This is a genomic window from Faecalibacterium tardum, from assembly GCF_040096515.1.
Taxonomy (GTDB): Bacteria; Bacillota; Clostridia; order Oscillospirales; family Ruminococcaceae; genus Faecalibacterium; species Faecalibacterium tardum.
In genome coordinates, this window is sequence record NZ_JBBMEO010000001.1 from 1 (window position 1) to 55,700 (window position 55,700).

59 protein-coding genes, 1 tRNA gene and 1 pseudogene (1 of these 61 running past the window's edge) are annotated in these 55,700 nt (G+C 57.1%); 49 read left to right on the forward strand and 12 right to left on the reverse strand.

The window, feature by feature from the left end:
- Positions 1 to 335: 335 nt before the first annotated feature.
- The 11 genes from WMO44_RS00005 to WMO44_RS00055 all read left to right on the forward strand — a co-directional run bounded on the left by WMO44_RS00005 (position 336) and on the right by WMO44_RS00055 (position 9,459).
- Positions 336 to 1,118, forward strand: coding sequence for a ZIP family metal transporter (locus WMO44_RS00005; RefSeq protein ID WP_097770701.1), 783 nt, complete (start codon positions 336 to 338; stop codon positions 1,116 to 1,118).
- 246 nt (positions 1,119 to 1,364) lie between these two features.
- Positions 1,365 to 1,973 (forward strand): class I SAM-dependent methyltransferase, encoded by a 609-nt coding sequence (locus tag WMO44_RS00010; protein WP_349151335.1) that lies wholly within the window; start codon positions 1,365 to 1,367, stop codon positions 1,971 to 1,973.
- 9 nt (positions 1,974 to 1,982) lie between these two features.
- Entirely contained in the window at positions 1,983 to 2,846 is an 864-nt protein-coding gene (locus tag WMO44_RS00015; protein WP_349151336.1) for an MBL fold metallo-hydrolase, read from the forward strand.
- Positions 2,843 to 3,001 carry a hypothetical protein gene (locus WMO44_RS00020; RefSeq protein ID WP_349151337.1) on the forward strand — a complete coding sequence of 53 codons (159 nt, stop codon included), beginning with the start codon at positions 2,843 to 2,845 and terminating at the stop codon, positions 2,999 to 3,001. Before WMO44_RS00015 ends, WMO44_RS00020 begins: the two co-directional genes overlap by 4 nt.
- A gap of 11 nt (positions 3,002 to 3,012) precedes the next feature.
- On the forward strand, positions 3,013 to 3,855 hold the full coding sequence (locus tag WMO44_RS00025) for a class I SAM-dependent methyltransferase (protein WP_349151338.1): 843 nt from the start codon (positions 3,013 to 3,015) through the stop codon (positions 3,853 to 3,855).
- Positions 3,852 to 4,484 carry an L-2-amino-thiazoline-4-carboxylic acid hydrolase gene (locus WMO44_RS00030; protein WP_349151339.1) on the forward strand — a complete coding sequence of 211 codons (633 nt, stop codon included), beginning with the start codon at positions 3,852 to 3,854 and terminating at the stop codon, positions 4,482 to 4,484. Before WMO44_RS00025 ends, WMO44_RS00030 begins: the two co-directional genes overlap by 4 nt.
- Before the next feature lie 45 nt (positions 4,485 to 4,529).
- Entirely contained in the window at positions 4,530 to 4,799 is a 270-nt protein-coding gene (locus WMO44_RS00035) for a hypothetical protein (RefSeq protein WP_349151603.1), read from the forward strand.
- Entirely contained in the window at positions 4,796 to 5,170 is a 375-nt protein-coding gene (locus tag WMO44_RS00040; protein ID WP_349151340.1) for a hypothetical protein, read from the forward strand. The genes WMO44_RS00035 and WMO44_RS00040 overlap by 4 nt, the downstream gene beginning before the upstream one ends.
- An 83-nt stretch (positions 5,171 to 5,253) precedes the next feature.
- Entirely contained in the window at positions 5,254 to 6,738 is a 1,485-nt protein-coding gene (locus WMO44_RS00045) for a gamma-glutamylcyclotransferase family protein (RefSeq protein WP_349151341.1), read from the forward strand.
- Between the two features lie 278 nt (positions 6,739 to 7,016).
- Entirely contained in the window at positions 7,017 to 7,307 is a 291-nt protein-coding gene (locus WMO44_RS00050) for a DUF6110 family protein (protein ID WP_005928119.1), read from the forward strand.
- A 61-nt stretch (positions 7,308 to 7,368) separates the two neighbouring features.
- Complete coding sequence (locus WMO44_RS00055; RefSeq protein ID WP_349151342.1) at positions 7,369 to 9,459, forward strand: heavy metal translocating P-type ATPase; 2,091 nt, start codon at positions 7,369 to 7,371, stop codon at positions 9,457 to 9,459.
- Positions 9,460 to 9,617: 158 nt separating this feature from the next.
- On the opposite strand, the gene WMO44_RS00060 is transcribed toward WMO44_RS00055, so the two are convergent.
- From WMO44_RS00060 to WMO44_RS00075, 4 genes are all read right to left on the reverse strand, one after another.
- Positions 9,618 to 10,514, reverse strand: coding sequence for a 4Fe-4S binding protein (locus WMO44_RS00060; RefSeq protein ID WP_349151343.1), 897 nt, complete (start codon positions 10,512 to 10,514; stop codon positions 9,618 to 9,620).
- Entirely contained in the window at positions 10,514 to 10,978 is a 465-nt protein-coding gene (locus WMO44_RS00065) for an FMN-binding protein (RefSeq protein WP_118658938.1), read from the reverse strand. Before WMO44_RS00065 ends, WMO44_RS00060 begins: the two co-directional genes overlap by 1 nt.
- Positions 10,975 to 12,078 carry an FMN-binding protein gene (locus WMO44_RS00070; protein WP_118658937.1) on the reverse strand — a complete coding sequence of 368 codons (1,104 nt, stop codon included), beginning with the start codon at positions 12,076 to 12,078 and terminating at the stop codon, positions 10,975 to 10,977. The genes WMO44_RS00065 and WMO44_RS00070 overlap by 4 nt, the downstream gene beginning before the upstream one ends.
- 80 nt (positions 12,079 to 12,158) lie before the next feature.
- Entirely contained in the window at positions 12,159 to 12,500 is a 342-nt protein-coding gene (locus tag WMO44_RS00075; RefSeq protein WP_349151597.1) for a penicillin-binding Tp47 domain C-containing protein, read from the reverse strand.
- Between the two features lie 161 nt (positions 12,501 to 12,661).
- Between WMO44_RS00075 and WMO44_RS00080 the strand changes: the two genes are divergently transcribed.
- From WMO44_RS00080 to WMO44_RS00095, 4 genes and pseudogenes are all read left to right on the forward strand, one after another.
- Positions 12,662 to 12,820 carry a hypothetical protein gene (locus tag WMO44_RS00080; protein WP_349151344.1) on the forward strand — a complete coding sequence of 53 codons (159 nt, stop codon included), beginning with the start codon at positions 12,662 to 12,664 and terminating at the stop codon, positions 12,818 to 12,820.
- A 146-nt stretch (positions 12,821 to 12,966) separates the two neighbouring features.
- Positions 12,967 to 13,167: pseudogene (locus WMO44_RS00085) on the forward strand (TetR/AcrR family transcriptional regulator); the annotation flags it as partial.
- 20 nt (positions 13,168 to 13,187) lie between these two features.
- Positions 13,188 to 13,397 (forward strand): RNHCP domain-containing protein, encoded by a 210-nt coding sequence (locus tag WMO44_RS00090; RefSeq protein WP_435387722.1) that lies wholly within the window; start codon positions 13,188 to 13,190, stop codon positions 13,395 to 13,397.
- Between the two features lie 20 nt (positions 13,398 to 13,417).
- The gene (locus WMO44_RS00095) at positions 13,418 to 14,158 is read left to right on the forward strand and encodes a GNAT family N-acetyltransferase (protein ID WP_349151345.1); all 741 of its coding nucleotides are present in this window, start codon (positions 13,418 to 13,420) and stop codon (positions 14,156 to 14,158) included.
- 147 nt (positions 14,159 to 14,305) lie between these two features.
- On the opposite strand, the gene WMO44_RS00100 is transcribed toward WMO44_RS00095, so the two are convergent.
- The gene (locus WMO44_RS00100) at positions 14,306 to 15,856 is read right to left on the reverse strand and encodes a helix-turn-helix transcriptional regulator (protein ID WP_349151346.1); all 1,551 of its coding nucleotides are present in this window, start codon (positions 15,854 to 15,856) and stop codon (positions 14,306 to 14,308) included.
- Positions 15,857 to 15,888: 32 nt separating this feature from the next.
- Positions 15,889 to 17,220: an ABC transporter substrate-binding protein gene (locus WMO44_RS00105; RefSeq protein ID WP_349151347.1), complete on the reverse strand. Its 1,332-nt coding sequence runs from the start codon at positions 17,218 to 17,220 to the stop codon at positions 15,889 to 15,891.
- 417 nt (positions 17,221 to 17,637) lie between these two features.
- On the opposite strand from WMO44_RS00105, the gene WMO44_RS00110 reads away from it, so the two are divergent.
- The 17 genes from WMO44_RS00110 (at position 17,638) to WMO44_RS00190 (ending at position 36,907) form a co-directional block, all read left to right on the forward strand.
- Positions 17,638 to 18,243 carry a twin-arginine translocation signal domain-containing protein gene (locus WMO44_RS00110; RefSeq protein WP_349151348.1) on the forward strand — a complete coding sequence of 202 codons (606 nt, stop codon included), beginning with the start codon at positions 17,638 to 17,640 and terminating at the stop codon, positions 18,241 to 18,243.
- A gap of 119 nt (positions 18,244 to 18,362) precedes the next feature.
- Positions 18,363 to 18,899, forward strand: coding sequence for a twin-arginine translocation signal domain-containing protein (locus tag WMO44_RS00115; RefSeq protein WP_349151349.1), 537 nt, complete (start codon positions 18,363 to 18,365; stop codon positions 18,897 to 18,899).
- 82 nt (positions 18,900 to 18,981) lie between these two features.
- On the forward strand, positions 18,982 to 19,746 hold the full coding sequence (locus WMO44_RS00120) for a twin-arginine translocation signal domain-containing protein (protein WP_349151350.1): 765 nt from the start codon (positions 18,982 to 18,984) through the stop codon (positions 19,744 to 19,746).
- Positions 19,747 to 19,762: 16 nt separating this feature from the next.
- Positions 19,763 to 21,289, forward strand: a complete 1,527-nt coding sequence (locus tag WMO44_RS00125; RefSeq protein ID WP_349151351.1) for an acid-shock protein — start codon at positions 19,763 to 19,765, stop codon at positions 21,287 to 21,289.
- A gap of 18 nt (positions 21,290 to 21,307) precedes the next feature.
- A complete protein-coding gene (locus tag WMO44_RS00130; protein WP_349151352.1) occupies positions 21,308 to 22,864 on the forward strand; it encodes an acid-shock protein in 1,557 nt (518 codons plus the stop codon).
- A gap of 37 nt (positions 22,865 to 22,901) precedes the next feature.
- The gene (locus WMO44_RS00135; RefSeq protein WP_349151353.1) at positions 22,902 to 24,458 is read left to right on the forward strand and encodes a hypothetical protein; all 1,557 of its coding nucleotides are present in this window, start codon (positions 22,902 to 22,904) and stop codon (positions 24,456 to 24,458) included.
- 71 nt (positions 24,459 to 24,529) lie between these two features.
- Positions 24,530 to 25,966, forward strand: coding sequence for an SPFH domain-containing protein (locus WMO44_RS00140; protein ID WP_349151354.1), 1,437 nt, complete (start codon positions 24,530 to 24,532; stop codon positions 25,964 to 25,966).
- Between the two features lie 28 nt (positions 25,967 to 25,994).
- Entirely contained in the window at positions 25,995 to 26,861 is an 867-nt protein-coding gene (locus tag WMO44_RS00145) for a DUF4428 domain-containing protein (protein ID WP_349151355.1), read from the forward strand.
- Between the two features lie 20 nt (positions 26,862 to 26,881).
- The gene (locus WMO44_RS00150; RefSeq protein WP_349151356.1) at positions 26,882 to 27,973 is read left to right on the forward strand and encodes a twin-arginine translocation signal domain-containing protein; all 1,092 of its coding nucleotides are present in this window, start codon (positions 26,882 to 26,884) and stop codon (positions 27,971 to 27,973) included.
- Between the two features lie 90 nt (positions 27,974 to 28,063).
- The gene (locus tag WMO44_RS00155) at positions 28,064 to 29,155 is read left to right on the forward strand and encodes a TFIIB-type zinc ribbon-containing protein (RefSeq protein WP_117554256.1); all 1,092 of its coding nucleotides are present in this window, start codon (positions 28,064 to 28,066) and stop codon (positions 29,153 to 29,155) included.
- Between the two features lie 14 nt (positions 29,156 to 29,169).
- A complete protein-coding gene (locus WMO44_RS00160) occupies positions 29,170 to 30,018 on the forward strand; it encodes a TPM domain-containing protein (protein ID WP_349151357.1) in 849 nt (282 codons plus the stop codon).
- A 13-nt stretch (positions 30,019 to 30,031) separates the two neighbouring features.
- A complete protein-coding gene (locus tag WMO44_RS00165) occupies positions 30,032 to 30,463 on the forward strand; it encodes a hypothetical protein (RefSeq protein ID WP_349151358.1) in 432 nt (143 codons plus the stop codon).
- A gap of 33 nt (positions 30,464 to 30,496) precedes the next feature.
- Entirely contained in the window at positions 30,497 to 31,042 is a 546-nt protein-coding gene (locus tag WMO44_RS00170; protein ID WP_097782569.1) for a DUF6935 domain-containing protein, read from the forward strand.
- 24 nt (positions 31,043 to 31,066) lie between these two features.
- Positions 31,067 to 31,696 (forward strand): gamma-glutamyltranspeptidase, encoded by a 630-nt coding sequence (locus WMO44_RS00175; protein ID WP_349151359.1) that lies wholly within the window; start codon positions 31,067 to 31,069, stop codon positions 31,694 to 31,696.
- A 48-nt stretch (positions 31,697 to 31,744) separates the two neighbouring features.
- A complete protein-coding gene (locus WMO44_RS00180) occupies positions 31,745 to 32,818 on the forward strand; it encodes a hypothetical protein (RefSeq protein ID WP_349151360.1) in 1,074 nt (357 codons plus the stop codon).
- Positions 32,819 to 32,852: 34 nt separating this feature from the next.
- Entirely contained in the window at positions 32,853 to 34,346 is a 1,494-nt protein-coding gene (locus WMO44_RS00185) for a bifunctional metallophosphatase/5'-nucleotidase (protein WP_349151361.1), read from the forward strand.
- A 50-nt stretch (positions 34,347 to 34,396) separates the two neighbouring features.
- Positions 34,397 to 36,907, forward strand: a complete 2,511-nt coding sequence (locus tag WMO44_RS00190) for a leucine-rich repeat domain-containing protein (RefSeq protein WP_349151362.1) — start codon at positions 34,397 to 34,399, stop codon at positions 36,905 to 36,907.
- 77 nt (positions 36,908 to 36,984) lie between these two features.
- On the opposite strand, the gene WMO44_RS00195 is transcribed toward WMO44_RS00190, so the two are convergent.
- The 3 genes from WMO44_RS00195 to WMO44_RS00205 form a co-directional block, all read right to left on the reverse strand.
- Complete coding sequence (locus WMO44_RS00195) at positions 36,985 to 37,515, reverse strand: hypothetical protein (RefSeq protein ID WP_349151363.1); 531 nt, start codon at positions 37,513 to 37,515, stop codon at positions 36,985 to 36,987.
- Between the two features lie 18 nt (positions 37,516 to 37,533).
- Complete coding sequence (locus WMO44_RS00200) at positions 37,534 to 37,848, reverse strand: hypothetical protein (RefSeq protein ID WP_349151364.1); 315 nt, start codon at positions 37,846 to 37,848, stop codon at positions 37,534 to 37,536.
- A gap of 109 nt (positions 37,849 to 37,957) precedes the next feature.
- Positions 37,958 to 38,548: a helix-turn-helix domain-containing protein gene (locus tag WMO44_RS00205; RefSeq protein WP_055185694.1), complete on the reverse strand. Its 591-nt coding sequence runs from the start codon at positions 38,546 to 38,548 to the stop codon at positions 37,958 to 37,960.
- A 253-nt stretch (positions 38,549 to 38,801) separates the two neighbouring features.
- On the opposite strand from WMO44_RS00205, the gene WMO44_RS00210 reads away from it, so the two are divergent.
- The 9 genes from WMO44_RS00210 (at position 38,802) to WMO44_RS00250 (ending at position 45,956) form a co-directional block, all read left to right on the forward strand.
- Positions 38,802 to 39,875: a mandelate racemase/muconate lactonizing enzyme family protein gene (locus WMO44_RS00210; RefSeq protein WP_349151365.1), complete on the forward strand. Its 1,074-nt coding sequence runs from the start codon at positions 38,802 to 38,804 to the stop codon at positions 39,873 to 39,875.
- 25 nt (positions 39,876 to 39,900) lie between these two features.
- Positions 39,901 to 41,070, forward strand: coding sequence for a DUF819 family protein (locus tag WMO44_RS00215; protein WP_302201321.1), 1,170 nt, complete (start codon positions 39,901 to 39,903; stop codon positions 41,068 to 41,070).
- 22 nt (positions 41,071 to 41,092) lie between these two features.
- Entirely contained in the window at positions 41,093 to 43,174 is a 2,082-nt protein-coding gene (locus tag WMO44_RS00220) for a CocE/NonD family hydrolase (protein WP_349151366.1), read from the forward strand.
- Positions 43,175 to 43,266: 92 nt separating this feature from the next.
- A complete protein-coding gene (locus tag WMO44_RS00225; protein WP_349151367.1) occupies positions 43,267 to 43,650 on the forward strand; it encodes a hypothetical protein in 384 nt (127 codons plus the stop codon).
- 157 nt (positions 43,651 to 43,807) lie between these two features.
- Complete coding sequence (locus WMO44_RS00230) at positions 43,808 to 43,999, forward strand: hypothetical protein (RefSeq protein ID WP_172679783.1); 192 nt, start codon at positions 43,808 to 43,810, stop codon at positions 43,997 to 43,999.
- Positions 43,989 to 44,315 carry a helix-turn-helix domain-containing protein gene (locus WMO44_RS00235; protein WP_158577576.1) on the forward strand — a complete coding sequence of 109 codons (327 nt, stop codon included), beginning with the start codon at positions 43,989 to 43,991 and terminating at the stop codon, positions 44,313 to 44,315. Before WMO44_RS00230 ends, WMO44_RS00235 begins: the two co-directional genes overlap by 11 nt.
- 462 nt (positions 44,316 to 44,777) lie before the next feature.
- Positions 44,778 to 44,873 carry a Maff2 family mobile element protein gene (locus WMO44_RS00240; protein ID WP_097779863.1) on the forward strand — a complete coding sequence of 32 codons (96 nt, stop codon included), beginning with the start codon at positions 44,778 to 44,780 and terminating at the stop codon, positions 44,871 to 44,873.
- A 214-nt stretch (positions 44,874 to 45,087) separates the two neighbouring features.
- Positions 45,088 to 45,753, forward strand: a complete 666-nt coding sequence (locus tag WMO44_RS00245) for a DUF2178 domain-containing protein (RefSeq protein ID WP_050540877.1) — start codon at positions 45,088 to 45,090, stop codon at positions 45,751 to 45,753.
- A gap of 2 nt (positions 45,754 to 45,755) precedes the next feature.
- Positions 45,756 to 45,956, forward strand: a complete 201-nt coding sequence (locus WMO44_RS00250) for a helix-turn-helix transcriptional regulator (protein WP_032747079.1) — start codon at positions 45,756 to 45,758, stop codon at positions 45,954 to 45,956.
- A gap of 309 nt (positions 45,957 to 46,265) precedes the next feature.
- Here WMO44_RS00250 and WMO44_RS00255 read toward each other — a convergent pair.
- From WMO44_RS00255 to WMO44_RS00265, 3 genes are all read right to left on the reverse strand, one after another.
- Positions 46,266 to 46,341 (reverse strand) — tRNA-Ala (locus WMO44_RS00255).
- Positions 46,342 to 46,414: 73 nt separating this feature from the next.
- Positions 46,415 to 47,242, reverse strand: coding sequence for a TrmH family RNA methyltransferase (locus tag WMO44_RS00260; protein ID WP_349151368.1), 828 nt, complete (start codon positions 47,240 to 47,242; stop codon positions 46,415 to 46,417).
- A 105-nt stretch (positions 47,243 to 47,347) separates the two neighbouring features.
- Complete coding sequence (locus WMO44_RS00265) at positions 47,348 to 50,554, reverse strand: ATP-binding cassette domain-containing protein (RefSeq protein WP_349151369.1); 3,207 nt, start codon at positions 50,552 to 50,554, stop codon at positions 47,348 to 47,350.
- Positions 50,555 to 50,960: 406 nt separating this feature from the next.
- On the opposite strand from WMO44_RS00265, the gene WMO44_RS00270 reads away from it, so the two are divergent.
- The 8 genes from WMO44_RS00270 to WMO44_RS00305 form a co-directional block, all read left to right on the forward strand.
- Complete coding sequence (locus WMO44_RS00270) at positions 50,961 to 51,266, forward strand: hypothetical protein (protein ID WP_081028401.1); 306 nt, start codon at positions 50,961 to 50,963, stop codon at positions 51,264 to 51,266.
- The gene (locus WMO44_RS00275) at positions 51,256 to 52,005 is read left to right on the forward strand and encodes a sporulation initiation factor Spo0A C-terminal domain-containing protein (protein WP_055185417.1); all 750 of its coding nucleotides are present in this window, start codon (positions 51,256 to 51,258) and stop codon (positions 52,003 to 52,005) included. The genes WMO44_RS00270 and WMO44_RS00275 overlap by 11 nt, the downstream gene beginning before the upstream one ends.
- 77 nt (positions 52,006 to 52,082) lie before the next feature.
- On the forward strand, positions 52,083 to 52,922 hold the full coding sequence (locus WMO44_RS00280) for a sensor histidine kinase (RefSeq protein WP_349151370.1): 840 nt from the start codon (positions 52,083 to 52,085) through the stop codon (positions 52,920 to 52,922).
- Positions 52,923 to 53,047: 125 nt separating this feature from the next.
- Complete coding sequence (locus WMO44_RS00285) at positions 53,048 to 53,905, forward strand: YitT family protein (protein WP_349151371.1); 858 nt, start codon at positions 53,048 to 53,050, stop codon at positions 53,903 to 53,905.
- A 95-nt stretch (positions 53,906 to 54,000) separates the two neighbouring features.
- Positions 54,001 to 54,780 (forward strand): HAD hydrolase family protein, encoded by a 780-nt coding sequence (locus WMO44_RS00290; protein ID WP_349151372.1) that lies wholly within the window; start codon positions 54,001 to 54,003, stop codon positions 54,778 to 54,780.
- A gap of 15 nt (positions 54,781 to 54,795) precedes the next feature.
- Entirely contained in the window at positions 54,796 to 55,173 is a 378-nt protein-coding gene (locus WMO44_RS00295) for an MmcQ/YjbR family DNA-binding protein (protein WP_349151373.1), read from the forward strand.
- A 91-nt stretch (positions 55,174 to 55,264) separates the two neighbouring features.
- Positions 55,265 to 55,612, forward strand: a complete 348-nt coding sequence (locus WMO44_RS00300; protein WP_349151374.1) for a DUF6054 family protein — start codon at positions 55,265 to 55,267, stop codon at positions 55,610 to 55,612.
- 1 nt (position 55,613) lies between these two features.
- Positions 55,614 to 55,700, forward strand: the 5' portion of a protein-coding gene (locus WMO44_RS00305) for a DUF2500 domain-containing protein (RefSeq protein WP_349151375.1). Its footprint extends 306 nt past the window's final position; only the first 87 of its 393 coding nucleotides appear in the window; the start codon lies at positions 55,614 to 55,616; its stop codon lies beyond the right edge, outside the window.

Sequence of the window (55,700 nt, forward strand, 5' to 3'; positions counted from 1 at the left end):
CATAGCGGCCGCAAGTGCACCTGCAAATACTTTTTTCAATCTCATGGTAACACACCTCTATCTCAGTTTTGAAAAAATAGTTAGCTTTACCTAACAATTGGCGCAAAAAAATGCAGGGGGAAAACCCCTCAGATAGTTAGGCAAAACAAATTCACAAAGTAAAAATAGCACTCCCACAGGGCGTTGTCAAGCAGAAACCGGCAAGTTTGCAGAGGTAAATTTTTCGGTGCAGGAAACGATCTGCATCCTCTATACCGCAAAGCCCTTGACCTTTTTGCCGGAGCGCAGTATACTGCCTGTATGGTTAGTTACATTTAACCACAAGGAGGTACTACATGATACAAGACGCATTCTGGGGGATCTTGATCCCTTTTCTGGGCACAAGCCTTGGAGCGGGCTGTGTGTTCTTTTTGAAAAACTCTCTGCGTGACGGCATCCAGCGCGCCCTCACCGGCTTTGCCGCCGGAGTGATGGTGGCGGCATCGGTATGGAGCTTGCTGATCCCAGCCATGGAACAGGCTGCAGATCTGGGCAGGCTGGCGTTTTTCCCGGCGGCGGTGGGTTTCTGGCTGGGTATCCTGTTTTTGCTGCTGCTGGACCATCTCATTCCGCATCTGCACCAGAACAGTTTGCAGGCCGAAGGGCCAAAAAGCCAGCTCCAGCGCACCACCATGATGGTTCTGGCGGTAACGCTGCACAACATCCCGGAGGGCATGGCAGTGGGCGTAGTCTATGCCGGTTACCTTGCCGGAACGGCTCAGATCACTGCCGCCGGGGCGCTGGCACTTTCCCTTGGCATTGCTATCCAGAACTTCCCGGAGGGTGCTATCATCTCCATGCCACTGCGGGCGGAAGGAATGAAAAAAGGTCGGGCGTTCTGGGGCGGTGTGCTGTCCGGCATCGTAGAGCCCATCGGGGCAGTGCTGACGATTCTGGCGGCAGGCATCGTGGTGCCTGCTTTGCCCTATCTGCTCAGCTTTGCCGCCGGAGCCATGCTGTATGTGGTGGTGGAGGAACTGATCCCGGAAATGTCGCAGGGGCAGCACTCCAACGTTGGTACGGTATTTTTTGCGGTGGGCTTCAGCGTGATGATGGTGCTGGACGTAGCACTGGGGTGACGGTTGGGGGACGGAAGCGAAATCATTTTCGGAATTCCCGAAAATGCCTAAACTTCTTGACAGAGGAGACGGCAGGGCGTATTATTTTGGCAGAAAGACCGCTGAGAAGCGGCTTTTTATAGAACAAAAAAAGTTAGCTCTGCCTAACTTGCAGCACGAGGAATTGCTGGCCTGTCACCCGGAGCAGTGGGCGCATCTGGTAAAAAGCATTGCATTGTGAACGGTAAACAGAAAGAGGGTGGCGTTATGTCCTTCTTTGAAAACACCCGAAAGCCCGTAGGCCTTGGCGGGAAGATCGTGGTTGCTATGATGAACTTTGGACACAGCGCAATGGCAGAATGGGGGCTGCGTTTTTTACAGCCTGCCCCGGATGCCATGGTGCTGGACTGCGGCTGCGGCGGTGGAGCGAACATTAAAACGCTGTTGAAACTGTGCCCCAACGGCAAGGTGCAGGGCATCGACTATTCGGCAGTCAGTGTAGAAAAAGCGCGAAAGGTCAATGCAGGTGCCATTGCAGCAGGGCAGTGTACTGTGCAGCAGGCAAGTGTGGCAGAACTGCCGTTTGAAGCGGAGCAGTTTGATGTGGTGACCGCCTTTGAAACGGTCTATTTCTGGCCGGAGCTTGCACAGAATTTCAGAGAGGTCTATCGGGTACTGAAGCCCGGCGGGGTCTTCTTCATCTGTAACGAAGCAAACGGCGAAACGACAAAAGACGACAAATGGACGCAGATCATCGATGGCATGACCATCTATACGGATACTGCACTGAAAGAGTATCTGGAAAAAGCAGGATTTTGTCAGATCCAAAGCCACAAAAATAAAAGGGGCTGGCTGTGCGTCACAGCACAGAAATGAGGTGTGATCATGTCGAAAAAAGCAACGGAATTCCAAAGAAAAGCGATGAGCTGGATGTACCGGGGCAAGGAGATCTTCAAGCCTTTGAACACCGGCTGGATCGACGAGAATGTTGCCTGCGTGCGCGAATGGGTGGCGAACATCTTCTTCTACCGCAAAGGCGATACGACTATTATGGTCGATGCGGGATATAACTACGACCGCCTTGCCGAAAAAATGAGCTGGCTTGGGATTGATCCGAAGTCGATACACCATATCCTTATCACCCATCAGGACACCGACCATGTGGGTGCGGTGGAAGCAGACAGTCCGGGGCTGTTCCGGAATGCGAATCTGTACATCGGCGAGATCGAGAACCGGTATCTGATTGGAGAAGCACGCCGCAAGGTTATTTATCATCTCTATAAGCTGCCGCAAGTGACCATCTACAACGAAAAGCAGCTGCTTCACGATGGAGAGGTCTTTGATATTGACGGCGTCAGGATCGAGTGTTTTCTGGTTCCCGGTCATACATGGGGGCACATGGTATACCTTGTGGACGGGAAATATCTCTTTACCGGCGACACGCTGTGGTTTGGCGCGGACGGCGGCTACAGCTTCATTTCCTCGCTGGCGGAGGACAATAAGCTGGCTGTGCAGTCACTGGCGGAGCTGGAGCAGAAACTGCGCGCACGTGGGCTGCATCCATATTTCATCACCGGTCACACGGGATGGACGGACAATTTTGCCTTTGCGTTTGCCCACAAAGACAAGCGCCGTTCACCATTCAAAAAACGAGTACACGACCCATCGGCGCCCTATGATGCCTACGACGAATCGGACGACACCGAAGAAAATGCAAAGAGCGGTTTTCTAAAAGGCGTGGGAAGATGAAGGACGGCGAATTACAAATTGACCGTAGCTGCCATGTGCTATATTCCAAACCCTGCAAAAAGGAAATTCTGGCGAAAATCACTCTGCACTATACGGTGGGCATGGCAGTCATAGCGGCGGTGCTGGCGGCAATGATGACTGTTTTTACTCACTGAGGGAGGAACCTATGAAATACAAAATCGAGAAAAACACCGTGCAGGAGACGCTGATCCTCCCACTGTATTCCCGGAAGTTGTGCACAGAGCTGTATCCGAACCTTTACCGGGATGAAACAGCGGTTCGGCTGCTCGACCAGATCGACTACGATTTTTCGCAGGCAGAGAAAAATTCCCGCAGCCTGATGCAGCGCTTTGGTGTGCTGGAGGTCGCCATGCGGCAGAATGACCTTGCCTTTGAGGTGCAGGCGTACCTGAAAAACCACCCCTGCGCGGCAGTGGTCAATCTGGGCTGCGGGCTGGATAACACCGGCAGAGCCTGCGACAACGGCAGCTGTAAAATCTACAATCTGGACTTCCCGGATGTGATCGCCTTGCGGCAGCAGCTTCTGCCCGCCGGGGAACGGGAACAAAATATCCCCTGCGATCTGAAAGACCCCGCATGGTTTGACAAGATCGATGCCTCCGGCGGGGCGGTATTTTTTGCCTCCGGGGTGTTCTATTACTTCCTGACGGAGCAGGTTCGGGAACTGGTGCAGGGGATGGCGGACGCTTTTCCCGGCGGGGTGCTGGTGTTCGATGCCGCCAACCGTACGGCGGTGAAGATGATCGCCAAAACGTGGCTCAGGACGGCGAAAATCAAGGATGTGGGAGCATATTTCGCGGTTTCAGATGCGAAAAGCGAGCTTTCCCCGTGGGACAATCGCTTACAAGTGTCCAGCCGGGGCTATATGCTGGGGTATAACGATTTGAAAGATCCTTCTGTCAGCAACTTTTTCCGATTCCTCGCAAAGGTTGGAGACAACGGGATGAAAATGCAGATCGTGAAAATCGGATTTGGAGACAGACAATGAAATATGCCGGGATGCCCATGGGAATGTGGGTGCTGTTTGCCGGTTCCTTTCAAAAGCAGCTGACTGCTGTGCTGGGCTATGATGCAGCTACCGCAAAAGCCATCACGAAAAAGGCAAAGCCGCAATACCGGCAGATCATTCGCAGGCTGCCGGAGTTTGAAAAAGCGGACCGCTTCAAGATGAACATCGTCAACTGCGCAATGCTCGGCGCGTTCATTCTCTCCATGCCGCAACGCCCAGAGGTGGACAGGCTGACGGATTACTACGCAAGATCCATGATGACAAAGCCCATGCAGTGGTTCTGCCGCAAAAGCGGAAAAAGCAAGTTTACCCCAAAGGACATTGCCGCTATGAAAGCCACTGCCGCCCTGAAAGCCGCCGACCGCAACCCCTACTCGTGGAACATGGAGTTTTACGAATACCCGGATGGCAGCGACTACGAGGGACGCTTTACCAAGTGCGGCATCTGTGTGCTGATGAAGGAACTGGGTCTGTACGACCTGACCCCCGCTTTGTGCCATCTGGACTACACCATGAGCGAAGCGAGCGGTGTGACCGAATTTGTGCGGCAGTACACCCTTGCCTCCGGCGGACCCTACTGCGACTGCGGGTACAAAAAGAAAGGGTGACGGACGATGCGATTTTTGCATAAATTTTTTGAAGGAGTTTTTTTCGTGAAAAAACAGTCCGATCTTTCCCGGCTGATGGGTTACGCTGAGAACTACCGATATTTCACCTACGCTTCGTGGGTACTGTCTGCGGTCAGCGCACTGGTGGCACTGGTGCCCTTTGTGTACATCTGGAAGATCCTGCGGGATGTGTTGAATGCCGCGCCGGACTATGCGCAGGCGGTGAACATCCCCCATGGAGTCAGTTGTCACCTTACGCAAAGAAGCGGATACGAGAGGCCTATGTTTCGGAGGACCGTGTTACACGATATGTGAATAGGAGTGCGGCAGAAGAAAAAGAGGCGGTGGCATTCGGTGCGTTTTTGAATAAGATGGAATGGAAAGCGGAGCATTGGGTCGACGAGTTCTTTACGGAGACGGAGATGCTGAACCGCTATGATGACGGCATTGATCTGATGCTTGCCCTCAAAGATGCACGTTACGGAATGGAACACGTTTATACGATTCAATGCAAGGATAAATTTTTTCCGAAGTGCAGATTCTATTTTGTTTCCAGATACCAGCCTTTTGAAATTGCAGTCGTAGACGAAGCGCAATATCAAAAACTGGGCAAAGAGTATATCCTAAAAGAAAAAATCGGGGAGAGGGTCATGCTGGATGAGATTTTGAAAGTTAGATACAACTGACGTCTCTCTATTACCGCGTATTTGATGAATCCAGTGCTATCATGGTGTCAGAACGAAACACACCGCAATAAAAGGAGAACACCATGATGAATTTTGATAATGCTTACAAGAAACCTCTGTGCCGCTTTTCAGTTGAACAGGAAAACGGCGTACAGCAGGCATTTGACTGCGCAGAGGCCTTGTACCTCGCAGCCGAGCAGGAGCGCTACCGCACCCTTTCCCGGACAGAGATGGCTGCATTTCTGGATGCGGCTGCAGTTCTCCAGACTGAAGAGGGCTTGATCCCGCTGGTGATCGACAAAACCATGCCATCCGATTGCCGGGTGGATTTGCAGTACCATCCGAGCTATGCGGCGGCAGCAGCCATCTACGCATGGCAGACCATGCGGGAAATCTTTGACGAAGCACGGACGGCTTTTTTCAAGAACCTGCTGCATGGCTGCACGGGGCGCGGACTGCGTGACCATGGACTGGATGCAGGCTCCGGGCAGCGCCGCAATCTGATCTTGCTGGCCAAGGCCGATGTTAAGGCATTCGTTGAGGAAAACGGTGATCTTTGCGCAGAGTTCACGGCATTGGTGCGGGACACCATTCAGATGTTCGAACGCGACATTGTAAGGGCAAAGCAGAACCACACGTCGATGGTGGAAATGGGAATGTGGCCTGTGCCGATCACCGCAGAGTTGGAACAGGTTGTGGCAGCTTATCACGGCAAGACCCATACGCTCTTTGTTTATGGGACGCTGATGCAGGAACAGCCCGCCCACGATCTGTTGAAGGATTCGATCTACTCCCGGCGGTATACCCTGCACGACCATACCATGGTGGATCTGGGCGCATACCCCGGAATCGTGCAGAAGAAAAACGAAGCGGTTCTGGGTGAGGTATACTTTGTCTCGCCGAAGATGATGGCAGAGATGGATAGCTATGAGGACGAGGGCAACCTCTATCTGCGCCGGGAGGTGTGGGTGAAGTCTGAGCAGGGCAGCCTTCGTGCAGAAGCCTACTTATATAATAAGGGTACGCAGGGCTGTTTAGAGCGTTCCTGCTGGCAGCCGAAGCATGAGGAAGAAGTCTGGTATGCCTGCTACGGCTCCAACCTGTCCGAGGAACGGTTCCGATGCTATGTGCAGGGCGGCGTAGCGCCCAACGGAAAACACTACTACGGCTGTAACGATACTACGCTGTGGAAGGAATCGTATTGGACGGATTATCGCGGCAGACTGTATTTCGGCAACGAAAGCCCCAGCTGGGATTACGGCGGCGTGGCTTTTTATGACCCGGCGGGTTATGAATCGGTATTGTTCCGGCTGTACCGCATTACGAGGGACCAGCTGCATGACATCATGCGGCAGGAGGGTGCCTCGGCCAACTGGTACGGGCATCAGTTCCTGCTGGGGATGGGCAAGGATAATCTGCCGGTCTATACCTTGATCAGCAGCACGACCCGCCCGCAGAAGGCACCGTCTCCGAACTATCTGGAGGTGATCCGCACCGCTTTGGAGAAAGAAGCCGGTCTGAAGCCGAAGGAAGTGAAATGCTATCTCGACAAGGCGTTGAACGCATAAATAGCTTGAAATCGACCCTGCGGATTCCGACGGTGTTGGAATTTGCAGGGTTTTCTACATACCCAAAACAAATATAGACTGCGGCCTGCTGCTCTCTGCAAGGGAGTATGACCAAAAAGATCCTCCGCATCAAACTGCTGCTAACAATGTTAATACGTCCTAACATCGTCGAAAACCATTGAAAAAGCCCGAAAGCGTGCTAATATATAAAGATAAAGAGCCTGCCCCGCTCAAGGGGATGGGTGCTCAGATAGGAAATACAGAAACGAGGGGTAAATATGTTTGATACAAAAAAGCTTGCACTGTTTTTGGGCGGTGTGGTGTTCGGCTCTGCCGGCTTCAAGGTGCTGTCCAGTAAGGACGCCAAAAAGGTCTACACCCAGACCACCGCTGCGGTGCTGCGGATGAAGGACTGCACCATGCAGACCGTGAATAAGGTGCAGGAGGAGGCCGGTGACATCCTTGCCGATGCAAAGGCCATCAACGAGAGCCGCGCCGCCGAGGCTGCACAGGAGGTCATCGAGGATACGGCTGAAGAAGAGCAGCCCGCAGAGCAGACCGCACAGTGATATAGCGCAGCAGAGCCGCCGCTTTGGGCGGCTCTTTTTGCACAGAGGGGTAAGAAAAGCAATGAAATGTACGATCCTACATGAAGGGAAGGGGCGGATGCGGGTGCACGTCTGCGCTGTGCGCATGACGTTGCACCGGGCAGACGTGCTGGAAGCCTACCTGAACGGGCAGGACAATATCCAGAAAGCCACCGTCTACGAGCGCACCGGAGATGTGGTGCTGACCTACCGGGGCAGCCGGAAGGACGCCGCCGCCCTGCTGGCGGCCTACCGCTTTGACAACGAAGAATTGGAGGTGCTGGTCACCTCTCACGACAGCCGGAAGATCAATCAGGAATATCAGGAAAAGATGGTCGGTCTTGTGGCGGGGCGGGCGTTCCGCAAGGTGTTCCTGCCCGCGCCCATCGCGGCGGCATATACGGTGTGGCGCTCCATCGCCTTTATCTGGAAGGGGATCCGCTGCCTGCTGCACCGCAAGCTGGAAGTAGAGGTGCTGGATGCGCTCAGCATCACAGCCTCCCTCCTGCGGGGGGATTACAGCACCGCAGGGTCGGTGATGTTCCTGCTGACGGTGAGCAGCTTGCTGGAAGAGTGGACAAGGAAAAAGAGCTTGGATGACCTTGCCCGCAGCATGGCACTGAACGTGGACAAGGTCTGGGTGCGCACCCCGCAGGGCGAGGTACTGGTGCCGTTGACCCGCGTTCACGCCGGGGACGAAGTAGTGGTGCGTTCCGGCAACATGATCCCGTTGGACGGTATGGTGCTGGAGGGCGAGGCCATGGTCAATCAGGCTGCCCTGACCGGCGAGTCCATGCCGGTGCGCAAGACCACCGGCGCCACCGTCTACGCCGGCACGGTGGTGGAAGAGGGCGAATGCGTCCTTGTGGCCAAGGCAGAGGGCGGTGCTAACCGCTACGATAAGATCGTGGCGATGATCGAGGAATCGGAAAAGCTCAAGTCCGGTACCGAGAACCGGGCTTTGCAGCTGGCCGACCGTCTGGTGCCGTGGTGCCTTGCCGGTACGGTGGCTACCTACGCCTTTACCCGCAACGTCACCCGCGCCATCTCCATTTTGATGGTGGACTTTTCCTGTGCGCTGAAGCTTTCCATGCCGCTGGCGGTGCTTTCTGCCATGCGGGAGTGCGGGGAATACCACATCACCGTAAAGGGCGGCAAGTATCTGGAAGCGCTGGCAAAGGCGGACACCATCGTGTTCGATAAGACCGGCACTCTCACCCGCGCCACCCCGCAGGTGGTGCAGGTAGTGCCTTTCTCCGGCTGTGAGGAGCGGGAGGTATTGCAGCTTGCCGCCTGTCTGGAAGAGCACTTCCCCCATTCCATGGCAAACGCCGTTGTCCGTGCTGCCAGAGAGCGGGGCATCTCCCACGAAGAGATGCACTCCGAGGTGGAGTATATCGTGGCGCACGGCATTGCCAGCCGGGTGGGCGGCACGCGGGTGGTCATTGGCAGCGCCCACTTCATTTTTGAGGACGAGGGCTGCACCATCCCGGCAGGGGAACAGGCAAAGTTCGATGCGCTGGACCCCCGGTATTCCCACCTGTATCTGGCTGCTTCCGGGGTGCTGGCGGGGGTCATCTGCATCGCAGACCCCCTGCGCCCGGAGGCGGCACAGGTTCTGCATAAGCTTCGGAGACTGGGCATTGCCCAGACGGTCATGATGACCGGCGACAGCGACCGCACTGCCCGCGCCATTGCGGCGCAGGTGGGGGTGGACCGCTGCTTTGCGGAGGTGCTGCCGGAGGATAAAGCCGCCTTTGTCCGCGACGCCAAGGCCGAGGGACATACGGTAGTGATGATCGGCGACGGCATCAACGATTCGCCCGCCTTGTCGGCGGCAGATATCGGCATCGCCATCCATTCCGGTGCCGCCATCGCCCGGGAGATCGCCGATGTGACCATCCGCGCAGACAGTCTGGAAGAGCTGGTGACTTTAAAAGCCATTGCCAACGCCCTGCAAAAGCGGGTGGGCAGCAATTACCGGTTCGTCCTCAGCTTCAACTCCGCGCTCATTCTTCTGGGCGCACTGGGCATTCTGCCCCCGGCTACCAGCGCGATGCTGCATAACCTTTCTACCCTTGGCATCAGTCTGCGCAGCATGACAGACCTGTTGGAGCAGAAGCCTTTACCGTGAAAATGGAACGCCGGAGCGTCCGCAGACGCTCCGGCGTTCCGAAATTATAAATAGTTTTTCCGATGAAAATGCCCAGAGCATAGCGGAGGGCATTCAAAATCGTCTTAGCCAAAAGGGAGGCGCTGCACGATATTGTGCGGCGGCCTCCCTTTTTTGTTTCAGATAAACCGGCAGAAGCCCAGCCAGCAGCCCAGCAGGAAGAAGAGCAGCGCCTTACCCAGCACCGGCAGCCACGGGTGCTTGCAAAGAGCCAAATCCCACCGGTGGATGTTCTGCTTGGGGCAGGTGCCCACGCAGGCTTCACAGGCGATGCACTCCCCGCTGCGCAGGCTGCTTTCCTCCAGCTTCAGGCACACCGGGCACTGCTGCTTGCAGGCGTTGCAGCCCGGGATGCAGCCATCGTTCTGCCGGTGCAGCCGCGCAAAGGGCAGCACCGGCAGCAGGGCGAACACCGCACCCATGGGGCAGAGAAACTGACAGAAGAACCGGTGCTGCACCGCCATGCCCAGCAAAATGAGCACAAGCAGCGCGATGCCCACGCCGAAGCCCTCCGGCGGCAGACGCAGAGCCGTCAGGCGGGAAAATACCTCCCACGGGCTTGCGCCGGTCAGCAGCTTTTCCTGCCAGGTCACATACAGCGCCACCAGCCCTGCCAGCAGCAGATATTTGACCTTCTGCCCCCAAAGCACCGCCCGCTCCGGCAGCCGGAGCTGCTTTTTGCGGCGGAGCAGCTTTTTCTGGATAAGGCCAGAAAGCACCCAGACGGCATCGCCCAAGCTGCCAAAGGCGCAGGCGTACCCGCAGAAAAACCGGTCGAACAAAAGGGTGAAGCCACACAGCCCCAGCAGGGAAAGCGTGAAGCTATCTGCCGAGAGAACCTCGCCCGCACCGATGTGCAGAAAGATCTGTTTTACCCCGGAAAAACCAGCTACGAATGCGCCCGGCATGGTCACAAAGAAGAAAAGCTGCACCCCGGCGCGCAGCCATGTGCGGTGCTTTTTGTCCCGCTGACGCTGCTGCGCCGCCGTTAAAGGCTTTGTCTGTGTTTTTTCCATTATGTTGCCGCCTTTCCCAGTGCGTCCTCTACTGCACCGATAAGTCCTTCTGCCGTGAGGGTAGCGCCGGAAACGGTATCCACCTCGGCAGACTGCACATCCAGCATCTCGTCCAGCAAAGGCAGTGCCTGTTTATAGTAGGGCTTATCTTCACCGGAAGCGTCCAGCACCGCAATATCGGTCATTTTTCCGTTCTGGATGGTCACCGACACCCGGATGACATCGCCAAAGCCAAAGGCGCTGCCCTCGTAGGTGCCGTCCTGGTAGCCGCTTTGGGTCTGCTCTGCCTGCGCTGCGCTCTGCGCCTGCAAAACGGAAGTGTTGTAGGCTTCTACCTCGGCAATCTCCTGCTTGCGCTGGCTCACCGCCGCAGCCCGGACTAACGCCACCTGCTGGTATTGCCACAGAATCCCCAGAATCAGCAGCAGGTTCACCGCCCGGAGGAGAAAATTCTTGTATTTCATTCCGCTGCTCCTTCCGTTTCAGGTTCGGTTTCTTCCGGCGGCAGCACCGCCTCGGATGCCAGCAGCACCTCCGCAGAAGATGCCGGTTCCGGTTCAGAATCGTCCGGTGTTTCTGCCGGGAAAAGCTGCTGCCATACTTCCTTGAGCCATGCAGGAACGGTGCGCTTTTCCTTCGGCTGCACCACCTCCACGGTGGGCGCAGTGACCGGCGTTTCCTCGGGTTCTGCCGCTTCGGACGGCGCGGCTTCTTCCACCACTTCTTCCGATGCTGTCTGCTCCGGGGTGGTTTCCTCTGCCGGGGCAACCGCTGCCTTTGCCAGCGCCAGCTTGACCGCGTTCAGGATGCCGGTGGAGGAGTAGGTGGCACCGGAAACGGCATCCACGTTGGGACTTTGTCCCTCCAGAATGGCGGGGATGACCCGCTTTGCCCGGGAGAGATATTCTTCTTCATCCTCAGCACTCAAAACCGTGATATCGGTGATCTTATCCTCTGCCACCGTGACCTGTACCGTAATTTTGCCCTCAAAGCCTATGGCTTCGGCAGTGTAGATGCCGTCACGGTAGGTGGATGGTGCAGTAAATTCCTCCACCACCAGCGGTGCGGAAGGCTTTGGCTGCGGCGGCAGGGGATTATTCACCACCTCGCCGGTCAGGGCGTTCTGTACCGCGCCCAGAATGCCCCGACTGGTGTAGGTCGCCTCGGAAACGGCGTCCACCTCCCAGCTCTGGGCATCCATTACGGTGGTCAAAAGCCGCTTTGCGCGCCGCAGAAACTGCTTGGTCTCGTGGGAAGCATCCAGAATCTCGACCTCCGCGATGCTGCCGTTTTCCATGGTCACCTGCACCCGGACGGCACCGCCGTAGCCCCGGGAAGAGCCAACGTAAACGCCGTCGGCATAGGGCAGCTTGGGCAGGGCTTCTTCCTCCGCTTCAACGGAAGCGGCTTCCACCGGCTGCTCCACCACGGCTGTCAGCCTTTCCGGTACGGCAGCCAGCACCGGCGCGGTGCGCGGCAGCGCAAAAAGCACAGCTGCCGCTGCTGCCACCGCCGGGAGCAGCTGCACCAGTGGCAGCAGTGTGTTGCATCGTTTTTTGTTCATTCCAACTCCTCCTGACACGGAAAAGCAAGGCCGCCTGCATAAAGCGACCTTGCCTTTTTGATGTTCTGTTTTTTGCCGGATCAGGCAGCTTTCAGGTTCTGCACGGCATCGGTCAGGTGGGTCACCTGCTCCAGTGCAGCGGCCTTATACAGGGTCTCGCGGCTCAAAAGCTCCACGCTCTCGGCCAGCTCGGTCTCCAGATTGGCATAGCTGTCGGCGGTGTAAGCGGCCTTTGCCTTGCTCTGTGCTTCGGCGACCACAGCCTGCAGGGCGGCGCGGTCGGCATCGCTTGCCAGCTCATGCTTGGCAAGGTTCTCGGCAGTGGTCTGGAACTTGACCACCGTGTCGGCGTAGCCCAGTGCGCGGATGGTGATGGTCCAGTAGCCGGTGCCGTCAGTGCCCTCCGGCAGCTGGCAGCTTATCGCAGTGGCAGAAAATCGTTGCCATACAGTTAGCTGCTCCTAACATTGCGCGCAAAGAAAAACCTGCGGGGCAAAGCCCCTCAGATGGTTAGGGTAAGCTAATTGACGGAAATTAAGATAACACGCATACAAAGGGATGTCAAGAAAAAGCAGGGATGTTTATGGAAGCTAATTTTTCGGAAGAAGAAGCCGCCCGCACCCGCTCTGCTGCAAAGCCCTTGACCTTTTTGCCGGAGCGTAGGATGCTTTTTATAGGGTTAGCTGTAAATAGCCGCAAGGAGATACTATATGATGCAACACGCATTCTGGGGGAATCTTGATCCCCGGAACATAACTGGGGATGCCAGCCGGTGGAGGGTGTTGAATCAATCATGGATGCCGCTAGGCTGCGGGCACGATTTTATTTCCATTGTCTTTGAAACCTCTTGACAATGGAAACTTTTTTTGATTATAGTAAAACTAACAAATGTTAGTTAGCGAAAGGCAAAGGAAAATGGAAGATACCAAGCAGCGCATTCTGGAAAAATCTCTGGAACTGTTTTCGACCAAAGGGTATGATGCGGTCAGCGTGGGCGAAATTGCAAAGGCGGTCGGCATCAAGGCTCCGTCACTTTACAACCATTTCCCCAGTAAACAGGCCATTTTTGATGCGATTTTGGAGACAACTTCGGCGTCATCATGTAGCCGGTGGCCGTCTGGGTACGCAAAGGCGGCGAGTGGGCCATCATCCACCGCTGCAAACGCTGCGGAAAGCTCAGCTCCAACCGGGTGGCGGCAGACGACAACCCCATGAAGCTCATGAGCATTGCCATGAAGCCGCTGTGCTCTCCGCCGTTCCCGCTGGACTATATTGAGGAAATGACCGCCTTGATGGGCGGTGATGGACGGATGCGGTAAGCCGCAGGAGGAACTGCAAGATGGAGTATATCCGAATCACAAAAGAAAACATCGACAAGGAACACATCTGTTGTGCCATGTCCGGCCAACAGAGCCTTGCCAAGAAGGAATGGCTCAAGCAGCGCTTTGCGGAGGGGCTTGTTTTTTACCGCAGTGCGGAGCGCGGCAAATGCTTTATCGAGTACATCCCGGCAGAAAACGCATGGGTGCCCATTGATGCGGCAGGCTGGCTTTATATCAACTGTCTGTGGGTCTCCGGCTCCCTGAAAGGGCACGGCTATTCCAGCGACCTGCTGGAAGAATGCCTTCGGGATGCCAAGGCACAGGGCAAAAACGGCGTTTGCATTCTGTGTGCCGAGGGGCGCAAACGGGAGTTCCTCGCTGACCCCAAGTTTTTGACCCATAAGGGCTTTAAGGTTTCGGACATCTCCGATTGCGGGATCAATCTCATGTATCTGCCCCTTGCAGAGAGCGCCCAGCCGCCAAGATTCAAAGACTATGCCAAGCATCCCAAGGTGGAGGAAAATGGCTTTGTCCTCTACTATACCGACCAGTGCCCCTACACCTATTACTGGGTTCCAAAGGTGCAGGAGGCTGCAAAGGAACATGGGATCCCGTTCAAAGCCATCCACATCACAGAGAAAGAGACGGCACAGAATGTGCCTGCACCTGTCACAACATACGCATTGTTCCGGGATGGCAAATTTGTGACCCAGAGCATCCAGTCGGACAAGAAATTTTTGAAATTGGCGGCAGAATAGCAGAATAATTGAATCAAGCCAGACGCCAGACGCAGTGCAGCCCATAGAATTGGGGTGCGCTGCGTTTTTATTCGTTGGGGCTATTTTGCAATAGCCCCTTCATTTTTGCTTGTTTCCGGTGAAAGCTGCGGTGCGGGAACGTTCCATTCAGCGGGCCTTCTTGGGGTCGCTTTCGTCCGGGGCGCTGCCGCTGCCGGAGTTCAGGATCGCCACGAACTGCTGCAGCTGCTTGAGGGAGCTTACACCCAGTTTTTCGTAGATGTTCTTGTTGTGGAAGCGCAGAGTACTGTCTTTGATGTCCAGCTGCTCCACGATCTCCCGGGTGCGCAGCCCGGCGGCGTAGCCGTCAAAGATGCGGCGTTCGGTCTTGGTCAGGGTGGGGATGCCCGCCACAAAGGTCTGGAAGGCATCGGGCACCGACTCGTTGCGGCACACGTCCGCCAGCCGGGACAGCTCAGTCTGCATCTGCTGGCGCTCCAGCTGCAGCTCGTCCATCCGCCGCCGGGACTCCCGCCGGTCCTCCTCGAACTGCCGGAACGCAGGCGAGAGGATGCGCCGGTGGAAGTTCATGCAGCAGAACACCACGAAAAAGGCGATGAACAGGCCGATGAGCAGCATCTGCAGATTGCCGGAAAAGACCAGTCTCCGGTAGTCTGCCATGGGGATGCACACCGCCAGCCGGTAGGACTGACTCTCGCTCAGGCGGCACAGCTGGGAGATGCCCGCATAGGCGCTGTCGGGGCCGGTCAACTGGGTCAGCCCGCCGCCCATGCTGCGCAGCACCAGCGTGTTCCGGGGGGCATGGTAGTAGCCGCCGGTGGTGCCGCTGCTGAGGGCGGCATCGGCGGCAAGGCCGTCCCCCGCCGGGGCCAGCAGGCAGCTCAGCCGGTCAAAGCCGGTGGGCTGGGCAAAGTTCTGCTTGAAGTAGCTCTCGCTGATCTCAAAGCCGCACAGCCCGTACATTGTGCCGTCCCGCCCCCGCAGGGGCAGCAAAAACAACTGCACCTCCTCCGAGGTGCCGGGCAGCTCGAACCGCTCGGTCAGCGTGTAAGACTGGTACAGCGGGGCGCTGCCGGGGGTCATCCAGCGGTCGTAGTCCGGGAACTGGTCGGTCTGAAACTCCATGCGCCACTTGCGGTGGGGCATCACGCTGTGGGCCTTGCCCACCTCCGCACTGCCTCGGTACAGCAGCAGGGGCACGGTGGGGGTGTCGGCACCGCTTTTCTGCACATACAGCCCGGCGCGGGAATGCTCTGCTCCCTCCATGCGGGTGTTGACGGTGGCATCCAGCAGCACAAAAGCGCCGGAACAGCCGGTCTGGCGCAGACAGCGGCACAGCGGCTCGAGCATTTTCTCCTCCAGCGCGTTCAGCACCTCGGGGGAGTCGTTCAGCTGGGCAAAGGACATCTGCCGCAGAGCAAGCTCCTTGTCCACCTCTGCGCTCATGTCCTCGGACAGGTTCACGCCCATGACCGCCAGCTGCTCAAAATAGCGCTCCATATCGTTCTGGAACACCGAAAACTGGATCTGCAAACTGCGGCTGATGTCCTTTTTGGTGTTGTGCAGGCTGGCAAACAGGAACAGCGCCGCACCAAAGGTCAACACCAGCAGCACCACCAGCAGCAGGCAGGCCCACAGCAGCCGGCTGCTCATGGGGCTTTGGCGGATCTTTTCACGGTGCCGGTCAACAAAGTGCATCAAAGTCCCTCCTTTCCGGCTGAGCGGCAGGCTCAGGCATTGTCACACAGCAGCTGCCATGTTTCCTCGGCAAGGGCTTCCAGCGTTTCGCCGTCCGCAAGGCGCTGGGGGTAGTCCTTCTGGCGCTGGCGCAGGCTGTCGTACAAGGTTTTGGCCTTGGCGTGGTACCCCACGATGCCCGGTTCGGACAGGGGGGTGTTCTGGATGCGCATTTCGTTGTAGACGTCGTACAGCCGCTGATAGCTCTGCTGCTCAAAGGGATAGTCCGCAATGGCGTCAAAGGCGGCGCTGGACACCGGCATGTAGCCGGTATCGGCGGCAAATTCCAGATTGCGCTGCTGTTCGGTGAGCCAGCGTAGGAACACGGCGGCGGCTTCGGCTTTCTGGTCGGTGGTCTTGAAGGCGCACAGGCCCACACCGGCCTGCGGCATCAGGGGCGTGACGGTACCTGCGGCGTGGGGCAGGGGAGCCAGCAGCAGGTCGGTGGGCTCGGTGGTGTTGTCCGGGTAGGTGACGAAATCATTGTAATAAAGGATGGCCGCAGAGCTGCCAAGGCCCGCCAGCGTTTCGCCGGTCATCACCTGCGTGTTGGAGTACAGGTCCGACACCAGAATATCGCCCTGCACCAGCGCCCGGGCAAACTCCATCCACGAGGCGCGGAAGGTCTCGTTGGTCAGATCGTACCAGCTGCCCTTGTACAGCTCGCCGCTGCCCTGCTCCAGCGCGTTCAGCTCCACCAGACGCAGGGGGTAGTCCAGCGCGCAGAAGGGCTTGCCCTGCGACCACTGCCGGTAGGCACCCGCCATTTCAAAAAATCCGTCCCATGTGGCAAGGGTGGAAAGCTGCGCCCCGGTGTCCGCCGCAAAGCGGGCGTACTGGGAGCCGTTCAAAAAGATGAGCTGGGTGGATTTGGACACCGGGAACACCACCTGCCGCCCCTCAATGATGCCGTCCTGCACAAAGCCGGGCACATAGGCCGCCATGTCCTCGGCGGTGAACCAGTCGTTCCAGTCCACAAGGTTCTCAATGCCCAGAGCGCTAGCGTCCGCGGGGTGGGCCGAGAACAGGTCCGGCAGGTCCAGCGCGCCGGGCTTGCCGGCCTTGGCGTCCTGCAGCTGGCCGCCGATGGCGGCGCTGTTGGTCATGTTGGTCACGTTGAGCAGGATGCCCTTCTCCCTGCCCACCGTGTCGTTGAACTCGGTCAGCAGGCGGTTCATGGGCGAGTCGGCCTGTTCGCCGTATACATGCCAGATGCTGAGCATGGTGGGGTCCTTGGGCGAGAGCAGGGTCTTACTGCCGCCGCAGCCCGCAAGCGCCAGACCGGGGACGAGCGCCGCAAGCTTCAAAAATGTCCTTCGTTCCATTTTCATGCTTCCTTTCCGCAAGTTGCAGCCAAAGGGGCGGGGGAGGCCGCTGCCGCCGCAGCCCGCAAGGGCCTGGTTGGACGAGACCCTTCCCAAACCCCCATTTTCCCCCCAAAAACGGCCCTTTTTGGGGGGAAATGGGTAGAAAAAGGGAAAACCTCCTAAAAATTTTTTTGGAGCTTCCCCCCAAAAAACGGCTTTTTTGAGGGGGCAATTTTTTCCCGGATATGATACAGTACAAACAGAAGAGGTCCCGCGCCGGTGCAGAAAGCCTGTCGCTGTGCACAAAACGCGTCAACAGGCATCTGTAAATTCTATTCATAAGAATAGCATAAGATGGAGCGGACTGCAAGTGCAGAGAATACCCAAACCAGAGCCCCCTAAAAAGCAGGGGGACAAACAGAAAGGAGCATTCCCATGAAAGAACTGAACAGACGCGAATTCCTCACCCTTACCGGCGCAGCCGTTGTGGCGCTCTCGCTGGCAGGTTGCGGTGGGCCCTCCGCACCTCCCGCACCCGCAGCACCCACCCAAAAGGAGCTGGACCTCCTTAAGGCCCTCAACCGGACGCTCGAGGCCCATTGGACTGAACTGGGAGATCCTAGCAAGATCAGAGCGCTGAGCTACAGTCAGGATGCATCCGACTTCGCGAGAGACTTTGTCAGTCCCTGCGTGCAGGCGGACAAGGCAGAGGTGAAGATGACCCCGGAGCAGAACGCTGCCTTTGAAAATGAGATGCAGGAACGACTGGCTGCCCTCCGCAAAAAGTACGGATCATACGCATCTCTGGATGAGGGGGTCATTGGGTGCAACTATGTGCTGGGCTACCCTGCACTCCATGACTATAACATGGAGCTGACGATCCCGTATGAACTGAGCGGCGAGAATTTCAAGAATGCGTTCATTAAGATGCTCAACAAGATGGACATGGAAACCAGAGATCTCGGCATCTACTGCCCCACCGTTGCGGGAACGGACTATATCGTGATAGTGCCTCTGTCGGATAGGCGGCACAACAAGTAGTTGTAACGCCCCTGTCGGAACTGCGCTGAGCCGCAGCTGATTTTTTAAAGCACATCACCCGCCCCGGGCACGGCAGACTGATCTGCCCGGGGGCTTTATAAGAAGAAAGGAGCACCCCCATGAAAGAGATGAACCGACGCGAATTCCTCACCCTTTCCGGCGCAGCCGTTGTGGCGCTCTCGCTGGCAGGCTGCGGCGGGCCCTCCGCACCTCCCGCACCTCCCGCAGTGCCCACCGGCAAGGAAGCCAAGGTGCTGGAAGCCATCAAAAAATACCGCGCAGCAGCCGGGGTGACGGAACAGATCACACTGGATGACGGCCTGAAGCCCGCAGTTGAACTTGTGGCGGAGGTCGCAAAGGGCGACAAGAAATATGAAGACGTCATAGGAGATCTTAGTGAGATAATGAAGCTCTATCCTGATCTTAGCGCTCCGATCGGCGTCCGTATGGAAAACGATGATGAGCACATGAATGTAACTCCGGTATGTATATACTTGGAGGACGTAGAGAAGATGGCACTAAATCTTCCGTCTCAGGTGGACGATACCGCTAAGGAAGCTCTGAAATCGGCCCGTCTGATTGCGATTCAGTTGTTCGAGTATGGCGGTGCGAAATACTGGGTCGCAGTCGTTTCCAAAGGCAAAGTGACTCCGTAAAAACAACAATTCCCATTTAACCCCCTGTTTGCCCCGGGCGCACTCCCCCTGTGCCCGGGGCTTTATAGAAAGGAGCACCCCCATGAAACGATATGACCGACGGACTTTCCTGAAGCTCTCCGGCGCATCGGCGGTGATGCTGGCGTTGGCTGGCTGTGAGGACGAGGGCTTCTGCGGCTCCGGTGCCCCGGATATCCCGGACTCCGGCAGCTCCATCGACCCCTCTACCTACGACCCCTTTCACAGTGAGGAGATCACCACCCTTGGCCCTCCGCTTCCGGAGGCTCCCGATTCGCCCCCGATTCCGGTGATCCGGGACGGCAGAAAGATCTTTGAGATCATCAATGCCGAGCTGACCCGGCGGAAGGTGCAGTACTTCAAAATGCAGTACAATGCGGGCTTGGAACACTCCATTCAGTCCGAGATGCAGATGTTTGTGGACTACGACACCCCTTCCTTCCCCGCGAAGGAGGGTCTGGAAGCCCGGATGAACGGAGACTATGTGGATGGAATGTGGGCTGGCTTTGAGGAGGGCGGCTATGGATGGGGCAAAGGCTCCACCGCCTTTATCCGGGGCATCCACCACGACTGCTATGGCATCCAGCTGGACGATTACAAAGAGAAACGCTACTATCTGGACCGGCCCTACCCGGCCAATCAGGCCCAGTTCAAGGCCCTGATGGATGAGCTGGAAGGAAAATTCAATCACGCCCCGGACCCCAATATGCTGGACTCTCCGGAAGTGAGGAAATACGACATCGGCATCACTGTGGCGGATGTTCAGGGCAAGACCTACTGGGGGGCCTATATCATGCGTACACCACAGGACCCCGCCAACGATGAATGACGAAAAGGAGACAGCCATGAAACACAAACGTTTTGCTGCTGTGGTTCTGGCTGCGGCGCTGCTGCTGACCGGCTGCGGCGGCACCCAGAGCAGCCCCAGCGCTGCTGCCGACCAAAGCTCCGACAGCAGCCGAAGCACCCCCAGCGCGGTGGCGCAGGCCGCCCAGACAGACCGCATCACCGACCAGTACACGCTGGAAAAGAACGTTTCGGGCGTGTGGGGGGAGGAAGCGGTGCAGTGCATTTCCGTCCATGTGCCCAAGCTGGAATGCGACAGCCCGGACGCCGCCTACATCAACGATGAGCTGAATGCCATCTATGCGGCAGATTTCCGGGAATATGAGAACTACGAGGAGGCCGGGCAGCCGGGGAGCGAGCTGATCGGTGTGGGCTGGGATGACTGGTGGTACGGCGATTGCGTCAGTCTGGTGGTGCGCAGCCGCTACGGCGGCACCGCCCCGTGGCGTTACAGCGGCTGGTGCTTCGATTTTTCTACCGGCAGGCAGATCACCACAGCCGAGATGCTGCAGCGGATGGGGCTGGACCCGGACGAAGTGCAGGCGCAGGTGCAGCGACAGGCCATGCAGGCCTTTGACCGGGAGATGGCGCAGGGCGCGTATTACGAGGGCCTGCGTCTCGGCGGAGAGCTTTCGCAAATGCGGATGGATACGCTGGAATACAATGAACTGGAAAACCTGTGCCTGCTTTTGCCGGAGCAGGATCAACTGGTGCTCCGGGGAAAGTACAGCTGCGAAGAAGGCTGGCAGCAGCTGGATATGGAGCTCTCGCTGCCCCCCGCTGACACCCCGGTGCTGACCGATACCTACGATGGTGTGCAGGTGCAGCTGGAGGGAACGCAGGCCACCATCACCCTGAGCCCTGCACCCAAAACCGCCACTTGGGACACGGAACTCAACCTCCGGCTGGAACAGGCGCACACCTATCCCATCCTTGGCTCTTATAATGAATATGTGGACGTGTGCATCGGGCAGCAGACCGACTCGGTGTTCCATCCGGTGATCTATCTGCTGACCAAAGACGGCGTGGTGGAGTATGTGGACGTGCTGCGCTGCCTTTTGCTTGGAAATGCCATGATCTGTCAGGACCCCATCTACTTTGCCAACAACGGCGTGTCGCTGGAGCGCAGCGGCAATAGTAAAGTAAACCTGCGTCGGAAGGATGGCTCTGTGCTGGAGCTGGCCGAACTGTCGTCAGAGTGGAGCGTGCAGGAGATCCCCTATTCCGTCACCGGCTCTTACAACTACACCGACGAAAACGGCTGGAGCTGGATGGACCTGACCAGCGACGGCAGCGTCCAGATGGGCATTCAGGACAACAGCCGCATGGATCAGGGCGACGCCGCGTATCTGGGCGTGGTGCCCGAGGGCGTGGTGCTGGGCATCGCTGCCGATGAGGAACTCGAATTTGTGGCGGCGTTCAAGAACGACCTGTACAACGAGAACCTGACCCTGACCATGATCGCCGGGCAAAACCCCTTTGCCGAGGGGGAGACCCAGCTGCAGATGACCCGCAGCTACGGCTGAGATCACAGGAGAACGACCATGAAACACAAACGCCTTGCCGCTGCAGTGCTGGCGGCGGCTCTCTGGCTGACCGGCTGCGGCGGCGCGGCGGCTCCCGCTGCCCCCGCAGGCTCCGGCGCAGCTTCCCAAAGCGCCGCAGATACGGTGGTGCAGACAGCACAAAAAGACCGCATCACCGAGCAGTTCACGCTGGAAAAGACCATCCAGCTGTACGAGTGGGGCAGCGCACAGAAGCTGACCATCCATGTGCCGCAGCTGGTGTGCGACGGCCCGGACGCTGCTTATCTTAACGATGAGCTTGCCGCCATGTATGCGGCAGACTTCCGACAGTACGAGGACAGCCCGGAGATCGAGCCGCAGCAGGACGAGTGGAGCCCGGAGATTTATATCAACTGGGACGCCTACTGGTACGGCGACTGCGTAAGCCTTGTGGTGTTCCGCTACGACGGCGGTACCGACCCGGGGTATTCCCGGGGCTGGTGCTTCGATTTTGCCACCGGAAAGCAGGTCTCCGTGACGGAAATGCTGCAGCGCATGGGGCTGGACCCGGACGCCGTGCAGCAGCAGATGCTGCGCGAGGCCATGCAGACCTTTGACCGGCACATGGCGCAGGGCGGCTACTACGAGGGCCTGCGCAGCGGCGGCAATCTGGCAAGCATGCGGATGAACACGCTGGAAAACAACCAGCTGGAGGACCTGTGCCTGCTGCTGCCGGAACAAAACCGGCTGGTGCTCCGGGGCGGGTGCAGCTCCACTGCCGGCAGCGGCTGGCGGCAGCTGGATGTGGAGATCCCGCTGCAGGCTGCTGACCCGCAGCCGCAGACGGTGCTGACCGATACCTACGGCAGCGCTTCGGTGCAGCTGGAAGGAACGCAGGGCACCATCACCCTCCGCCGCACGCCGGAGACCGCCGCATGGGACGCGGATTACGGCATCCGGCTGGAACAGGACCGCACCTACCCCATCCTAGGCACTTATAATGAATATATCGACGTGTGCATCGGAGAAATCGGCGCATCCTTCCACCCGGTGGTCTATCTGCTGACGAAGGACGGCGTGGTGGAATATGTGGACGTGCTGCGCTGCCTTATATCCGGAAATGTTCTGGTCTGTCAGGACCCCATCTATATTGCAAACAACGGCGTGGCGCTGGAACGCAGCGGCAAAGAGGTAATTCTGCATCAGGAGGATGGCTCTGTGCTGGAACTTGCTCCCCTGACGGAAGAGTGGAACGCGCAGGAGATCCCCTCGGAGGCTGTCGGTGCCTTCAACGACATGTCTGACAACCAGTTTGACTGGATGGACGTGGAAAGCAATGGTTGCGTCCAGATGGGCGTGCAGGACAACAACGTTTTCTATCAGGGCTACGCCGACTATCTGGGCGTGGTGCCGGAGGGCATGGTGCTGGGCGTCTCTACCAGCGAGACGGCAGACGGGATGCCGGGCATCACCTTTGTGGCGGCGGTGAAGTACGACCTGTACAACGAGACCCTGAACCTTACCATGATCGACGGGCAGAACCCCTTTGCCGAGGGAAAGACCCAGCTGCAGCTGACCCGCTGCCCGGATAACTGACCACGGCGGGAGCCGCTGAGAACACAGGAGAACCACCATGAAACACAAAGCATTCCGCTGGATACCGGCAGTTTTGCTGGCAGCGCTGCTGGCAGGCTGCGGGGCAAGGGCCGCAGCCTCTGCCCGCCCGGCTGGCAGCCGGGAACTGAAATCGACCCCGCCGGATTCCATGCACGCCACCGCGGCGATTACTGAGCAGTACACCCTTGAAAAGGTGGTGCAGGCGGAAAACGGCGGCAAGGTTCGGCTGAACATCCATCTGCCCCGGCTGGAGTGCGACAGCGCCGATGCCGCCCGCATCAACGCCGAGATCGCCCGCTACTACGAATACGATGTGCAGGAGTACGTAGACTGCCCGGCGGCAGCCGACCCGGAATCGTGGGACATCTGCATTGAGATGAACTGGAACGCCAGCTGGTACGGTGACTGCGTCAGCCTTGTGGTCAGCAGCTGCTACGGCGGTACCGATGCACCCTTCTATCAGGGCTGGTGCTTCGACTTTGAAAGCGGGAGCCAGCTCACCGCCACCCAGCTGCTGCAGCGCATGGGGGCAGACCCCGCCGCGCTGGAAGAAGCACTGTACCGCGACGTGAAGCGCCGGGATGAGCTGGACCGGCAGGCCGCCTGTGAGCGGGGGCTGCTGCCCCCCGGCGAGGTGAAAGCGGGAAACACTGCATGGTGGGCTTCGCTGGACGAACTGCCTTTTTCGCTGGACGGAAAAGGGAACATCTCCTTTGTGATCCGCAGGTTCAGCGCGGCCGGGGAGCAGTATGTGAACGATGCCCCAACCATCCCGCTGGACGCGCAGCCGCTGCCGCAGGACTGGGAGCAGCAGGTGCTAACCGAGTGGATGGCAGTCACGGCGGTGACGCAGGGTGAAAGCTATGCCCCCGCCGACCGCAACGAAAGCTTTACCCTGCGGCTGGAAAAGGCCGAGATCACCGGCACGGTGACCGTCTCCTTCACCCGGGAAACATACGTCAGCCCGCAGATCCAGTCCGCTGCCGAGACCCGCACCGGAGAGCTGAATGCCGGCGCTGTGACCGGCTGGGACGGGAAAAAAAGTCAGGGCTGGAACCTGACAAGCCTCAGCGAGGACAGCAGAAGCTGCTGGACCATCTCCATGATGGAGGACGGTTCGCTGCGGATGCAGTCCACCGGCCCCAAAAAGGGCAGTGAGGTCTGGTACGTTTTTCAGCGCACCGAGGCGTGGGACGATATCGGCTACACCGCCATCCCCCGCAGGCTGTGGGGCACTTACCGCGCCGGAGACGAGTCCGCAAAGGGCATCCGCTGGATGACCTTCCTGCCGGACGGCAGCTGCTGCATGAGCGTGGAATGGGTCGGGTGGAACGGCATTCTGACCGGCACCGCCGAGGGAACACAGGGCCGCACCGAGGACGGCACCGAGCTGCACTTCACGCTGACCGACACGGATGGCAGACCGTGCGAGTTCTGGGCCATTTTGCTGAACGATGACGGCAGCCCCAGCGGCTGCAGCCTGAAATACCGCGCCGGAGAGCAGTTGTTTGACCGGGACACACGTCCCGCTTACTGGAAAAACGACTCCCCGGAACTTACCCTTGAACCGTGACCAAAACCGGAAACCGTGCGATAACAGAAAGTTATCGTTTGCACAAATAAAACATACAGGAGGAAATTACTATGGGTCTTATCAAAGCAGGTATGGGCGCACTGGGCGGAACTCTTGCAGACCAGTGGAAGGAATTTTTCTACTGCGATTCTCTGGACAAAGATGTGCTGATGGTAAAGGGCCAGAAGCGCACCTCCCGCCGCAGCTCCAACAACGGCGAGGACAACATCATCACCAACGGCAGCGGCATCGCCGTGGCAGACGGACAGTGTATGCTCATTGTGGAGCAGGGCCGCGTGGTGGAGGTGTGCGCCGAACCGGGCGAATTCACCTTTGACGCATCCACCGAGCCCAGCGTGTTCACCGGCAACTTTGGCGATAGTCTGGCGGCAACCTTCCAGACCGTAGCCAAGCGCTTTACCTACGGCGGCGACACCGGCAAGGATCAGCGGGTGTACTACATCAACACCAAGGAGCTGGGCGAGATCCTGTACGGCACCGCCACCCCCATTCCGTTCCGGGTGGTAGTCAGCGAGGAGCGGGGCTACAAGCTCTCGGTGAACCTGCGGTGCAACGGCAGCTTCACCTGCCGCATCTGCGACCCGCTGCTGTTCTACACCAACGTGTGCAGCAACGTCTCCACCCAGTATGACGCATCCGAGATCGCTCCCCGCCTGAAGAGTGAGTTGCTGAACGCTTTGCAGCCCGCGCTGGCTACTCTTTCTGCCAACAAGGTGCAGTATTACGAGATCCCCGCCCACACGCTGGAGATCTCGGACGCCCTCAACGAGCAGCTGTCCAATGTCTGGCGCAAAAAGCGCGGTATTGAAGTGTTCTCCTTCAACATCAACTCCCTGTCCATCCCGGAGGAGCAGCAGAAGAAGATCACCGAATGGGAAGAAAACGCCATGACCACCGACCCCACCACCGCCGCAGCTCGTCTGGTGGGCGGCCAGATCGATGCCATGAAGACCGCCGCCGGCAACACCGCCGGTGCCATGACCGGCTTTATGGGCATGGGCATGGCAGCCGGTGCAGGCGGTATGGGCGGCATGAGCGCCCAGAACCTGTTTGCCATGGGCCAGCAGGCCCGTCCGGACAGCGTGGACGCGCCCCAGCAGGTCAGCCGCCCCGCACCCGCCCCGGCAGACAGCTGGAAGTGCAGCTGCGGTGCTACCGTTACCGGCAAATTCTGCCCGGAATGTGGCAGCAAAAAGCCGGAGCCGAAGCCCGCTGCGGACAGCTGGACCTGCAGCTGTGGTGCTACCGTTACGGGCAAGTTCTGCCCGGAGTGCGGCAAGCCCCGCCCGGCGGCAGCAGAAGGCTGGACTTGCAGCTGCGGCGCGGTGAACAAAGGCAAGTTCTGCTCCGAGTGCGGCAAACCCAAGCCCGCCGGTACGCCCAAATATAAGTGCGACAAATGCGGCTGGGAGCCGGCAGACCCCGCTCACCCGCCCAAGTTTTGCCCGGAGTGCGGCGACCTCTTTGACGACAGCGACCGGACCTGACAATACAGAGCAATGAAAGGAGCATACCATGATGGGATTCTTTTCCAACCTGTTCGCAAAACAGAACTGTGCCGTCTGCGGTAAGGAGTGCGGCACCCTGCACCGCTCCAAGCTCCGGGACGGACAGTTCCTCTGCGACGACTGCGGCAACAAGTGCTCCAAATATATCCGGCTCAGTGAGCTGACGTTGGACGAGGCCAAGGAGCACATGGAGTACATGGCTCGGATGAAGCGGGTATTCGACGAGGTGTTCGACAAGACCGAGTTCCGGGTCAACGCATACCCCTCCACCCCGACGCAAATGGGGCTGGTGTTCTGCGATGAGCTTGGAATGCTGTACATCGACGATCGCACCGGCGGACGGGGCAAGATGCCGGAGCTGATCCGCTACGACCAGATCGCCAGCTATGAGGAGTATCTGGACGAGACCCCCGCCAAGGAGCCGGGCCAGGAACCCACCCTCAACGGCGGCGGCCTGAAGCTGAAGCTGGTGCAGCCCCGCAGCATCACCGAGGCCCAGACCCAGCGGGGCATGCATCCCCACCCCTACATCAAGCAGGAATTGGTCATCTGCTTCAGCAAGCGGGACCGGCGGGAGATCGGCTATGCCCACATCGCACGGCAGCATCTGGATCACATCTTCGGAGTCCACGACAACGAGACGAGCCTGTTCGGCCGCCGGATGTCCAAGGCCGAGGAACGGGAGCTGAAGGGCCAGATGGGCATGATTGGTGCCATGGGTGCCGTGGCATCCGCCGCCATGAAGGGCGGGCAGCTCTCTGAGCAGGAAAAGGCCCGCTTTGTGGAGAACATCAATCTGGCAAACGACGCCCAGACCGGCGGCATGGCAGTGTACAGCCGCCGCGCCGACGAAGCCTTTGCAAAAGTGCAGTGACCCCAAAAGGAGGAACGGATATGAGAAAGATCCAGCGCAGAGATTTCCTCAAGGCCATGGGCCTTGCCACCGCCGCCCTCGGGCTGACCGCCTGCGGCGGCTCCGGTGCCGCCAGCGCATCCAGCGTTTCCAGCGCACCGGCTTCCAGCAGCAGTGCCCCGTCCGCTTTGGCACAGCCGGAATCAGCAGTGGACAAAGCCGCCCCTGCAGGGGCCCCTGTGACCCAGTTCCAGACCGGGGAGCTGACCATCGGCGAATACACCTTCAAGGCGCAGTACATCCCCTTTGACGTCCGCCGGGAACTGGACGGAGCGCATCACTGCATCCATGCGGACAGCTACCGGGGCAATTACTTCTTCAGCTTCTACAACGAGGACGATGAAGAGCAGTCTGCTAAAATCTTCGAGTATGCCATCAAGGACGACCGGATGACCCCGGTGGCAGAGTACAACATTGACGGAAGCAACGCCCTCAGCATCGACCGCAATGGCATCCTGTACGCCATGGATCCCTTTGATGTCTACTGCTACGATCTGAACAGCAGCGACCCGGAAGAGCCCGGCGACGCACTGGACTACATGGGCAGCTGCTATTCCTCCAAGGATCGGGATCTGACCGTAATCTACTGGACCGACTCCGCACCGGTGCTGGTGCAGGACGGTGAGTACACTGAGCTGACGCTGGAGGGCGACAACGAGATCGGCCCCTTCTGCAGCATGCCCTCCCTGAACCTCAGCGGAGACGAGCTGCTGACGGTGGGCGAGCCGGACTCCAGCGGCGACTACTACTTTGCCGCCTTTGATCTGGACGGCAATGAGCTGGCCCGCAGCTCGCAGCCGGTGGGCAGCTTTGACGCCGTGATGATGAAGCGCCCCAACGGCTATCTGCTGGACACAGGCTATATGTGGGAGCTGTACGCGCCGGACGGCACTTTTTTGGAAAAGTCCTTTCCCGTGGGCGAGCGCGAGACCCTGTGCCAGCTGTGCGGCGACTTCTGCACCTTTGATGTTTTCCTGCCGCTGGAGGAAAACGCTTTCCTGGCAGTGGGCCACCACGGCAAAGCCACCGAGCCGGACGAACCGGTGGTGTTCCGCATCACCACCGATTTCTGAGTCGACCGCTTCGGCGGGGGAGACCAACGCAAAAACAGCGGGGCCGGGGAAGAGCCCCCGGCCCCCTTTGAAACAACAGGAGGAAACGCTATGGCAGGAATGCTGGAATACAAGTGCCCCTGCTGCGATGGCGCCATTCAGTTTGACAGCGCCACCCAGAAGATGAAATGCCCCTACTGCGACACCGAGTTCGACGTGGATACCCTCAAGGGCTATGACGAGGAGCTGAAGGACGAAAAGCCCAGCGAGATGGAGTGGGCGACCCCCGGCGGCAGCTGGGCAGAAGGGGAGACCGCCGGTCTGCATACTTACAGCTGCAAGAGCTGCGGCGGCGAGATCGTGGGCGACGACACCATGGGTGCGTCCGCCTGCCCCTTCTGCGGCAACCCCATCGTCCTCACCGGACAGTTTGCCGGAGACCTGCGCCCCGACCTCATCATCCCCTTCAAACTGGACAAAAAGGCCGCAAAGGAAAAGCTGCAGGAGCACCTCAAGGGCAAGACCCTGCTGCCCCGGGTGTTCCGCAGCCAGAACCACATCGATGAGATCAAGGGCGTGTATGTGCCCTTCTGGCTCTTTGACAGCGATGCCGACGCTCAGCTGCGGTTCACCGCCACCCGCACCCGCTGCTGGTCGGATGACGACTACGATTATACCGAGACCAACTACTACTCCGTCCGGCGGGACGGCACACTGGGCTTTGATGCAGTGCCGGTGGACGGCTCGTCCAAGATCGAGGACGACCTGATGGAGTCCATCGAGCCCTTTGCCATGCAGGACGCCATCCCCTTCCAGACGGCCTATCTGGCGGGCTATGTGGCGGATAAATACGATGTGAGCGCCGAGGACAGCATCGAGCGGGCCAACAAGCGCATCCGCCGCTCCACCGAGGAGACGTTCCAGCAGACCGTTACCGGCTACGATTCGGTCAAGGTGGATAACAGCAGCATCCAGCTGCACGGCGGCAAGGCAAAGTACGCTCTGTTCCCGGTCTGGCTGCTGAGCACCAGCTGGCGGGGTGAAAACTATCTGTTTGCCATGAATGGTCAGACCGGCAAATTCGTGGGTGACCTGCCCGTGGACAAGGGCGCTGCCCGCAAGTGGATGCTGGGCCTTACGGCTGCCCTTTCCGCCGCGTCCTATGGCGTGATGTGGCTGCTGTGGCTGGCACGGATCCTGTAAAGGAGGGACGAACGATGAAAAAGACTTCCAACCGACTGCACTCCCTCTTTGCGGCGCTGGCAGCACTGATTCTTGCGGCGGCGCTGGCTGTTCCGGCCTTTGCGGTGGAGGGCGGCTTTGCCGACCTGTACTACCGCATGAACGACAGCGCAGAAGTTCTGACCGAGGACGAGGATAATGAACTGGAGGCTTCGCTGGAGGAGCTGAGCGTCCGCCAGAGCTTTGATGTGGTCATTGCCACCATCGAGTCGCTGGAAAGCGTGGACTACGACGACATGGAGGCCTATGCCGACGACCTGTATGACTTCTGCCAGTTCGGCTACGGCTCCGATATGGACGGCGTGCTTCTGCTGGTGAGCGTGGGCGACCGCAAATGGCACATCTCCACCTGCGGCTACGGCATCACCGCCTTTACGGATGCAGGCATCCAGTACCTTGGCGAGCAGATGACCCCCTTCATGGCCGATGGAGACTACGCCGGTGCCTTCCGCACCTTTGTCCAATGGTCGGATACTTACATCGACGCTGCCCGGGCGGGCCACCCCTACGATGTGAATAACCTGCCCCGGGAGCCGCTGTCTCTCATGTACCTGTTCCTTGCGCTGGGCATCGGCCTTGCGCTGGCATGGGTCGTCGTCCATGTGATGAAAAGCCAGCTGCGCAGCGTGGCGTTCCAGGAGAATGCCGCCAGCTATGTGCGGGAGGGCAGCATGAAGCTGACCAACCAGCGGGATCTGTTCCTGTACCGTGACGTGCACCGCACCGAGCGGCCAAAGGAGTCCAGCTCCAGCGATTCCGGCGGCAGCTCCACCCACACCTCTTCCAGCGGCACCACCCACGGCGGTGGAGGCGGCTCGTTCTGAAAGGAGTATGTTTATGAACCCGTATCTTTCGGAAAAAGCCCGCGGCGAGATTCCCCGTGTCCTCAAATGGCTGCGGAACGCGGGGCTTGCCTTCTGCGTGTTCTGCTCCTTTGGTGGGCTGTATACCCTCTGCCTGAGTTTGCAGGATAAGGACTATTCCCACATCGGAGGCTATGTGTTCTGGATCGTGGTGGGCGCAGTGCCCCTTGTTCTGTTCGCACGCAACGAAAAACGCCGCTACCATGCAAGAACCATCGCCCGCAGGGTGGAGAGCTACTCCGGGCCGGAGGTGCCTCTGCGGTGGCTGTGCAACAGCGTTGGCATGGACACTAAAGACCTTGCATGGTATTTTGAAAACGGCTATTTTGCAAACCTCAGTCTGGATATGAACCAGAAGATCGTCCGCAGGCGGACCGTGCCCCGCCATGACCCGAATCGGAGCTGAACCCTCACAGCTGAAACAGAAAGGAGTATTTTCATGGGACTTTTTGATAAGATGAAGCAGGCCGCCGCAAATGTTTCCGGCAACCAGACCGTCACCTTTACCTTTCAGGCTCTGCCGGAAAGCCTTGCCCAGATGCAGGCACTGCCGGAGGCCAGTCTGGACACCCCCTTTAAGACCGCAGCCCTCACCGTCTGCGCACTGTGCGCCTACGGTGCCGATAAAAACATCGGGCTGGAGATGCTCAACTGGTTGCGCGGCCCCCGCCCGCTGAACGGGCAGGAGATCTCCTTCCTGAACGACCGCTTTCGGGACGGCAAGAGCTATATCCCGTTCTCCTACTTTGTGGGTGCGTCGCCGGAAAACGGCTATACCCCCCGCCAGCCCTTCACCCTGTTGGTGGGCAGCAACCACACCTCCAACACCGAGGAGGGCTACTGCAAGCTGTTCATCCCCTGCGGCGGCGCCGACAGCCCCCGCCCCATCAAGCTGCGCCGCAAGGGCGACGGGCAGTGGTTCTTGTGGGAGCAATACCTGATGACCGGCATCCGCATCCCGGCGTCTGCCGACCCGTGGGCATAAAACAAAGGGGCTGACATGAAAGCCATGAAAACTTTTGCAGCACTGCTTGCACTGGCTTTCAGTCTGGCAGGGTGCGGTGCGGTGGACGGCGACCCCGTCCGCCCCGCTCCCGGCAGCGCCGGGCAGGGCAGCAGCACAGCGGCTTCCGGTGCCGATTCTACTGAGCCGGAGCAGCTTGCCGCAATGCGGCAGCTGGCCGGGGAAAACGGAGACCTTGCCGGGGTGCTCTATCTGGGCAGCGTCCCGGAGCGCACCACCGATGTGCATGCCGTGCTGGACAGCTTACCGGAACAGCCGTGGCAGTTCGTTGCGGACATCCCGGCAGACCGCTGGGTCGCAGCGCCGGGCGGCGGGCGGGAGCTGTACTGCATCTTTGCCGTGCGCAGGGAGGATACACTTTTTGTCTATGAAAAGCAGGATCCTCAGTACCCGAACGAGACGGGCAAGGAGCTTTACGGCAGGCAGGGTGGCCAGCCCATTCTGCTGCTGTGCAACGGCAGCAGGGAGGACACCGACACCATGGTAACGGTCTATTGCAGCACCGGACGCTCACTGGACTGGAACCCGCAGCTTTCCGGCAGCACCGGGCAGCCGGTGCAGGTGGAGGGCGTGGCGGACTTTTCTGCCGGATTGAAACCCGCTGCTGACCATTGACTACTATAACAGCGCTCCCGACCCCATGGGTGCGAGAAAGGAGAACCTATGAAAAAGATTAAACTTTTGGCAGCCCTGCTGGCGCTGACCATCGGCCTTGCAGGCTGCGGCGGGTCGTCCAAGGGCGGCAGCCCGGCCAGTTCTACATCCAAAAATAAGCTGGACGGTGACGGCATGACCGCACCCAGCACCCAAGAGCAGGAATACGAAGAGCCGGAGGACGTGACCTACATGCGCCTTCTGGCAGGGGAGGACGAATACCGCGCCTGTGTGCTGTATCTGGGCGGCTCCTACGAGGTGACTACCGATGTGCAGAAGGTGCTGGACAGCCAGACCGATCTGCGGAATCTGTGGGGCTTCGTCTATGACATCCCGCAGGATCACTGGGTCGTGGCACCGGATGGCGGGTGCGACCTGTACTGCATCTTCCCGCAGGAGGCGCAGGCCACCCTGTTCGTCTACGAGACGAGCCTGACAGACGATGCCGAAAACCCGCTCCAGCGCGGTAAACAGCTCTATTACAGTGAGGACGGTCAGCCCATCCTGCTGCTGTGCAACATCAGCGATATCGCCCCCAACACCGAGGTGGAGCTGTACCCCAGCACCGGCGAAGAGCTGGTATTCAGCCCCTTCCTTTCCGGCGAGAACGGCCATGTGGTGGAAGCCGAGGGCGTGTGCGATTTTACCATCTACCCGGAGGGAGACGACTGGGAGACCGACACCAGCCCGTGGTCATTGGAAGGCAACTGGCTGGAGACCGGCCGCGACACCGACGAGGGCTATTTTGACACCGACCCCGCAGACGCCGACCGGATGTGCTTTTTGCCCACCGATGCCGACACCGAGGGCAGCCAGCTGCCCCTGACCGCCAGCTACATCACCTCCTACCCGGAGCTGAACGTGGAGGAAGCCGACCTGTTCTATCAGGAGGGCACCCCGGAGGTACCCTTCCGCTCTAATCAGGAGTGGTACGCCACCTTTACCGGGGAGGACGGCTCCCGCTACGCCGTCACGCTGGAGGACGAGGACACCCTTGCCCTGAAGTTCTATCTGGACGGCGGGGAGAGCTACCTGAGCCTTGTCAACACTGTCTACTTTGCACGGCAAGAGGCCATGGGCTGACCGGCGCGCACCCCAACACCGGGAGGAATGCACCATGAAACAAACCAAAAAGATCACCATCCTCCACTCCAACGACCTGCACGGAGACTTTCTGGCAGAGCAGGTGGACGAAAAACTGGTGGGCGGCGTTTCCATGCTGTCCGGCTACATCGAAAAGGTGCGGGCAGAACAGCCCAACACCATCTACGCCATTGCAGGTGATATGTTCCGGGGCTCGGTCATTGATTCCGAATACAAGGGGCTTTCCACCATCGAGATCATGAACGCCCTTGCCCCGGACGTGGTTACCATAGGCAACCACGAGGTGGACTACGGCATCGCGCATCTGCTGTTCATCGAAAAATGCGCGCGCTTTCCCATCATCAACGCAAACCTCTACATCAAAAACACCCCCACCCGGCTGTTTACCCCCTACAAGATCCTGCGGGTGGACGGGATGAACATCCTCTTTATCGGCATCATCACGCAGGACGTCATCAACCAGACCAAGTCCGAATCGCTGGTGGGGTCCTTTGTGGACACCGCCGCCGCTGCCGCCGAGGTGGGCAAGATCTGCAACGCCCACAACAGCATCGATATTGATTTTACCGTGCTGCTGACCCACATCGGCTTTGAGGAGGACCGCCATCTGGCGCGCCAGCTGGACCCGGCGTGGGGAGTGGATCTGATCATCGGCGGGCACAGCCACACCCTGCCGGAGCACGCGGTGGAGGAAAACGGCGTGGTCATTGCGCAGGCGGGCACCGGCACCGACCAGATCGGGCGCTTTGACATCATCGTGGACACGGACAACAACTGCATCGATTCCTACACATGGCGCACCGTGCCCATCTGCGCCGAGACCTGCCCCCGCAACCCCGCCATGGAGCAGGTACTGCACCGCTTCACCAGTCAGGTGGACGAAAAGTACAGCCACATCGTAGGGCGCTTCCGCCGGGAGCTTACCCACCCCCAGCGCACGCAGGAGACCGAGCTTGGCAACCTGTTTGCCGATATCTTTACCCGCAGCCTTGGGGTGGATGTGATGCTGATCGGCTCCGGCAGCATCCGGGCCGAAAAGCTGGGCCCCATCGTTACCTACGGCGACCTTATCGAGGGTTTCCCCTACGATGACGGCGTATTCATGTTCAAGGTGACCGGCCAGCAGCTGCGCCAGATGCTCCATTACATGCTGCGGGAGGAAGCCTACACCGGCCATACGGAGTTCTACCAGCTGCCCTCCACCCTGCGCCTGCGGTACGACCGCCGCAAGGGCGATTTTGATTACTTTACCTACTGCGGCAGGGAGGTGGGCAAAGAGATCGGCGATGACGCCCTGTTTACCGTGGGCTTGCAGAACTACCACTTTAAAAACATCGAAAGCTTTTTCAATATCTCCTACGACACCCTTTGCAAGATCCAGAAGCCCCGCAGCGTGGCAACCTCCTGTCAGGATATCCTGATGGAGTATTTCCGGGAGCACGAGATGCTGGATGCCGCCGTGGACGGCAGAATGACCATCCTGCCTTCTACCGGGCAGACCGGCTGAACCCCTTTGCCGCACAGTAAAAACAACGCATAAAACGAAAGGAGTGCCCCATGAAACAGCGATTCTCAAAACGAACGCGTCTTGTCAGCGCCTTGTTGACGCTGGCAATGGTGCTTACCTTTTTGCCCTTCAGTGCCTTTGCGGCGAACACAGAAATTGATTTTAATTCGCCGGATTTTAAGCTTAATTTCCCGGATGAGGAATTTCGGCGTTTTCTCAAAGAATGCTGTGACAAAAACGGCGATGGCAAGCTCGATGTGGATATCAAGAGTATGACGATTCCAGCCAGTTATGCAATCAAAAGGCTTAAGGGAATCGAGTTCTTTGAAGATCTCGAAAAGCTGGATTGCCACGGTATTGGCTTGACAACACTTAATGTTGGCAAAAATTTCAAACTGGAGGAGCTGGATTGTTCCGATAATCAACTGAAAGAGTCTTATCCTATTCTTTCAAGCGGACTGAAAAAACTGAATTGCTCCAATAATAAACTGACCTACATGAATCTGGGCATTCTCTATGGGCTGAATCTTGAAGAGGTGAATTGCTCCAATAACGAAATAAGGAATATCGTAATGGATAGCGTGGGGGAACTGGTCAAATTTGATTGTTCCAACAACGACCTGATGACGTTGGATGTCAGCCAATGCTTCAAGCTGAAAGAACTGAATTGCTCTGGAAATCAATTGATGGAGTTGGATGTCAGTAGCCAGACGCAGCTGAAACAGCTGGATTGTAGCAAAAATAAATTGACGGAACTGAACGTGAAACAGAATGGCGGCTTGACATCTTTGATATGCAATGATAATCAGCTGAAAACGCTGGACCTGAGCCAAAATCTCAGTTTGAGTCATCTGAATTGTGCAAAGAACCGGTTGGCTTGTTTGGACGTTACTGGAATCAGCGGCACGATAATAGCTGATGGCAACAGGTGTCCCATTGCTGTCCGTACAGACGGAACGTTTGACTTGACCACACTGCCCGGCTTTGACGTGAGCAAGGCAATCTTCTGGAACGGCGGCTCTGTTTCTGGCACGATTCTGACAGTGGAAAATGGCAAGGATGAGGTGAGCTACCAATACGATTGCGGCAATGGAGTAAACCCCAAATTCATCTTTGAAACCAGTCTGCCCATCAATGAGAAAAATTTCCCCGACGCTAACTTTAGAAAGTACATCAAGGGCAACATAGCAGGTGGCAGAGATGTCCTCACGGTGGAAGAACGAAGCAAAGTCAAAATAATCAATATCAATAAAAAGGATATCAGTGACTTAAAAGGCATTGAGGCGTTCCCTAACCTGACCGAATTGGATTGCGGAAACAATTCTATCCAGAAATTAGACCTGAGACAGAATCCAATGCTGATAACGTTGAAATGCAATAAGAATCAACTGACCCAGCTGGACCTGAGCAAGAACCCGGATATCGACTATCTGAATTGTTCCGAGAACCAGTTGGAACAGCTGGACGTGTCGCATCTGAAGTTGGAGTATCTCTATTGCTCGCACAATGATCTGGAGCAACTGGATGTCAAAAATAGTAAGTGGCTGAGAGAACTCGACTGTTCCAAGAATGAGTTGACAGTGCTGGACGTAGATGTGACTCATAAACCCAATCTGGAAAGGGTAGAATGCCAAAACAACCAGCTGACATCGCTGATTCTGGGCCAAAATAAACTGCTGAAGAAACTGAATTGTGCCCATAACCAGTTGACCCAGCTGAATTTGAACAATATGATTTCCTTAAAGGAACTGAACTGCGCCAACAACCAGCTGACCGTGTTGGATGTCAGCGATAGTCCAGAATTGACTACATTGTGGCTTAAGAATAACCATCTCACCAGCCTGAATTTGGACAACAACCCGAATCTCAATTTCAGTATTACGGATATTTACAGTTCCGATTTTAATAATGTTTACACCGTTACCCTGAACCCTGACCGTACGTTTGACCTGCGAAATCTGCCCGAGGGCTTTGATATAAACCGGGTTACAGGATGGGTCAATGGCAAAGCCAACGGGAACATTCTGACGGTCAATGAAGACACAAACGTAGTGTACTATAGTTATCGGTGCATAACTGGTAAGCTGGAAGTAAGTTTCAAATTGGATGTGACTGGCACCGGCGGCACCGTTCCCCCGGTAACGCCTCCCTCCGGCGGCGATAACCCGGGCGGCTCTACCCCGGGCGGCTCTACCGGCGGCGGTGACGGCGGCGGTGCAATCGTCATCGTGGCGGCAGCTGGCGCAGCGGTGGCTGGCGTTGTGGGCTACGGCGTGTACAACTATGTTTCCGGCCAGAAGCTGCAAGCCCTGCTGCCGGAAGGCGTGGCTGCACCCGAGAACCGCGCCCAGACCGCGCTGCTGCTGTGGAACACCGCAGGCCGTCCCGAGCCTGCCGAGGCCCCGGCCTTTGCAGACGTGGCAGACCCGGATACCGCTAAGGCAGCCCAGTGGTGCGTGGAGCAAGGGCTGATGAAGCGCCGCCTGAACGGCAAATTTGCCCCGGGCAGCAGCATCCCGGCCTATCAGGTGCTGAACGCCTACCGCAAGCTGGCAGGATAAAACCTCTCAGTCTCGCTTCGCCCGGCAGCTCCCCTGACCGGAGAGCCAAGAACGCGGGCGTGTTCCGGCAAATGACATCAAAACGCAGCCGATGCCCTGACTCTCCCATCAGGAGAGGGGGCGCGGCATAAAAAATAAGCATCCGCAGCGCACTGCGCCTGAGCTGAAGCAGCCCGGCCATGCGCTGCGGATGCTTTTGTTGTGCGGCGGGGCACGCCGCCAAAAACAAAAAATCCGACCCCTTCTCTTTCGAGAAAAGGTTTGGATCTTCCTTGTCTGGTGCGAGTAGTGATACAGAACTTTTTGAAAACAATCGTAGTACGATGGCATCGACGGCCATGGCTCATATGCTGCGTAAGGATAAATACATAGTCTGAATTTTCTACAGGATGAAAATCTTGACTTTTTGGTGTACCATCTAGTACCATTATCGATGGATATGCATCTTTGATGTTCTTTCTTAGTTGCTCGTGTCCTCCAACAGTAATAATCTTGTACTTGGCAATCTCCTCTTGTTTGTCACTTTCTACTGCCTGAACATCAGATTCATCTGCGCCAATATTTTGTTCAAAGAAAAAGTTTCGCAGCCGTTCGAGTTCGGGTTTCATTTGCTCATAATCCCTAATTTACTCGTTAAGAATCCTTAGTTGTTCTTCATAACGTGCTTCCACTTTCTTTACTGCACTTAAATCATTTTTCTGATATGCCGTGATTTTTGCTTTTAATGCGTCATTCTTTGCTCGTTCCGCATCCAATTGATGTTTTAGTTCTTCAACTTCATTACGCAGATGATCAACCTGCTTCTGTTTACCACGGACTGCCACCAAAAGACCGTTGCCTTTTGACCAAAGATACTCACAAAAATTTTCCACCTTGAAATTACCCGAATAGCGTTGAATGAACACAAATGGATTGTGTATAACAAAAATTGCGACAGGCATCTCGTTTTCTTCCCATTTACGAGAAAAAGGCCACCTTCCGGTGACCTTTTTCAATAGTCTGAAGTACAGGCAATGGCTGTACTTCTTTTTGGTATTCCTATGCGAAGATTCAGGTTTCGCCACCGCGGTTAAAACTGCGCCGGTTGTTGGGAAACCAAATGGCAGGGGTGAACACAGCCAGTCCCACCGCTGTGGTATCCCCGGGGTTGGAAACGATGTGAGGCAGGTTGGACTGCACCACAGTGGTGTCTCCGGCGTTCAGGCGGATGGTCTCGGACTCCACCAGTACATCCAGCTGCCCCTGTTCCAGCAGCAGGATTTCCTCACTGGGATGGATCACCGGCAGGTCGCCGTCCTTGCAGTGGGGTTCCAGCTCAAAGCGTATGACCAACGACTGAGGTACAAAATCTCCGTTGGGCATGGGCGTAAGCAGATGATACCGTATATTGGAATTGGGCTGGGAGAGGATCATCATATCCGCCTGACGGGTTGTCAGGCCAGTGCTGTGCTCACCTCCCATAAACAGATAGGTGGGGATGTCCAGAGCGGCGCTGAGTTTGCGCAGGGTGGACAGGGACGGGTCGGTGAGATTGCGCTCGATTTGGGAGATATACCCGATGGACAAACCAGTCTTTTCGGCCAGTTCTTTGAGGGTGATTCCCCGCTTTTTCCGAATATTTCGAACGTGTTCGCCCAGCATAAGACCTCCCGCTTTTTCGTAAAAAGTTTATTTACAGTATATCACAAAATGCCCTGTACGTAAATAAGCGAGAAAATATTCGATATTTATAAAAGTTTTACAAAGGAAATCAGATAATTTCGTGCTTGTCATACAAAATACTCTGAAAAATGTGAAAAAAACAGAAAAGCTCTTGACAAAAATTTTAGAAATAGTAAAATTTCTATAAAAATTCATAAAAAATTTATAAAAATTATCGTGCAGGAGGAACCCTATGAAAATCACAGATGTAAAGGTAGAAACCATCCGTATCCCCATGAAAAAGCCCTTCCGTATTGCTTTTGCGGTACAGGATCATTCGCTGAATGTGCTGGTGAAGATCTCCACCGACGAAGGTCTGTGGGGCATCGGTGAGGCCGCGCCCTTTGAACCGGTGACCGGCGAGAGCGCGGCCACCGTTCTGGAAGCGCTGAAACTGTTCCGCACCGGATTGATCGGCATGGATCCGCTGGATATTGAGGGCATCCACAGGATGATGGACCGCCTGCTGTCAGGCAACACCTCGGCAAAGGCCGCGGTGGATATTGCCCTGTACGATATCAAGGGCAAACTGATGGGTCAGCCTCTGTACAAGGTGCTGGGTGGCAGCGTGAACCAGATCGTCACTGACATGACGGTGGGCATTGACACACCGGAAGCTATGGCCGCCGAAGCCCGGGAACGGGTGGAAAAGGATGGCTTCACCATTCTGAAAATCAAGGCCGGCATCAACCCGATCGAGGATATCCAGGCATTGACCCTGATCCGTCAGGCGGTGGGTCCCAACATCCGCCTGCGTGTGGACGCCAACCAGGGTTACACTGTCAGCGATGCGGTGCGCACCCTGAAAGCCTTTGAAAAGCTGGGCGTGGAAGCGGTGGAACAGTGTCTGCCCAGCTGGGATCTGGACGGTATGCGCTTTGTGCGTTCCAAGGTGGACTTGCAGGTCATGCTGGATGAGTCGGTCCACACCCCCATCGACGCAGCAAAGGCCTGCAAGATCGATGCTGCAGACATTATCAACATCAAACTGATGAAGTGCGGCGGCCTGTACCCGGCGGAAAAGATCAACGCCATTGCCGAGGCAAATCATGTGCAGTGCATGGTGGGCTGCATGCTGGAGACCAAGGTGGCCATTGCTGCCGGTGTGGGTCTGGTTGCCGCCAAGCAGAACATCACTGAGGCGGACTGCGATAGCTTTATGTACGCCGTGGACCCCGAGATGGGTATGCCCGGAGGTTTTGCCGTGAATGGCGGTGTCTACACCCTGTCCGACAAACCGGGCCTTGGCATCGATATTGATTTTTAAGCGGGATCCCGCAGAGAGGTGTATTATGCCGAATACGATTTTTTCCTCCGAAGGCGCGCTCCTGTTCATCATGGTCGCCATGGTCGCACTGGGATTCTGGCTGCAGCGGTTCAAGGCGTTCAAAACGCTGGGTCCGGCCCTGACGGTTATCATCATGGGTATCGTGCTGTCCAACCTGCGGATCGTGCCTACCTCCAGTGCTACCTATGATGCCGTCAGCAGCTATTGTGTGCCGTTGTCCATTTCCATCTGCCTGCTGAGCCTGGACCTGAAACAGATGCGCAAATTATCCAAGGAACCGGTCATTGCGTTGATCTCGGCCATATTCAGCGTCTGCGTGGCAGCTTTGGTGTTCGGCGTACTATTCGCCGACAAAATCAACGAGGGCTGGAAGGTGGCCGGTATGTTCGTGGGCACCTACACCGGCGGCAGTTCCAACCTGACCGCCATCGCTGTAGGCCTGGATGCCAGCAAGACCACCATCGCCTCGGCCAATGCCGCCGACTATGTGGTGGGCATCCCCACGCTGATCCTGATGTTTGCTACCCCCGCCCTGTACAAGAGCTCCAAATGGCTGAAAAAGCTGTGGCCCTATGAAATGAGCGAGCCGGAACTGCTGGGAGATGGCAACCACGAGGAACTGATGACTTCCAAGGAATGGTCCATCCAGGAAATCGCCTGGTTGCTGGCCATCGGTTTTGGCACCGTGTGGGCTGCCACCAGCATCTCCTCGATGGTATTCGGAGCAGGGTTCCGCAGTGCAGGCCGCATCCTGCTCATCACCACCTTCTCCATCATCCTGGCACAGGTGCCAGCCGTCCGCAAGCTGCGCGGCAACTTTGACCTGGGCCTTTTCGTAGCGTTGCTGTTCCTGGTGACCATCGGCTTTGCGGTGGACCTGAAGCAGTTCTTCGGATCCACCTTCTACATCACCCTGTTCTGCTTCTGTGTCATCGTCTGTTCCATTCTGCTGCACCTGCTCATCACCCGGCTGCTGAAAGTCCGTTTTGAGTATGTGCTGCTGTCCATCGTAGGCTGTATCTCAGATGGCCCCACCGCCGCCCTCATCGCCTCCAGCGCCCAGTGGAAGACCCTTATCAACATCGGCTTGCTCATGGGCGTACTGGCCGGTGCCCTGGGCAACTATGTGGGCATCGGTGTAGCCTATGCCATCCGTGCTTTCATCGGCGCCTGAACAGAAAACGGGAGAAACGGAAATGCGTAATTTTGACTTATATGTTTCAGGCATCCTGTACGGCAGACTGCGGCTGGGCGACGGCACATCCCAGATCCAGAAACTGGACGTGCATACCGGCGCGCTGCTGGACTGGCAGGACCTGACTGAACAGGACCGGGATTTTTACCGTTTCTTTGTGAAGATGGACTTTGCCGCCCTGGGGCAGAACCTGTCCCATTACGAGTCGGGGCTGCATGGCACCGGGGAAGTTTCCCTGTGCGGCGAGCGCTACACCAGCGAAGACGGCTGCAGCTACCTGCAGCGGGATGTAAAATTTCCCAACAACAAACAGATGAAAGAAGGGCGGCTGATCGCCGTCACCTGCCCTGCCCGGGAGATGGTCACGGTGCTGGTGGAACCCGGTGCCGAGGAGGAGACCATCCTGCGCCTGTGGCGCTCGACCTGGCCGGAGGAACAGTTGTTCCCGGTAGAACATGTGCTGACCTTCCCAGTGCCCATGCGGGACGGGGTACATCTTTCCACCGACGTATACCTGCCTAAAAACTGCAGTACCCCTGTGCCCGCAGTGCTGGTACGCACCCCCTACGGCAAAGAGGACGGCTGTGAGGTATACTACCGTTACGTTCAGCGCGGCTACGCGGTGGTAGTACAGGATGTGCGCGGCCGAAACGCCAGTGAAGGCGAATGGCTGCCCAACTACCACGAGGTGGAGGACGGCGACGATACTCTGAACTGGATCGCCGCCCAGCCATGGTGCAGCGGACGCATCGGTATGGTGGGCGGGTCCTACCTGGGTTATGTACAGTGGGCGGCCGCTGCCAGCGGCAACCCCCACCTGAAAGCTCTGATCAGCGTAGTCTGCGCGGGCAGCTCCTTTGTGGATCTGCCCCGCCGGGGTGGGTCTTTCACCTCGGGCATGCTGGCCTGGGCCTTTGCGGTGTCTCAGAAAACCTTCCACCCTGAGCTGATGGAACGCGATGACTGGGAGGAAGTGCTGAACATCCGCCCCCTGACCGACCTGCCGAAAAAGGCTCTGGGGTACGATGTGCCCTTCATCACACGGTGGCTGGAACCCAGTGACTACAACGATTTCTGGCGTATGTCCAACTGGCAGGAACGCTCCGTCGGGGCGCAGATCCCGGCGCTGATTCAGTCCGGCTGGTTTGACGACAACGGCATGGGTACCACCGAAGCTCTGGAACTGGTCCATGACTTCCCTCGGGGCATGCGCAAGGCCATTCTGGGGCCCTGGCAGCACAGCGGCAACAGTAAGTACGACATGCACGGGGTATCCTTCGGCAGCCAGGCGCTGCGCTTTGATCTGGACTGGCTGTATTTCCGATGGTTTGAGCATCACCTCAAGGAAGTGGACAACGGCATCGACCAGACTGCCCCGGTAGAATACTACACTCTGGGCCAGGAGGTATGGAAGACCGCCGAAAACTGGCCAGTGCCCGAGACCCGGGTCACCCACCTGTATCTGGATAGTGACGGCCATGCCAACACCTCTGCCGGGGACGGGCGACTGACTTTTGCCAGGCCGGAGCGGGAGAACTGCGATGGTTACGCCTATGACCCCGAACATCCGTCCCAGCACATCATCGATATGTCGGAGAACGAGATCGAAGTGCCAGAGGACTACACCCGGGAGGAACTGCGTCAGGACCTGCTGTGCTACACCTCCCCTGTGCTGAAGGAAAACCTGGTTCTGACCGGTGATATGACGGCGGAGTTGTATATTTCTTCTGACGCGCCGGATACCGACTTTGTGGTGCGTGTTACCGACGTGGATGAGAACGGCCGGTCCATCAAACTGGCGGATGGCCTGCTCAGCGCCCGATACCGTAATGGCTTTGCCCGGTCGGAGTTTTTGCAGGAAGGCGAGATCGTCTGCCTGAAGATCCGCACCACCAAGTTGTCCAATTGCTTCCGGAAAGGCCACCGCATCCGGGTGACTGTCACCTCTAGCGCCAAGAATTTCATCTTCCCCAACAGCAACACCCGGGAAGGTTTTGCTTCCGCCCGGATCGTGGTGGCCCATAACCGGGTATACCACGGTGGATTGCACGCCTCCCGCCTGACGGTGCGGGTGGAACCCTAAGCTATGGATTGCCCTCCCTGTCAGCGGAAGCGAACAGATTACATTCTGCTCCGCAACTATCAAGCCTCGGCCAGAAAAGGCCGGGGCTTTTCATGTCTAGGAGGTTATCGGCTGAAGAACGGCAGGCTCTTTCGGAATTGAATCGCATTTTGTCCGAGACTCCGCAATGGAGCGGCGAAGAAGAACTGTGTATCGAAATGGAGAACATCGGTGGCAGGGTTTGCTTCTGTCACTTTTGGGATGAGCACTACTCCATGGTGCAGTTGACAGAAAATTGCAACGGAAAATACTCCACAGCCTACGTTCTGGATGCAGAAACCACCCCGGATGTGCGTAAGGTGGCGGCATTGCAGGCACAGAAAGAACTTGCGGACTGTATGCAGGTGTGGGGCGTTTCGCTTCTGAACACGACTGTGCCGGAACAGATGAAGTATGCTTTTTGGCAGAAGCCGCTTCCTTCCTCATGCAAGTCCTAAACGACCCGGAGCATATCACCGGGTAAAAAAGCGTCCCGTCGGGACGCGCAGCCTGCATTGGAAAATGCAGATCAAAGGGGCTTGGGGTGTTCCCCAACAAGCGTTTTGTAACGCAAAATAAGCAGGTGTATCGACCTATTTGCTTCCGTGGTTCAAGATGACCACATGGTACTTCCGACTGCCTCGATTGCTGGAAGTTTCCAACGTCAAAAAGCGCACCAAAAATCATAGTGCTGATGCCGACCGTATTTTCATGTTGGTGAAAAATCATGTGCTGGCCGTATCCGGCATGGGAGATGAAGCTCCGCCCACTCCCGGCGGAAGAAACGGAGGGAGTGATGTATTATGATCCTGCTGCAACGGGTGAACGAATCCAAAACCTCCGAAAAGACCGTGAAGTGACACAAGAACAGCTTGCCATCGACCTGAACATCAGTGACCGCTACATGAGAAATCTGGAGAAGGGTGAGAAAGTTCCGTCTGTCGACCTCTTTGTGGAGCTGCGGGAGCGATTTGGCTCCTCGCTGGACTACATCGTCTTAGGTGTGTCTGCGTCCCAGCGGGAGCAGGAACTGCAAGATCAGCTGCAAATGCTCCGCAAAGAACTGAAAGAAATGCAGCGGCGGATTCTTGTTATGCTGGAAATGCTGGGCGAATCTGCTTGATCAAACGCTTTACTGTTGTAAACCGGAACGATTGGTTCCGGTGAAAATGGCAAAACCGGAACTACTGGTTCCTAACGAGAACTTCAGTTTTCAAGTACACTATGGTCACAGCAAAGGCAGCCCCTCTCACAGGGGGGCGACAAGTCCGAAACTGTACCGTGTACCTTGAAAATTGAAGAAGCAGCTTTTCGGTACTTCCAGACAATGATACTTCCGTAATTCGCGGCCCGGTCAGAAAGCAGACGGGGTGGCTGAGATGCCAATGGAGCGGTGCAAATCCGCCGCTGAAAAGTTCCCACCTCCGGGGTGTCGAGGACAAATAGGAGAAAAACAGTATTTTTCAAACCACCAGTTGAGGATTTCTCGGCTGGTGGTTTTACATTTCCCATCAAAATACCGATATGGAGAAAATCTATATGAGTCGATTTTATAACAACTGCGTAGACGAAGCCAGTTTGACTAGTGGCTTTGGGTGCTGGTCTGGGTGTGTGGGGTGCCGTGAACCTGATGGAAGGTTACGGCGGCGATAATCCCTCCGCCAATGCTCATGTGCGGTAAAGTAACAAATGATAATTTGATAGACAGCAGCCACTATTTCCGAAACACAGACCAATACGAAAAGCTGATGTGGGGATTTTCCTATATCAGCTTTTGTCTTTCTAAGCATTTTTGAAAAAGTGATGTATTTGTATCTTTCCTATTGACGGCCAGCCTTTGAGGTGATATATTTATCTTGTCAAGCGACAAATTTATCTCATCAGAGGACACCATTATGAAAAAAAGAACGAAACTCACAATTTGCCTAGGCGTGATATGCGCTTTGCTGGTAGCAATATCTTCATGGTACACGATAGCATTTAACAATTCAAGGTTTATTGTGCCTATGGATTTATCTGAATATGTTTTCAGAGTGCAAGACCTGCCTATGATTATTTCCGGCGTACTTCTTACCTTGTATATTGTGAATATTGTTGTGTTGTTTTTGGAATCTATTAAAACAAACAGGCGTAGGGAATTAACCTTGCAATCCACCAGAACAATAAATCCCAAACTGGGTTTTTTAGGTTTATTAGGATTTGCCGGATTTTTGGGATTTTGGACTTACAGCGTTGACAAGACAATTTTTCCTTTTGTGTTTTTCCTGTTTTTCGGCTTTTTTGGATTTTTCTATGAGGGAAAAATGTCAAATACTCTTATAGATGAACGATACAAAGAAAACAAAATGAAAGCGCAAAGTGTAGCGAACAAAACTTCTCTGTCCATTATTTTTCTTGCAATACTCATTTTGGGACAGGGAAAGCTCATGGATAACCTTGAATATACCTTAATTGCTCTTGTTATTGTTATAGCTCTCTCCATAGCACTTGAAATATTCCTTAGCGAATATCTGCTATATCATTATGATAACGATGAACAGTTTGATGAAAGCGAGGAATAAGCGTGCCGGATTTTGAATGTAGATTAAAAAAGTACAGGCTATTAAAGGATTTGACACAAGAGCAGTTAGCGGCACAGGTAGGCGTGCGGCGAGAAACAATTATGCGACTGGAAAAGGCACAATACAATCCCTCACTTAAACTGGCGATTGATATTTCAAGAGTAGTTGAAGCGCCGATTGAAGAAATATTCGTTTTCAAGTGATTTGTGCGGAATTATGCTTATTTTATAGGCAGTTGCGCTAATGTTAATCTGCATTGCTTGCTACAATGGTGTTGGTTCTGAGAAGTTCACAGCCAGTGAGCTATACAGATGCCCAAACCTAAGCTACAATGAAGATGTGCTGAGAGAACGAAGCATTGCTTGAGCTGAACGCTCGTACGCGCAAACTGTTTTCCGCCATGGATGACCCCGCCCGGTTCGCATCCGACTTCAGGGTTCGGAGCCCGGCACGGTCTGCCAAAGTTTTTTAGGCATAAAAAACGCCGCATCGTACAAAACGATGCGGCAAATTGGTGGACCTAGAGGGATTCGAACCCTTGACCTCTCGGATGCGAACCGAACGCTCTCCCAGCTGAGCTATAGGCCCATGATGTGACGCTGATAGTGTACCGCGTTTCGGGGCATTTGTCAAGCAATTTCGGAGAGCGCGAGCGGGGGACTTACAAGCGGCCGAGCTGCCAGAAGGCCACGGCACTGGCTGCGGCTACGTTGAGGGAATCCACCCCATGGGACATGGGGATCTTTACGGTGTAATCGCAGGCGGCGATAGTGCTGCCTGCCAGACCGTCGCCCTCGGTGCCCAGCACGATGGCAAGTTTCGGCTCAGCGGCAAGGGTGGCATCGTCAATGCTGACCGAGCGGTCGCTCAGCGCCATGGCAGCAGTCTTGAAGCCCAGTGCATGGAGCTGGGCGCTGCCGTTTTCCGGCCAGTCGGCAGGGCAGGAGCCGATCTGCGCCCACGGCACCTGAAATACGGTGCCCATGCTTACCCGCACCGCGCGGCGGCACAGCGGGTCGCAGCAGGAGGGGGTAATGAGTACGGCATCCATGTTCAGCGCGGCAGCGCTGCGGAAGATAGCGCCCACGTTGGTGGAATCTACGATGCCCTCCAGCACAGCCACCCGGCGGGCGTGGGCACACACCTGCTCCACCGTGCGGGGCGCAGGGCGGCGGAAGGCGCACAGCACGCCACGGGTCAGCGCAAAGCCGGTGAGCTGTGCCAGCAGCTCCCGGTCGGCGGTGTACACCGGCACATCGCCGCAGCGGGTCAAGATCTCCTGTGCCGGGCCGGTGATCTGCTTGCGCTCCATCAGCAGGGAAAGGGGATGGTATCCGGCGTCCAGCGCCCGGGCGATCACCTTGGGGCTTTCGGCGATAAAAATACCCTTTTCCGGCTCCAGCCGGTTGCGCAGCTGCGCCTGCGTGAGCCGGGCGTAGACGTCCAGCTCCGGGGCGGTAAGGTCGGTGATCTCGTGAATGACAGGCATGGGAACGCTCCTTTGAAATGAAGTTTTTTCTATTGTAGCACAAGCCGGGACAGAATGCAAAATCCCTGCTGCACACAGAGCACAGCAGGGATTTGAAAGCAATACTTACTCAGAGCGCAGCGCCTTGACGGGGTTGCTTTTTGCGGCGCTGCGGGCGGGAATCACGCCGCCCAGCATGGTAAGCAGGGTGGCCAGAACAATCAGGATCAGTGCGGCCTGCGGCGGCAGCGAGGCCACCACGTTCACATCGCCCGCGATGTGGTGGATGAGCATATTGCCGGGGACGAGCAGCAGCAGGCAGAGCACCACGCCCATCACGCCAGAGCACAGGCCGATGATGAAGGTCTCGGCATTGAACACCTGCGAGACGTTGTGCTTGGAGGCACCGATGGCGCGCAGAATGCCGATCTCCTTGCGGCGCTCCAGCACGCTGATATAGGTGATGACACCGATCATGATGGAGGACACCACCAGCGAGATGGCCACAAAGGCCACCAGCACATTGCTGACCATGCCCACGATCTCGGTGACCGAGTTCATCAGGGTGCCCACCATGTCAGTGTAGTGAATCACCTTGTCGTCCTCGCCCTGCTGCCGCATGGCGGCGTTGTAGGCGTCCAGCTCGCTTACCACCTGTGCTTTGGTGTCAAAGCTGTTGGGATAGATATAGATGCCATCAGGCTTTGCGTAGTCCACATAGCCGATGTCGCTCAGAATCTTTTCGTAGCTGGAAGCGGAGGAGAGCAGGGTGTTTTTGATCATCTCAGTCAGGTCGGAGCCGGTCATGTTGATCTGGATGGCCTGCTGGAACGCGGCGGGGTCGATCTTGAGCGCGCTTTCCACCTGCGTACTCAGCTGCGCAATGTTGCTCTGGATCGCCTGCCCGATCTTTTGCTCCAACTGCCCGGCCAGCTTCTGGATGGCGGGGCCCATCTGCTCCTGCAGAGCAGCGGTGAGCTGGACTTGCAGTGCTTCGCTCAGCTGGGCAGAGTAGCTCTCCATCACGGTCTGCAAATTCTGCTGGAGCGTATCAGCAAACTGCTCCTCCAGCCCGGAGGTGTCCAGCAGATCGCCCATGGATTCATTCAGCAGCGTCTGGAAGTCCTCGGTTTTCATATAGGAGGAAAAGCCGATCTTATCCAGATTCAACAGGCCGTTGCTGATGATATAGCGCTTGTAGCCGTTCAGGATCTTTTTCATCAATGCCTGTAAGCCGTCCTGAGAGATATTCAGCTCTACGCCGTCGAACAGCTCGCTCATGTCCATCTCCATGTCCGGCAGCGGCAGCCCGCTGAGATCCAGCTTGAAGCTGGAGGGGTCGATGAGGGTGGCAAGGTCGAAGGAGTCGTCGGTCAGGTCAAATGCGCCATCCAGATCAAAGTGCAGGGCGCTGGTGTCGAACTGAAAAGCATCCTTGAGGGCGTCGGTGTCCACTGAGAACAGGGAGGCGATATCCAGCATGCTGTTGCCGGCAGCATCGAAGGGCTCGCCGGTCAGCACGTTGATGTCCGGGTCTGCCAGCTGCTGGCGCACGATCTCGCTGTTGGCAGCCTGGTCGATGACGTAATAGGTCAGATCATGCAGGTAATCCAGACCGCTGTGCAGGATGGCAGAGGTGGCGTCTGCCTTGGGCTGCACGATGCCTACGATGGTCAGCTCCTCACTGTCGGCCACCAGCTGCTGCATATAGGCTTCATCATTCAGTTTGCTCAGCCAGACCTTGTGCTCGGTGTCGTAGACATAGCAGTCGGCCTTGTTGACAAGCTTGAAGGTCATGCCAAGAAAATCGTCATAGGTATAGGTGCCGTAGTTCGTGGGCAGATCGATCTTCTGGTTCTTTGCATACTGCTGTAAAATTTTGTCCAGCTCGGCCTGATCCCGCAGACCCATGGCGTACAGAGAATAGTCCGAAACGCTGCCGTCTGCGTTCAGGGTCAGCACCAGCTCGTTGTACTTTTCCGGCCAGCGACCGGCCTTGATATCATACTGATCTTCGTACAGGGCGGGGGTCTCGGCCATTTCGCAGAACACATAGGGGCTGGACATGGAGGTCATGATGCTGGTCACCGAGGCGTTCTCGCTGGCAATATCGGAGAAGGTGGTGTCCGGGTTCAGCTTCTGCACGGTGCCGTCCGGGTTCTGGCGGTAGATCAGCGGATAAGAGGCATAGGCGTATTCCACCGTGGCGTTGTCCCGGATGGTGCAGGCGTCACTGTCCAGATATTCCTTCAGCGAGCGCAGATCATTGCTGGTGGCACCGATGTTCAGCTGAGCTAGCAGCTGGCTTACCGTGACCATGCCATCCGGCGCAGGGTCAGCGCTGGACGCAACACTGGTGTAGGTGTCTGGGTCCATCATGCTGGTCAGATCCACGCCGGTGCTGCTGATCTGCAGCGGATAGGCCGCCAGCGTGGATTTTTCCATGTTGCTGATATAGCGGCTCACACCGTTGGAAAGGGAAAGAATCAGCGCAATGCCGATGATGCCGATAGACCCGGCAAAGGCGGTGAGCAGGGTGCGCGCCTTTTTGGTGAGCAGATTGTTGAAGCTGAGGGAGAGGGAGGTGAGCAGGGACATGGAGGAGTGCCCCATGTTCCGGTGCACGGGGGCTGCGGCGGCAGTCTCATCCTCGGGCTCGTAGGGCATGGTGTCAGAGCGAATCACGCCGTCCTTCAGGTTCACGATGCGGGTGGCGTAGCGCTCGGCCAGCTCTGGGTTGTGGGTGACCATGACCACCAGCCGGTCCCGCGCCACTTCCTTGAGCAGTTCCATCACCTGAATGCTGGTCTCGCTGTCCAGCGCGCCGGTGGGCTCGTCTGCCAGCAGGATGTCGGGGTTGTTCACCAGCGCGCGGGCAATGGCTACGCGCTGCATCTGCCCGCCGGACATCTCGCTGGGGTGCTTGTGCAGCTGGTTGCCCAGCCCTACCTGCTCCAGCGCAGCGGCGGCACGGCGGCGGCGCTCGGCCTTGGATACGCCCGAGATGGTCAGTGCCAGTTCCACGTTGCCCAGCACGGTCTGGTGGGGGATCAGGTTATAGCTCTGGAACACAAAACCGATGGTGTGGTTCCGGTAGGAGTCCCAGTCGCGGTCGGTGTATTTTTTGGTGGAGATGCCGTTGATGACCAGATCGCCGCTGTCGTAGCGATCCAGACCGCCGATGATGTTCAGCAGGGTGGTCTTGCCGGAGCCGCTGGGGCCCAGAATGGCCACGAATTCGTTGTCCCGCAGGTTCAGACTGACGTTGTTCAGTGCGTGCTGCACCAGCTCGCCGGTCTTATATTCTTTGTTGATCTGTTTGAGCTTGAGCATAAATGTGCCTTTCCGGTACTGCGCCGCCGGGCGCTGCTACCTGTGGTTTGAAATTCGGAAATGTTTGCAGACAATATCCTATTAAGTTTAGCAAAAAAATGTGAAAAAAACGTGAAATTATTCCGTAGGAATGCTGAAGCTGCGGCGCTTTTGCGCCCGGGCAGCGGTTTTGCCGGGAAGGACGGGGCAAAAAAGAAAAGCGGAAAAAGATACCGGTTGAATTTGCAGACGGAACGTGCTATTCTAAAGCTGACAGCGGCGCGTAGAGCATGCCGGAGGCAAAATGCCCGAAAATGCTCTGTTCAGACACTTCTTTAGGATTGTAACGGTTTCTCCTACCTTATAAAATATACTTTATATAAACAAGGCAGAAAAAAATTGGCCCTTGTAGTAAGGAGGAACTGAAATGGAACATACATTTTCACCCATGATCCGGCAGTATTCTGCCATTGATGGTTTGCAGCAGGAGTATACGCTGGTGTATGCCATGGAGGTAGAGGGCACACAAGGCTGTCGGCTGTCCCTGTGCCGGATCGGCAGCCGACAGCAGATCGTCAGTCAGCATGTTGCGGCAGCGCCGGAGTTCTGTTACCGGCTCCTGCGCTACTTGTGTGAAAATGGAGTTCAGCCGGAGCTCTGGCGGGATGCGGTCACAGACCTGACAGCTGCCGGGCTGGTAGGCGAGAAAGGCGGCGCATGGCGTGAACAGTGAGCGAACAGCCCAACTGCAAGTCGCCCTTGCAAGCTATGACCTGAGGGAGCTGCGTGTCCAGAAGCGTTATTTGCAGGAGCAGGGAACCGCCATCGTATGCACCTGCTTTTGCAGCGGCGAAAAGCTGCTGGCACAGCTGCGACAGGGTGTCCGTTACGATGCCGTGGTGCTTTGCAGCGAGCTGACGGACTTGTCTGCAGAGCAATTTGTCCGGCAGCTGTACCAGTTGAAGGAGCGGCCGACGCTGCTCGTACAGAGCCATGGCCGCAGCAGCGGCACGGCGTTGCAAAAGCTCCGCGAGGGGTGCTACTGCGTAGAGGGCACCGAGCTGAAAAGGCTGCTGTGGCAGCTTTACCGGATGCCCGGGCGGCAGAACCGGCAGCTGGAGCAGCGGTGCAGCCAGCTGTATGCAGCGTGGGGCATCCCGCAGGGGGATGTCAACGCCGGATATCTATCCTGCGCGGTCGGCATCGCATGCAGCACCAGCCAGAAGCTGGCGATCCGCAAGGAGATCTTGCAGGCGGTGAGCGAGCAGTTTGATACATCGGTCGCTGCCGTGGAAAGCGGCATCCGCCGGATGGTGGATCAGCTGGAGGAAATACCGACCCCTGCGTGGCTGGCATTTAAAGCTGATACAAGGCTGGGCAGCGGTAAGCCCACCACCGGCAAGCTGATCTACGCGGTCAGGGATGTTGTGCTGCGGCAAAAGTCCAAGGCTGCACCGCCCACCCGCCCGTAAGGCTTGCACACGGTTGCGGCAGTTGGAACACTGCGGTGTTCCGTTGAAAAAATGGCATCGCCCGGGGAGGCAGAGCAATGGAGCAGCAAAGGACAGAAATGCGGTCTATCACCGCAGAGCAGCAGAAACGGGTCGAGGAGGTCTGCTTCCGTTCGCTGGCGCTGATCGGGCGCAACTGTGAATATCTGGAGCAGCATTTTGACCGCACCGGTGCAGACGAGTCTACCCGGCAGGCAGTGGCGGATATCAACACCGCTGCCATGCAGCTGGACCGCACCCTCAGCGAGGCAATCACTCTGCTGGAATTTCTGCACGAGGAAGCAAAACCGCAGCTGTACCCCATTGATCTGTGTGAGCTTTTGCAGCAGGTGTCGGCGCAGTCTGATATGATCCGGGCGCAGCTTGGGGTGGACATCCGTCTGGATTACGGCGGGTGTACCGCCTGCTGCGTAATGGCAGACCGCAGAGATGCGGAGCTGCTGTGCCTGCATCTGCTCTCCAATGCCCTGCGCGCCAGCCGGGAGGGTGGCTGCGTCTGCATCGCGCTGCGCCGCACCGAAAGCGGCTGGCAGCTGACGGTCACCGACGATGGCTGCGGCCTGCCCGGCGAGGATGTACAGGCAGCGCTGGAAAACCGCCGCAGCTTTCTGGGCGGGGCACAGCTGGGGCTGCTGCTCTGCCGGGAGTGCTGCCGCCGGATGGACTGGAGCTTACAGCTGGAGCCTGCCCCCGCAAAGGGCACACGGGCTGTGGTGAGCATCCCGCTATACACGGGCGAAAGCTGCCCCGATGGCACGGTGGAGCTGCGCACCGACTCGGAGACCGAGCGGGAGCAGCGCAAGTATCATCTGCGCGCCATGCTGGTGCGGGAGATGCGCACCATGCCGGAGCGTGGCGACCCGGACGAGGAGCTTTAATAAGGTGGCAAGGCCGCTGCACAGTGTTTTGTGCGGCGGCTTTGTTATTTTGCGCCCCGGTGCTTTCCTGCAAGCGCAAAGCATGGTATACTGAATGCTGAAAACAAAAGCTTGGAGGATCAACAATGACAAACAAGAAGCTGAACTACCCCGCAATTGCCAAGGAGACGGCCATCCTGACCGGGGCCGTTGCCATTATTGCGGCGGCGGTTTATTTTTTTCTGGCGCCCAGCCATACATCCGTCAGCAGTATTTCCGGCCTTGGCATCGTGCTTTCTAATTTTGTGCCGCTGCCACTTTCGGCTATTACTATGGTGCTGAATACCGTGCTGCTCATCATCGGGTTTTTCACCTGCGGCAGGGAGTTCGGCGCAAAAACCGTGTATACCAGCGTGATGCTGCCGGTATTTCTGGGGCTTTTCGAGCGGCTGTTCCCGGATTTTGGCTCTATGACCGATAGTCAGGAACTGGATGTGCTGTGCTATATTCTGGTGGTCAGCGTGGGTCTGAGCATCCTGTTCAACCGCAACGCATCCTCCGGCGGACTGGATATCGTGGCAAAGATCATGAACAAGTACCTGCACATGGAGCTGGGCAAGGCGATGTCCCTTTCGGGTATGTGCGTGGCGCTCTCTGCCGCCCTTGTCTACGATAAAAAGACCGTTGTTCTGAGCATTCTTGGTACTTACTTCAACGGCATCGTGCTGGATCATTTCATCTTCGACAACAGCATCAAGCGCCGGGTATGCATCATTACCGAGAAGGAAGAGGCGCTGCGGCAGTTCATCATCAACGACCTGCACAGCGGTGCTACTATGTACGAGGCCATCGGTGCATACAACTTTGAAAAGCACAACGAGATCATTACCATCGTGGACAAAAGCGAGTATCAAAAGCTGATGAACTTTATCAACCGCGAGGACCCCAAGGCCTTTGTCACGATTTATAATGTATCCAGTATGCACTATCAGCCCAAGCGCTGAGCGACGCAGAGAAAGGGTGCAAAAGCCGTGCTCGGGGCTTTCCCACAGCGGAAAACCGTGGTAAAATAAGAAAAAACGGAAAGGGAATAACAGCCATGGACATCAGACTGGTTTGCAGCGATATTGACGGTACGCTGCTGCAATACGGCAAAAAGGAGCTGGAGGGCGAAATATTCGAACAGATCCGGGCGCTGCATCAGCGGGGCATCTGGTTCTGCCCGGCCTCCGGGCGGCAGTATACCAGCTTGCGCAAACTCTTTGCACCGGTGGCAGACTGCTGCGTATTTATCTGCGAAAACGGCGGCACTATCTTTAAAGAAGAACAGTGCATCGCCAAAAATCCCATGCCGCGGGCGCTGGCAGAGGAGATCGCCAACGATATGTGGACCCGCAGCGAGGGGCAGGGCGAGGTGATGCTCTCCGGCCAGAACACCGCTTATCTGATGGAGCGCGGCCTTGGGATGTTGAAGCGGGTGCAGTTCGTGGGTAACCACTACCAGATCATCCACAGCCCCGCCGAGGTGCCGGAGGACATCACCAAGGTGTCGGTGTACCTGCACGAGGGCGTGGAAAACTATGTGGAGCGCTTTGTGCCCCGCTGGAAGCAGGCCAACTGCGCCGTGGCGGGCCCGTACTGGATCGACACCACCTTTGCCAACAAGGGCATCGGGGTGCAGTGCGTGTGCCGCACCCTTGGCATCGACCCTGCACAGGCCATGGCCTTTGGCGATAACTACAACGACGAAGCCATGCTGGACGTGGTGGGTGTGCCCTACATTATGGATAACGCCGCCGCCCCGCTGCGGGCAAAATACCAAAACCACACCCCCCGCCCGGAGGATGTGCTGGCGCAGCTGCTGGCACAGCAGCCGTAAAGGGGGGGCGAGCCAATGAACCGCAGGGGCTTGGAACAGCTCATTTTTGATACTTACAGCGTAGAGCCGGACTATCCGTGGATGGACACCCCGGAGTCGGCGGTGTTCCGCCATGCAGCAAACCGCAAGTGGTTTGCGCTGGTCACCACCGTGCCCAAAAGCAAGCTGGGGTTGCCCGGGCAGCAGCCGGTGGATATCGTGAACCTGAAATGTGACCCCATCCTCATCGGCTCCCTGCGGGCAGAACCGGGCTTTTACCCGGCCTACCACATGAACAAGGAAAACTGGATCACCGCCGCGCTGGACGGCAGCGCCCCGGAGGATAAGCTCCGTCTGGTGCTGGACATGAGCTACAACGCCACCGCACCCAAGCTGCGAAAAAAGAAAGCTTGACCGCAGCAAAATAAGGGCGGGCGCTGCAATTGCTGCCCGCTCTCATTCGTATTCAGAGTAAAGGGACTGCATTTTGCAAAAGGAGGCAGCTATGGCTATTTTTGAAAAGACCATCCGTAACCAGAACTTCGATACCCTGCTCCGCAAGCTGGAACACGCCATCCCGGACAGCAGCTGGTCGGCAGAGCTGGAAGCCGGCAGCGATTTCAAGGACGGCAGCGCCCGGTGCAGCGTGCGGGTGTTTGAGCGGTACAGCATGGTGGGCGGCAACCGCCTTAGCCTGACGCTGACCCTGTTCCAGAACGGGGACGAGCCTATCCGACTGTCGGCCATTGCAGCGGGCGGCAGTCAGGCGGTGTTCTTTAAGGTGAACACCCTCGGCGAGGACGCTTTTCTGGAGGACGTAAAGCAGCTGCTGGAAGAGATTTTGGAGGGCTAAAATGTTTTATAGTGGGTTTGACGCGCTGTTCAGCATCCTGTTCCCGCTGGTATTTCTGGTGGTGCTGGGCATGATCCTGTTTACCGTG

Coding starts and splice junctions, on each gene's coding strand:
- WMO44_RS00175 (WP_349151359.1), top strand. CDS start 31,067: ATGAAAACTTTTGCAGCACTGCTTGCACTGGCTTTCAGTCTGGCAGGG.
- WMO44_RS00155 (WP_117554256.1), top strand. CDS start 28,064: ATGGCAGGAATGCTGGAATACAAGTGCCCCTGCTGCGATGGCGCCATT.
- WMO44_RS00270 (WP_081028401.1), top strand. CDS start 50,961: ATGGAACATACATTTTCACCCATGATCCGGCAGTATTCTGCCATTGAT.
- WMO44_RS00225 (WP_349151367.1), top strand. CDS start 43,267: ATGTCTAGGAGGTTATCGGCTGAAGAACGGCAGGCTCTTTCGGAATTG.
- WMO44_RS00045 (WP_349151341.1), top strand. CDS start 5,254: ATGATGAATTTTGATAATGCTTACAAGAAACCTCTGTGCCGCTTTTCA.
- WMO44_RS00050 (WP_005928119.1), top strand. CDS start 7,017: ATGTTTGATACAAAAAAGCTTGCACTGTTTTTGGGCGGTGTGGTGTTC.
- WMO44_RS00120 (WP_349151350.1), top strand. CDS start 18,982: ATGAAACGATATGACCGACGGACTTTCCTGAAGCTCTCCGGCGCATCG.
- WMO44_RS00230 (WP_172679783.1), top strand. CDS start 43,808: ATGACCACATGGTACTTCCGACTGCCTCGATTGCTGGAAGTTTCCAAC.
- WMO44_RS00290 (WP_349151372.1), top strand. CDS start 54,001: ATGGACATCAGACTGGTTTGCAGCGATATTGACGGTACGCTGCTGCAA.
- WMO44_RS00055 (WP_349151342.1), top strand. CDS start 7,369: ATGAAATGTACGATCCTACATGAAGGGAAGGGGCGGATGCGGGTGCAC.
- WMO44_RS00265 (WP_349151369.1), bottom strand. CDS start 50,554: ATGCTCAAGCTCAAACAGATCAACAAAGAATATAAGACCGGCGAGCTG.
- WMO44_RS00080 (WP_349151344.1), top strand. CDS start 12,662: ATGGAAGCTAATTTTTCGGAAGAAGAAGCCGCCCGCACCCGCTCTGCT.
- WMO44_RS00300 (WP_349151374.1), top strand. CDS start 55,265: ATGGCTATTTTTGAAAAGACCATCCGTAACCAGAACTTCGATACCCTG.
- WMO44_RS00070 (WP_118658937.1), bottom strand. CDS start 12,078: ATGAACAAAAAACGATGCAACACACTGCTGCCACTGGTGCAGCTGCTC.
- WMO44_RS00295 (WP_349151373.1), top strand. CDS start 54,796: ATGAACCGCAGGGGCTTGGAACAGCTCATTTTTGATACTTACAGCGTA.
- WMO44_RS00165 (WP_349151358.1), top strand. CDS start 30,032: ATGAACCCGTATCTTTCGGAAAAAGCCCGCGGCGAGATTCCCCGTGTC.
- WMO44_RS00030 (WP_349151339.1), top strand. CDS start 3,852: ATGAAATATGCCGGGATGCCCATGGGAATGTGGGTGCTGTTTGCCGGT.
- WMO44_RS00170 (WP_097782569.1), top strand. CDS start 30,497: ATGGGACTTTTTGATAAGATGAAGCAGGCCGCCGCAAATGTTTCCGGC.
- WMO44_RS00285 (WP_349151371.1), top strand. CDS start 53,048: ATGACAAACAAGAAGCTGAACTACCCCGCAATTGCCAAGGAGACGGCC.
- WMO44_RS00010 (WP_349151335.1), top strand. CDS start 1,365: ATGTCCTTCTTTGAAAACACCCGAAAGCCCGTAGGCCTTGGCGGGAAG.
- WMO44_RS00150 (WP_349151356.1), top strand. CDS start 26,882: ATGAGAAAGATCCAGCGCAGAGATTTCCTCAAGGCCATGGGCCTTGCC.
- WMO44_RS00110 (WP_349151348.1), top strand. CDS start 17,638: ATGAAAGAACTGAACAGACGCGAATTCCTCACCCTTACCGGCGCAGCC.
- WMO44_RS00160 (WP_349151357.1), top strand. CDS start 29,170: ATGAAAAAGACTTCCAACCGACTGCACTCCCTCTTTGCGGCGCTGGCA.
- WMO44_RS00245 (WP_050540877.1), top strand. CDS start 45,088: ATGAAAAAAAGAACGAAACTCACAATTTGCCTAGGCGTGATATGCGCT.
- WMO44_RS00130 (WP_349151352.1), top strand. CDS start 21,308: ATGAAACACAAACGCCTTGCCGCTGCAGTGCTGGCGGCGGCTCTCTGG.
- WMO44_RS00145 (WP_349151355.1), top strand. CDS start 25,995: ATGATGGGATTCTTTTCCAACCTGTTCGCAAAACAGAACTGTGCCGTC.
- WMO44_RS00105 (WP_349151347.1), bottom strand. CDS start 17,220: ATGGAACGAAGGACATTTTTGAAGCTTGCGGCGCTCGTCCCCGGTCTG.
- WMO44_RS00180 (WP_349151360.1), top strand. CDS start 31,745: ATGAAAAAGATTAAACTTTTGGCAGCCCTGCTGGCGCTGACCATCGGC.
- WMO44_RS00025 (WP_349151338.1), top strand. CDS start 3,013: ATGAAATACAAAATCGAGAAAAACACCGTGCAGGAGACGCTGATCCTC.
- WMO44_RS00005 (WP_097770701.1), top strand. CDS start 336: ATGATACAAGACGCATTCTGGGGGATCTTGATCCCTTTTCTGGGCACA.
- WMO44_RS00195 (WP_349151363.1), bottom strand. CDS start 37,515: ATGAAACCCGAACTCGAACGGCTGCGAAACTTTTTCTTTGAACAAAAT.
- WMO44_RS00135 (WP_349151353.1), top strand. CDS start 22,902: ATGAAACACAAAGCATTCCGCTGGATACCGGCAGTTTTGCTGGCAGCG.
- WMO44_RS00065 (WP_118658938.1), bottom strand. CDS start 10,978: ATGAAATACAAGAATTTTCTCCTCCGGGCGGTGAACCTGCTGCTGATT.
- WMO44_RS00095 (WP_349151345.1), top strand. CDS start 13,418: ATGGAGTATATCCGAATCACAAAAGAAAACATCGACAAGGAACACATC.
- WMO44_RS00100 (WP_349151346.1), bottom strand. CDS start 15,856: ATGCACTTTGTTGACCGGCACCGTGAAAAGATCCGCCAAAGCCCCATG.
- WMO44_RS00210 (WP_349151365.1), top strand. CDS start 38,802: ATGAAAATCACAGATGTAAAGGTAGAAACCATCCGTATCCCCATGAAA.
- WMO44_RS00260 (WP_349151368.1), bottom strand. CDS start 47,242: ATGCCTGTCATTCACGAGATCACCGACCTTACCGCCCCGGAGCTGGAC.
- WMO44_RS00185 (WP_349151361.1), top strand. CDS start 32,853: ATGAAACAAACCAAAAAGATCACCATCCTCCACTCCAACGACCTGCAC.
- WMO44_RS00215 (WP_302201321.1), top strand. CDS start 39,901: ATGCCGAATACGATTTTTTCCTCCGAAGGCGCGCTCCTGTTCATCATG.
- WMO44_RS00220 (WP_349151366.1), top strand. CDS start 41,093: ATGCGTAATTTTGACTTATATGTTTCAGGCATCCTGTACGGCAGACTG.
- WMO44_RS00020 (WP_349151337.1), top strand. CDS start 2,843: ATGAAGGACGGCGAATTACAAATTGACCGTAGCTGCCATGTGCTATAT.
- WMO44_RS00140 (WP_349151354.1), top strand. CDS start 24,530: ATGGGTCTTATCAAAGCAGGTATGGGCGCACTGGGCGGAACTCTTGCA.
- WMO44_RS00200 (WP_349151364.1), bottom strand. CDS start 37,848: ATGCCTGTCGCAATTTTTGTTATACACAATCCATTTGTGTTCATTCAA.
- WMO44_RS00190 (WP_349151362.1), top strand. CDS start 34,397: ATGAAACAGCGATTCTCAAAACGAACGCGTCTTGTCAGCGCCTTGTTG.
- WMO44_RS00280 (WP_349151370.1), top strand. CDS start 52,083: ATGGAGCAGCAAAGGACAGAAATGCGGTCTATCACCGCAGAGCAGCAG.
- WMO44_RS00235 (WP_158577576.1), top strand. CDS start 43,989: ATGTATTATGATCCTGCTGCAACGGGTGAACGAATCCAAAACCTCCGA.
- WMO44_RS00205 (WP_055185694.1), bottom strand. CDS start 38,548: ATGCTGGGCGAACACGTTCGAAATATTCGGAAAAAGCGGGGAATCACC.
- WMO44_RS00115 (WP_349151349.1), top strand. CDS start 18,363: ATGAAAGAGATGAACCGACGCGAATTCCTCACCCTTTCCGGCGCAGCC.
- WMO44_RS00060 (WP_349151343.1), bottom strand. CDS start 10,514: ATGGAAAAAACACAGACAAAGCCTTTAACGGCGGCGCAGCAGCGTCAG.
- WMO44_RS00125 (WP_349151351.1), top strand. CDS start 19,763: ATGAAACACAAACGTTTTGCTGCTGTGGTTCTGGCTGCGGCGCTGCTG.
- WMO44_RS00015 (WP_349151336.1), top strand. CDS start 1,983: ATGTCGAAAAAAGCAACGGAATTCCAAAGAAAAGCGATGAGCTGGATG.